The sequence below is a fragment of the Alteromonas sp. ALT199 genome (genome assembly GCF_018619335.1).
In the GTDB taxonomy this organism is placed as follows: Bacteria; Pseudomonadota; Gammaproteobacteria; order Enterobacterales; family Alteromonadaceae; genus Alteromonas.
Genome location: NZ_JAHHDX010000093.1, coordinates 1 through 57,671 on the forward strand (window position 1 = coordinate 1; position 57,671 = coordinate 57,671).

Annotated in this window: 47 protein-coding genes, 1 pseudogene and 1 riboswitch (1 of these 49 running past the window's edge); of the genes and pseudogenes, 15 read left to right on the forward strand and 33 right to left on the reverse strand. The window is 44.9% G+C overall.

Features of this window, described 5'->3' with window-relative positions:
* Window positions 1-228: 228 nt before the first annotated feature.
* Together KL866_RS10220 and KL866_RS10225 are read right to left on the reverse strand one after the other, a co-directional pair.
* Complete coding sequence (locus tag KL866_RS10220) at window positions 229-3,336, reverse strand: efflux RND transporter permease subunit (protein ID WP_025256552.1); 3,108 nt, start codon at window positions 3,334-3,336, stop codon at window positions 229-231.
* Between the two features lie 13 nt (window positions 3,337-3,349).
* Entirely contained in the window at window positions 3,350-4,399 is a 1,050-nt protein-coding gene (locus KL866_RS10225) for an efflux RND transporter periplasmic adaptor subunit (RefSeq protein WP_025256553.1), read from the reverse strand.
* A 364-nt stretch (window positions 4,400-4,763) separates the two neighbouring features.
* Here KL866_RS10225 and KL866_RS10230 point away from each other — a divergent pair, with 364 nt between their 5' ends.
* The 3 genes from KL866_RS10230 to KL866_RS10240 all read left to right on the forward strand — a co-directional run bounded on the left by KL866_RS10230 (window position 4,764) and on the right by KL866_RS10240 (window position 7,255).
* Complete coding sequence (locus KL866_RS10230) at window positions 4,764-5,183, forward strand: NUDIX hydrolase (protein ID WP_251139964.1); 420 nt, start codon at window positions 4,764-4,766, stop codon at window positions 5,181-5,183.
* Window positions 5,184-5,248: 65 nt separating this feature from the next.
* Window positions 5,249-6,016, forward strand: a complete 768-nt coding sequence (locus KL866_RS10235) for a class II aldolase/adducin family protein (RefSeq protein ID WP_025256555.1) — start codon at window positions 5,249-5,251, stop codon at window positions 6,014-6,016.
* Between the two features lie 54 nt (window positions 6,017-6,070).
* Entirely contained in the window at window positions 6,071-7,255 is a 1,185-nt protein-coding gene (locus KL866_RS10240; protein ID WP_025256556.1) for a mandelate racemase/muconate lactonizing enzyme family protein, read from the forward strand.
* Between the two features lie 73 nt (window positions 7,256-7,328).
* On the opposite strand, the gene KL866_RS10245 is transcribed toward KL866_RS10240, so the two are convergent.
* Together KL866_RS10245 and KL866_RS10250 are read right to left on the reverse strand one after the other, a co-directional pair.
* Complete coding sequence (locus tag KL866_RS10245) at window positions 7,329-8,204, reverse strand: amidohydrolase (RefSeq protein ID WP_025256557.1); 876 nt, start codon at window positions 8,202-8,204, stop codon at window positions 7,329-7,331.
* A 56-nt stretch (window positions 8,205-8,260) separates the two neighbouring features.
* On the reverse strand, window positions 8,261-9,055 hold the full coding sequence (locus tag KL866_RS10250; RefSeq protein WP_025256558.1) for an SDR family NAD(P)-dependent oxidoreductase: 795 nt from the start codon (window positions 9,053-9,055) through the stop codon (window positions 8,261-8,263).
* 332 nt (window positions 9,056-9,387) lie between these two features.
* Between KL866_RS10250 and KL866_RS10255 the strand changes: the two genes are divergently transcribed.
* Window positions 9,388-11,148 carry an acyl-CoA dehydrogenase family protein gene (locus KL866_RS10255; RefSeq protein WP_025256559.1) on the forward strand — a complete coding sequence of 587 codons (1,761 nt, stop codon included), beginning with the start codon at window positions 9,388-9,390 and terminating at the stop codon, window positions 11,146-11,148.
* A 130-nt stretch (window positions 11,149-11,278) separates the two neighbouring features.
* Here the strand turns inward: KL866_RS10255 and KL866_RS10260 are convergent, their stop codons facing one another.
* Window positions 11,279-11,824: a DUF3016 domain-containing protein gene (locus KL866_RS10260; protein ID WP_025256560.1), complete on the reverse strand. Its 546-nt coding sequence runs from the start codon at window positions 11,822-11,824 to the stop codon at window positions 11,279-11,281.
* Between the two features lie 120 nt (window positions 11,825-11,944).
* The gene (locus tag KL866_RS10265; RefSeq protein ID WP_214994928.1) at window positions 11,945-12,310 is read right to left on the reverse strand and encodes a hypothetical protein; all 366 of its coding nucleotides are present in this window, start codon (window positions 12,308-12,310) and stop codon (window positions 11,945-11,947) included.
* Between the two features lie 474 nt (window positions 12,311-12,784).
* On the opposite strand from KL866_RS10265, the gene ccoG reads away from it, so the two are divergent.
* The 5 genes from ccoG to KL866_RS10290 all read left to right on the forward strand — a co-directional run bounded on the left by ccoG (window position 12,785) and on the right by KL866_RS10290 (window position 19,440).
* Window positions 12,785-14,215: a cytochrome c oxidase accessory protein CcoG gene (ccoG, locus tag KL866_RS10270; protein ID WP_025256562.1), complete on the forward strand. Its 1,431-nt coding sequence runs from the start codon at window positions 12,785-12,787 to the stop codon at window positions 14,213-14,215.
* Entirely contained in the window at window positions 14,212-15,195 is a 984-nt protein-coding gene (locus KL866_RS10275; protein ID WP_025256563.1) for a serine/threonine protein kinase, read from the forward strand. Before ccoG ends, KL866_RS10275 begins: the two co-directional genes overlap by 4 nt.
* A 104-nt stretch (window positions 15,196-15,299) precedes the next feature.
* A riboswitch (cobalamin riboswitch) is annotated at window positions 15,300-15,565 on the forward strand.
* A gap of 91 nt (window positions 15,566-15,656) precedes the next feature.
* Entirely contained in the window at window positions 15,657-17,579 is a 1,923-nt protein-coding gene (locus KL866_RS10280) for a TonB-dependent siderophore receptor (protein ID WP_029661503.1), read from the forward strand.
* Window positions 17,580-18,124: 545 nt separating this feature from the next.
* Window positions 18,125-18,757, forward strand: coding sequence for a thiol:disulfide interchange protein DsbA/DsbL (locus KL866_RS10285; RefSeq protein ID WP_025256565.1), 633 nt, complete (start codon window positions 18,125-18,127; stop codon window positions 18,755-18,757).
* A 92-nt stretch (window positions 18,758-18,849) separates the two neighbouring features.
* Entirely contained in the window at window positions 18,850-19,440 is a 591-nt protein-coding gene (locus tag KL866_RS10290; RefSeq protein ID WP_025256566.1) for an HD family hydrolase, read from the forward strand.
* Window positions 19,441-19,510: 70 nt separating this feature from the next.
* Here the strand turns inward: KL866_RS10290 and KL866_RS10295 are convergent, their stop codons facing one another.
* The 11 genes and pseudogenes from KL866_RS10295 to KL866_RS10345 form a co-directional block, all read right to left on the reverse strand.
* Complete coding sequence (locus KL866_RS10295) at window positions 19,511-20,731, reverse strand: alginate export family protein (protein ID WP_025256567.1); 1,221 nt, start codon at window positions 20,729-20,731, stop codon at window positions 19,511-19,513.
* A 135-nt stretch (window positions 20,732-20,866) separates the two neighbouring features.
* The gene (locus tag KL866_RS10300; protein WP_025256568.1) at window positions 20,867-21,742 is read right to left on the reverse strand and encodes an ABC transporter ATP-binding protein; all 876 of its coding nucleotides are present in this window, start codon (window positions 21,740-21,742) and stop codon (window positions 20,867-20,869) included.
* Window positions 21,743-21,758: 16 nt separating this feature from the next.
* Window positions 21,759-22,754 (reverse strand): ABC transporter permease, encoded by a 996-nt coding sequence (locus KL866_RS10305; protein ID WP_025256569.1) that lies wholly within the window; start codon window positions 22,752-22,754, stop codon window positions 21,759-21,761.
* Between the two features lie 89 nt (window positions 22,755-22,843).
* Entirely contained in the window at window positions 22,844-24,253 is a 1,410-nt protein-coding gene (locus tag KL866_RS10310) for a CmpA/NrtA family ABC transporter substrate-binding protein (RefSeq protein WP_025256570.1), read from the reverse strand.
* Between the two features lie 553 nt (window positions 24,254-24,806).
* Window positions 24,807-26,123, reverse strand: a complete 1,317-nt coding sequence (locus KL866_RS10315; protein ID WP_025256571.1) for a PAS domain-containing methyl-accepting chemotaxis protein — start codon at window positions 26,121-26,123, stop codon at window positions 24,807-24,809.
* Window positions 26,124-26,369: 246 nt separating this feature from the next.
* Window positions 26,370-27,356, reverse strand: coding sequence for a glycosyl transferase family protein (locus KL866_RS10320; RefSeq protein ID WP_214994930.1), 987 nt, complete (start codon window positions 27,354-27,356; stop codon window positions 26,370-26,372).
* Window positions 27,340-28,317, reverse strand: coding sequence for a uroporphyrinogen-III C-methyltransferase (gene cobA / locus KL866_RS10325; protein WP_214994932.1), 978 nt, complete (start codon window positions 28,315-28,317; stop codon window positions 27,340-27,342). The genes KL866_RS10320 and cobA overlap by 17 nt, the downstream gene beginning before the upstream one ends.
* Before the next feature lie 12 nt (window positions 28,318-28,329).
* On the reverse strand, window positions 28,330-31,239 hold the full coding sequence (locus KL866_RS10330; RefSeq protein WP_214994934.1) for a nitrate reductase: 2,910 nt from the start codon (window positions 31,237-31,239) through the stop codon (window positions 28,330-28,332).
* A gap of 89 nt (window positions 31,240-31,328) precedes the next feature.
* Window positions 31,329-31,697 (reverse strand): nitrite reductase small subunit NirD, encoded by a 369-nt coding sequence (gene nirD, locus KL866_RS10335; protein WP_214994936.1) that lies wholly within the window; start codon window positions 31,695-31,697, stop codon window positions 31,329-31,331.
* A gap of 77 nt (window positions 31,698-31,774) precedes the next feature.
* Window positions 31,775-34,323 (reverse strand): annotated as a pseudogene (gene nirB, locus KL866_RS10340) (nitrite reductase large subunit NirB).
* A gap of 329 nt (window positions 34,324-34,652) precedes the next feature.
* Entirely contained in the window at window positions 34,653-36,218 is a 1,566-nt protein-coding gene (locus KL866_RS10345) for a SulP family inorganic anion transporter (RefSeq protein ID WP_025256577.1), read from the reverse strand.
* Window positions 36,219-36,676: 458 nt separating this feature from the next.
* On the opposite strand from KL866_RS10345, the gene KL866_RS10350 reads away from it, so the two are divergent.
* Both KL866_RS10350 and KL866_RS10355 read left to right on the forward strand, forming a co-directional pair.
* On the forward strand, window positions 36,677-36,964 hold the full coding sequence (locus tag KL866_RS10350; RefSeq protein ID WP_014948232.1) for a hypothetical protein: 288 nt from the start codon (window positions 36,677-36,679) through the stop codon (window positions 36,962-36,964).
* Between the two features lie 305 nt (window positions 36,965-37,269).
* The gene (locus KL866_RS10355; protein WP_025256579.1) at window positions 37,270-38,610 is read left to right on the forward strand and encodes a nitrate regulatory protein; all 1,341 of its coding nucleotides are present in this window, start codon (window positions 37,270-37,272) and stop codon (window positions 38,608-38,610) included.
* A gap of 94 nt (window positions 38,611-38,704) precedes the next feature.
* Here the strand turns inward: KL866_RS10355 and KL866_RS10360 are convergent, their stop codons facing one another.
* The 6 genes from KL866_RS10360 to KL866_RS10385 all read right to left on the reverse strand — a co-directional run bounded on the left by KL866_RS10360 (window position 38,705) and on the right by KL866_RS10385 (window position 42,075).
* Window positions 38,705-38,908 carry a helix-turn-helix transcriptional regulator gene (locus KL866_RS10360; RefSeq protein ID WP_025256580.1) on the reverse strand — a complete coding sequence of 68 codons (204 nt, stop codon included), beginning with the start codon at window positions 38,906-38,908 and terminating at the stop codon, window positions 38,705-38,707.
* A complete protein-coding gene (locus KL866_RS10365) occupies window positions 38,901-39,383 on the reverse strand; it encodes a hypothetical protein (RefSeq protein ID WP_025256581.1) in 483 nt (160 codons plus the stop codon). The genes KL866_RS10360 and KL866_RS10365 overlap by 8 nt, the downstream gene beginning before the upstream one ends.
* Window positions 39,384-39,726: 343 nt before the next feature.
* Window positions 39,727-40,368, reverse strand: a complete 642-nt coding sequence (locus KL866_RS10370) for a nucleotidyltransferase family protein (protein ID WP_025256582.1) — start codon at window positions 40,366-40,368, stop codon at window positions 39,727-39,729.
* A gap of 2 nt (window positions 40,369-40,370) precedes the next feature.
* Entirely contained in the window at window positions 40,371-41,063 is a 693-nt protein-coding gene (locus KL866_RS10375; protein WP_025256583.1) for a phosphatase PAP2 family protein, read from the reverse strand.
* 32 nt (window positions 41,064-41,095) lie between these two features.
* Complete coding sequence (locus KL866_RS10380) at window positions 41,096-41,416, reverse strand: BolA family transcriptional regulator (RefSeq protein ID WP_025256584.1); 321 nt, start codon at window positions 41,414-41,416, stop codon at window positions 41,096-41,098.
* A gap of 5 nt (window positions 41,417-41,421) precedes the next feature.
* Window positions 41,422-42,075: an alpha-ketoglutarate-dependent dioxygenase AlkB gene (locus tag KL866_RS10385; protein ID WP_025256585.1), complete on the reverse strand. Its 654-nt coding sequence runs from the start codon at window positions 42,073-42,075 to the stop codon at window positions 41,422-41,424.
* Between the two features lie 305 nt (window positions 42,076-42,380).
* On the opposite strand from KL866_RS10385, the gene KL866_RS10390 reads away from it, so the two are divergent.
* Both KL866_RS10390 and KL866_RS10395 read left to right on the forward strand, forming a co-directional pair.
* Window positions 42,381-43,613 (forward strand): methyltransferase, encoded by a 1,233-nt coding sequence (locus KL866_RS10390; protein ID WP_214994938.1) that lies wholly within the window; start codon window positions 42,381-42,383, stop codon window positions 43,611-43,613.
* A 49-nt stretch (window positions 43,614-43,662) separates the two neighbouring features.
* Window positions 43,663-44,271, forward strand: coding sequence for a peptidylprolyl isomerase (locus tag KL866_RS10395; protein WP_214994941.1), 609 nt, complete (start codon window positions 43,663-43,665; stop codon window positions 44,269-44,271).
* 90 nt (window positions 44,272-44,361) lie between these two features.
* Here the strand turns inward: KL866_RS10395 and KL866_RS10400 are convergent, their stop codons facing one another.
* The 7 genes from KL866_RS10400 to efp form a co-directional block, all read right to left on the reverse strand.
* On the reverse strand, window positions 44,362-45,600 hold the full coding sequence (locus KL866_RS10400) for a dipeptidase (protein ID WP_409173983.1): 1,239 nt from the start codon (window positions 45,598-45,600) through the stop codon (window positions 44,362-44,364).
* A gap of 3 nt (window positions 45,601-45,603) precedes the next feature.
* The gene (locus KL866_RS10405) at window positions 45,604-47,949 is read right to left on the reverse strand and encodes a TonB-dependent receptor (protein ID WP_025256589.1); all 2,346 of its coding nucleotides are present in this window, start codon (window positions 47,947-47,949) and stop codon (window positions 45,604-45,606) included.
* Between the two features lie 338 nt (window positions 47,950-48,287).
* Window positions 48,288-48,800, reverse strand: a complete 513-nt coding sequence (locus KL866_RS10410) for a GNAT family N-acetyltransferase (RefSeq protein ID WP_029661504.1) — start codon at window positions 48,798-48,800, stop codon at window positions 48,288-48,290.
* A 39-nt stretch (window positions 48,801-48,839) separates the two neighbouring features.
* Entirely contained in the window at window positions 48,840-49,463 is a 624-nt protein-coding gene (locus KL866_RS10415) for a hypothetical protein (protein WP_025256590.1), read from the reverse strand.
* A gap of 201 nt (window positions 49,464-49,664) precedes the next feature.
* Window positions 49,665-52,142 (reverse strand): TonB-dependent receptor, encoded by a 2,478-nt coding sequence (locus tag KL866_RS10420; protein WP_025256591.1) that lies wholly within the window; start codon window positions 52,140-52,142, stop codon window positions 49,665-49,667.
* Between the two features lie 220 nt (window positions 52,143-52,362).
* A complete protein-coding gene (epmA, locus tag KL866_RS10425) occupies window positions 52,363-53,331 on the reverse strand; it encodes an elongation factor P--(R)-beta-lysine ligase (protein WP_025256592.1) in 969 nt (322 codons plus the stop codon).
* 102 nt (window positions 53,332-53,433) lie between these two features.
* Complete coding sequence (gene efp, locus KL866_RS10430; protein ID WP_014948217.1) at window positions 53,434-54,003, reverse strand: elongation factor P; 570 nt, start codon at window positions 54,001-54,003, stop codon at window positions 53,434-53,436.
* 36 nt (window positions 54,004-54,039) lie between these two features.
* On the opposite strand from efp, the gene epmB reads away from it, so the two are divergent.
* Window positions 54,040-55,065 carry an EF-P beta-lysylation protein EpmB gene (gene epmB / locus KL866_RS10435; RefSeq protein WP_025256593.1) on the forward strand — a complete coding sequence of 342 codons (1,026 nt, stop codon included), beginning with the start codon at window positions 54,040-54,042 and terminating at the stop codon, window positions 55,063-55,065.
* A 1-nt stretch (window position 55,066) separates the two neighbouring features.
* On the opposite strand, the gene KL866_RS10440 is transcribed toward epmB, so the two are convergent.
* Window positions 55,067-55,258 carry a hypothetical protein gene (locus KL866_RS10440; RefSeq protein ID WP_025256594.1) on the reverse strand — a complete coding sequence of 64 codons (192 nt, stop codon included), beginning with the start codon at window positions 55,256-55,258 and terminating at the stop codon, window positions 55,067-55,069.
* A 245-nt stretch (window positions 55,259-55,503) separates the two neighbouring features.
* Between KL866_RS10440 and KL866_RS10445 the strand changes: the two genes are divergently transcribed.
* Complete coding sequence (locus tag KL866_RS10445; protein WP_214994942.1) at window positions 55,504-55,836, forward strand: hypothetical protein; 333 nt, start codon at window positions 55,504-55,506, stop codon at window positions 55,834-55,836.
* Window positions 55,837-55,944: 108 nt separating this feature from the next.
* Here KL866_RS10445 and KL866_RS10450 read toward each other — a convergent pair whose 3' ends face one another.
* A complete protein-coding gene (locus KL866_RS10450; protein ID WP_025256596.1) occupies window positions 55,945-57,240 on the reverse strand; it encodes a hypothetical protein in 1,296 nt (431 codons plus the stop codon).
* A gap of 178 nt (window positions 57,241-57,418) precedes the next feature.
* A protein-coding gene (locus KL866_RS10455; RefSeq protein ID WP_025256597.1) for an HAD family phosphatase crosses the window boundary here: on the reverse strand, window positions 57,419-57,671 show its final stretch. 449 nt of this gene lie beyond the right edge of the window; 253 of the gene's 702 nt are visible here — the last part of the coding sequence; its start codon lies off the right edge, out of view; it ends in the stop codon at window positions 57,419-57,421.

Here is a 57,671-nt window from a genome sequence, read left to right on the forward strand (position 1 = left end):
ATAATGCATACCCTTATGGCTTATAGTCATAAATAAATAAAACGAATACAGGGAAAAATAACAGAGAAGAATTACTATAAATCAATAGCTTAATTATATTCAGCTATATTTCACAAGTAATAAAAGTACATATTCAGGTATGAAATAGGATACTTGAAGATGTTTAAATTGCGCCAACTGCCATTGGCGCATGACTAAAAGAAAAATAGAAAATAACGACCCGAGTTATCAAGACTCGCCTTTTTTATAGGGAATCGCGTTTTCTAACTCTTCAATTTCATTAGTGCGCTGAAGTGGAGAGCCTGTGTTTCGAGCAAGCCAACGATACGCCGTGGGAACAACGTAAAGCGTCATAAACGCAGAGACAAGGACGCCCGAAAAGATAACCATACCTATGACCATTCTGCTTTCTGCACCAGGACCTGATGCGAGTACTAAGGGTAAAGAACTAAATACAGTAGTAAAGCCGGTCATCACTATAGGGCGTAACCGCTGCGCAGCAGCGCGCTTAAGTGCAAGTTCAAATTCCATACCTGCATCGCGAAGTTGGTTGGCAAACTCCACAATCAAAATACCGTTCTTAGCGGCAAGACCAATAAGCATGACCAAGCCTATCTGGCTGTAAATATTAATCGTCATACCGCTAAAAAACAGCCCGATATAGGCACCAACAAGCGCCAGCGGCACAGTCAGCATAATCACTAACGGATGCACCCAACTTTCAAACTGTGCAGCTAATATTAAGTAAGTCACTGCAAGCGCAAGCATAAAGACATAAACAAAGGAATTACCAGCTTCTTGGTAAAGTTGTGATTCACCTTTGTAATCAATAGACACGTTATCAGGCAATTCAGTGGCAACTATATCCTCTAAATAAGCAAGTGCCTCACCGAGTGTATAGCCCTCCGCCAGGTTCGCCGATATAGTTACAGCCCGCATTCTGTTATAACGATTGAGCTGTGCGGATGTAGCTTGCTCCTCAAACGTTAGCAAGTTATCCATGGGGATGAGTTCACCTGTACGTGATGAACGCACATATAAATTTTCAATGCTGTTAGGACTTCTAAAGTCTTCCTCTATACCTTCCATGATAACGTCGTATTCTTCGCCTCTATCAAGGAAAGTAGACACCCTACGCTGGCCTAGCATCACTTCCAATGTGCCACCAATATCACTGATAGACACGCCTAGGTCGGCGGCTCTGTCCCGATTGATATTGACCAAAAGCTGTGGGGAAGTCTCTTTATAGTCTGAGTCTAGTCGAATTAATCCAGGGTTTTGCGCCGCTTTTTGTATTACCGTGTCACGCCACTCGACAAGATTTTCGTAGGTATCGCCTTGCAATACAAACTGAACAGGACGCCCGAGCCCGCCGCCAGATATACCGCTTCGCATAATTGCGAAAGCGCGAACATCGGGAACACTGTTGAGCTTGGCACTGATTTCATCCATTAATGAAAATGTGCTGAAATCGCGTTCATCCCAATCTGCTGAACCAACTATTGCAATCCCCGCATTGCCACCAAATCCAGGCGTTCTTACCAATAAACGATTGATTTTTCCGCTTTCGCGGTATGGCATAAGGACGTTCTCTATTTGCGCTAGGTTTCGTGCGTTACTTTCAAAACTTGCACCTTCTTGTGCATTCATCAAAATGAAGAAGTTGCCTCTGTCTTCTTTAGGAACAAACTCGCTTGGAACCTTCTCTGAAAGCTGAACTAACGCGATAACTGCAATAACAAGCATAAGTAGCATAAGAATAGGTTGATGCAGCGTTTTACCTAACGTATTGAAGTAACCCGTTTCAAGTTGTGAGAACCGCTTGTCCATCCAGCTTCCAAAGCCGGAAGAACGGGGGCGCTTTTTAAGAATTTTCGACGCCATCATGGGTGACAACGTAAGCGCAGTAAAACTCGAAAAAGCCACTGCTGCCGCAATCGCCAGCGCAAACTCGGTGAAGAGTCTGCCAATATTCCCTTCAAGAAAGACTAAAGGAACGAACACAGAAATAAGCACCAGCGTTGTCGCGATAACAGCAAAACCTACTTCCTTGGCACCGCGATAAGCTGCCAAAATAGGAGGCTCTCCCATTTCTATGCGTCGATAAATATTCTCAAGCACAACAATCGCGTCATCCACCACAAGACCAATTGCTAACACCATAGCAAGCAGCGTAAGTAAGTTTATCGAAAAGCCTAGCGCGTACATTACGATAAATGCAGCAATGATAGAAACGGGAACCGTAACGGCCGGAATGAGTGTCGCGCGAATATTGCCCAGGAAAAGGTAAATCACGATCACTACCATCAGCATCGCGATACCCAAGGTCTCGTACACTTCATCAATCGACGCTTCGATGAAAACAGACGAGTCGTAGCTTGGTACAATAAAAATATTGTCTGGTAAAGTATCTTCTATTCTTTCAATCTGTGCTTTAGCTGCGCGAGCTACTTCGAGAGTATTGGCTTTAGACTGCTTGATAATGCCAAGCCCTATCATATTGACGCCATCGCCTCGAAACTCGGTTTCGTCATCTTCAGCGGTTAGTTCAACATGAGCAATTTCGCCAAGGCGTACAAGGTAGCCATTATCGCCTACGGCGACGGTCAGCGCTGCAAAATCATCAGGCGTTAGAAAAGTTCGCGCCACTCGCACTTCAAAATCACGATCAGAACTTTCCACTTCACCAGCAGGTAGCTCTACGTTTTCTGCACGAATAACTTGCTCTACATCGCTAACAGTTATTCCCCTGGCCGCCATAGCATTGCGGTCTAGGAACACCTTCATGGCGTAGCGTCTACCCCCACCAATTTGCACACGGGCAACACCATCTACAATCGACAACCTATCCACCAGTACGCGCTCAGCGTAATCGGTCAGCTCCATGGTATTTAGATTAGTACTTCGAAGGTTGTACCACACTACCGCACTTTCATCGGAATTCGCTTTAGACACTTCAGGTGGGTCGGCTTGGTCTGGCAGGTTATTAAGTGCACGACTGACTCGCTCTCGCACATCATTGGCCGCTGCATCAATATCTCGCGTAAGTTTAAACTCAATAGTAATATCTGAGCGACCATTACGAGATGTGGACGTAACGTTTTTTATGCCTTCAATACCCGAAATTCTGTCTTCTAAAAGCTGAGTAATTCGGGTCTCTACGATGTTCGCTGACGCACCCGTATAGTTCGTGCTTACAGATACAATTGGCGGGTCGATATCGGGGTATTCACGTAAACTAAGCATAGAGAACGCTGCAATGCCAAAAATAATCAGCAGTAGGTTGAGTACGGTTGCAAAAACCGGGCGCTTTACAGAAACGTCTGATAATAACATGACTGTGTGCTCCCTAGCGGTTTAGTACATTAACCGGAGACTGGTCGCGTACGCGAAGTGTACCTTCGGTTATCACTTCATCTCCTTCATTCAAACCACTGACAATTTGAACTAACCCTGGACGACGCTCTCCAATTACCACTTCGGTTTGATGCGCAACGTCATCTTTAACTACATACAAATATTGCTTGTCTTGTACCGGTACCAGTGCTTTCTCTGGTAATACCAATGCGTTAAGCACTCTCTTTTCTACCACTATGGTAAGCAGCATGCCAGGGCGCAGTCGGCTGTCTTTGTTATCTATTATTGCTCGTACACGAATTGAGCGGCTAATGGGGTCAAGACGCGTATCAATGCTGGTGATTTTCCCTGTAAACTCTACTCCAGGATAAGCCACTGAGGATGCGCTCACAGACTGTCCTGTTGCCACACTTGCAAGGTGATTTTCAGCAACACTGAAGTCAACTTTAATTTGGCTGATGTCATCTAAACTGGTGATGGTGTCGCCGGGCTGAACTAGCGAACCAATACTGATTTCGCGGTTGCCCAAAAAACCGCTAAATGGCGCGCGAACTTGAAAGTCATTAAGCTGTGCTAGTGCTATGTCTAGCTGAGCCTGCAGTGCTTTTACGCGGGCTTGCTGTTCATCAAGAAGCTGTTCAGAGGTGGCATTTGACTGACGCAGGTTAGCTATGCGGGTGAACTGACGTTTGGCCTCGTCAATATTTGCTCTTAGCTCTTCAACCCTCGCACGCTCTTCAGTGTTATTAAGCTGAACCAGTAGTTCGCCTTCTGTTACTTTGTCTCCATCATCAAAATTTATTGTTTTTACCGTATCGGTAACTTGCGCAGTAATATTCACCGACTCGTTAGCGGTAGCCGTACCGAGTGACTCTATAGTGATAGGAAATGCTCGAGACGACACTAAAGCCGTCTTTACTGGCGTCGCCCTTGCACTGGCGTTTTTTTTACTCTCTTCTTCGGGCATATTCAGATACACCACAACACCAGCAAGCAACACTGCGCCAAGTAATAATGGCGATAACGATAATCGTGAAGACATAACCTTTCCTATTGGTAAAATAGCATTGCATTGAGTCTTAAATTTTTTAAAAACTCAACGAATACTCAAGTACACAAAGTTCACTTTGCGCTAATTGAAAACGCACCCAAACGTTGTTTTGTGTACCGCATTATTATTGTTAGTTGTGTTATTTTTATTTTTGCGTAAAGTTTGTCTGATAAAATTGATTGCTTTTACAACAATCGCAAACAGTCGCTAGAGTATTTTACCCAAATCGATGGTCATCTTATTTCGCTTATCAGCTATATTCGCTGTTTTAACGCTTTTCTCATGCTCACAGTCGTCACCTAACTCTCCAATGTGTCGTGTTTCTGATCCACTTGTCCCAGAAAACGTGCACGCTATGGCAAGTAGCCGCGTGTCTCCCATTGCAGCTGCCTGTTTAATAAAAACTGGCAGCAAAGTGTTGCTGGTTCAGCATCGCCTGTCCGGCAAATTAGACTTCCCCGGCGGAGGGCTAGTCGAAGATGAATCACTCGCCTGCACTGCCCATCGAGAAACGTGGGAAGAAACGGGTTTTAACGTTGAGGTGAAAGAATACTTATCGACGACGGTCAATGGCCTTGTCATATTCGGCTGTCATGTAGACGCGGGAATTGAAAAACTCCCGAACACTTTCGATGCGCCACCGTGGGCAAAGATAGAAGTTATCAGGCTCGTTAAGGCAGACCCATTTATGCTCGACCACGATGCGCTTCGCTTTGCCGATGATCTTATTCCCTTGCGCGATGGCTATACCCATTTCGATATAAAGCATCACTGACAAAGCATTGTTCATTGTGACGGGGATTGGTAAATTGTCCCAATTGAATAAACAGGAGAAGAGGCTTGTTTTCACTGCCAACATTAAGCCTAAAAGACAAAGTATCTGAACAAGAATGGCAAACCCGTGTCGATTTGGCGGCGTGCTATCGGTTAGTAGCAGATATGCGGTGGGGCGACCTTATTTATACCCACATTTCCGCTAAGGTACCGGGCACAGATCATTATCTTGTTAACGCCTTCGGACTTACCTTCGATGAAGTTACAGCTTCAAACCTAGTCAAAGTCGACTTAGACGGCAATATACTGGATGACACCCCCTATGGGATTAACCCTGCGGGCTTCACTATTCACAGTGCAATTCACGAAGTGCGCCACGACGCCCAGTGCGTTATTCATTTGCATACTCTAGCCACCATCTCCGTGGCTTCGGTGAAAGGCGGGTTAAAACCGTGGAGCCAGTATTCAATGTTTTCGCTTCCTTCGCTTTCTTATCACAGCTACGAAGGCTTAGCCGTAGATGATAGCGAGAAAAAGCGTTTGCAGGACGATCTTGGTGATGCGAACCACATGCTTTTGCCTAATCATGGCGGTCTAACGCTAGGCCCAACTGTAGGCGACGCTTTTATGCGCTTTTACGATTTACAGCGGGCGTGCGAAATTCAGCTTGCGTTGATGCAATCTAACGAAGCGGTTATCGAAATACCGCAAAGCATTATTGATGGTATATACGCCCAGGCAAATGTTGTTCACAGCGGCGAAACTGGCGGACAAAAAGCATGGCCAGCCATGTTGCGCAAAGCCTATAAACTAGACCCAAGCTTTTGCGAATAATTAAGCCTATTTAGCTAAACGCCAACTCACTTTAAACAGGAATTTTTTTAGTATATGAAAGTCACCAAAGTAGAAATTTTTGATATCGAATGCCCTAAACGCCCGCAGTGGAACCCTGTTTTCGTGCGTGTTTACACCGATGAAGGCATTACTGGCGTAGGTGAAGCAGGGCTTGCTTATGACTGGGGTCACAGCGCCGCAGCGCATATGATTAAAGAAATTACCGAGGCGATGCTAATTGGCTTTAACCCCTTCCACACTGAGCTGCTTTGGTCGAGAATGCTGCGCGAGGGCTTTTGGGGACTAGGCGGTGGCCCGGTAATTTATGCCGCTATGAGCGCAATTGATACGGCACTTTGGGATATTAAAGGCAAAGCACTTGGCTTGCCTGTGTACGAACTACTGGGCGGTAAAACGAATGGCAAGCTTCGTAGCTACGCCAGCCAGCTGCAGTTTGATTGGGACAAAGAAGTGACCAAGCTTAATGACCCAGCAGATTATGCACGTGCCACAGAAAAGGCGCTGAAAGACGGCTACGATGCCGTTAAAGTTGACCCCATCGTATACGATAAAGACGGCAACACCCACTTTGACAGAACCAAGCTGTTCACAAAGCCCGAGCTTAAACTTTTCAAAGCTCGCCTTCAGGCCATTAGAGACACCATGGGCGAAGATGGCGACATTATCTTTGAATGTCATAGCTTATTGGGTGCATCTACGGCCATTCAGCTGGGCGATATGGTTAAAGAAATTGGCTGCTTATATTACGAAGAGCCAGTAAACTACCTGAATTCTAAGCTTCACGACAAAGTAGCGAAGAACGTCAACGTGCCGATTGCGGGCGGTGAACGTTTGTATCATCGCTGGGATGTTCGCCCTTACCTTGAAGACCAGTCCCTTGATGTACTTCAACCTGACGTAGGCCTTTGCGGTGGTTTTACAGAAGCGAAAAAGGTATGTGACTATGCCGACATTTACGACGTGCGCGTTCAGGCCCACGTTTGCGGAGGCCCAGTTGCTACTGCGGCGAGTCTGCATCTAGAAACGGCTATTCCAAACTTCTTAATTCACGAGCATCACACCTATGCGATTAAAGATTGGAACCGTGAACTTTGTATTCAAGATCCTCAGCCAGTAAATGGTTTTATTGAAGCGCCAGACACGCCGGGAATTGGAATAGATCTGAACGATGAGGTGGTTTACCGCTCGCCACATATGACAGTAACTGAGCTTAAATAGCAAAGTTACACAACAGCAGTGTTGCAATGGAATAATTCCAGTGTAAGCCTTAGCGTTTACGCTAAATTAGCTTTTAAGCAATGTCATACCATTGTTTAGCATTGACAGATAACAGCGCCGCTTTTTGAGCTTCAGAAAGCGGCGCTGTCATATTTGATAACCCTCGCCAAAGCGCAGCATAAGGCATACGCCATTTACACAATGGGTAATTGCTCGCGAACATTATCTGATTTGCGCCTACAGTAGTTAGCAAAGTCTCAAAAATATAGGAGGCTCGCTGCCACTGCCAATTGCGGTTTTGCATTTCTAACCCCGAAAATTTAAACGCGACCTGTCCGGTTTCACTTAAATCACGGATATTCTGCTGCCAAGCTTTAAACGCATAACTTTTTACCTCTAGTGGCGCAATAGCGGTGTGGTTAATAGCTACTTTTAATGAGGGGTTTTGTTCTAATACGTTAAGTAATGCACTCACGGCATTGCTATTTGCAAAATTTAGCTGCGCCTCAAAAGACAAGCCTCTAGAAGCCATATGACTAAGCGCCCACTTTACTTTAGGAGCGCGTAGAAGCGATTCAGCGTCATCATCTAAAATATGGCGAAGGCCACGTACAGAACAGTACAGCCCTAGCTTATCAATATGACTGCCAACGCTGTTCCCAACTAAATCTATACACGCAACTGCGCGAAATGGCAGCGTACAATGACGCTCAAGAAAGGTAATTTCTCGCCACGGTCTATCGTTATCGTAACCCGCTTCTAAATGCACAAACCCACAAAGCCGACCTAAAGAAGCCCGATAAAGCATGTACTCTGTAGTGTTCTTAGCAATCGCTTTTTTATCTGCCCAGAAAGGCGCATTCGCGGGCTTTAGCCAGCCATAGACCCCTTCGTTTAAGGCAAAGAAGTGAATATGAGGGTCTATCCAAGTATGTGAATGCTGACTCATTTTTTTATCTAACCTTATTTTGTGCCGTAGCCGAGCGCGCCTCTTTTGAGCACTTTCTATTGAGCTGTATAGCCCCCATCGACAGCGTACAAGCTTCCCGTGATGAAAGACGCTTTTTCGCTACATAAAAAATAGGTCAGTTCCGCTACATCCTCTGGCTGGCCCAAGCGTCCAATGGGCTGTGCAGAAGCTTCTTCGGCTACCACTTCATTTTTATCTGCCCCAGAACGAGCCACGTAATTATCGATCGCGTTGTGAAATAGAGGCGTTTCGATAGTGCCTGGGCACACTGCGTTTACGCGAATATTGTAGGGTGCATAGTCGAGTGCCGTCGTTTTTGCCATAGACGCCAGTGCCCCTTTACTTACCCCATAGGCAAAGGAATTGCGCTTCCCTACAAAGGACTGATCAGAGCCCATCACCACAATGGCTCCACTTCCCTGCTCTTTCATCGTCCGCAAGCATGATTTTATTGCGCCATAAGCGCCTTTAACATTCAGGTTGAGTACTTTATCGAGCAAGGCTTCATCAGTATCTTCAATGGTCGCGGAAACGTGAATACCTGCATTACATACCAATACATCTATTCGTTGAAAAGTGGCAGTGACTTCTTTGATTGCAGCTTCAATGTTACTTACTACGCTTACATCACAAGGTTTCCAAATGGCATTAGGCACGGCTTGTTCAAAATCTCTGATATCAAGGTTAACAACTTGATAGCCGTTTTGACTAAATAGCTCGCATACCGCAAAACCAATACCCAAACTCCCACCCGTTACAATGCAAACTGGGCGCTGCTCTTTATTATCACTGGTGTGTTCAAGGTTTTTGTTAGTGCTATCTGACTTCATATCAATGTGTACCGTTTCAATGGTGCGTAGGTAAATGGATTAATTTAGGCTAAGCATGCCAGTGAGAATATGAATTGCAAGGTAACTTGCAAACGGGGGGCATAATTATATAGCCAAACAGGCTGCCAACTATATTTACTGAAGCCTGTGAACACTTAAAATGAGTGCTTCGTTCTATATATATACCGTTAATCGCGAAGCTGACCTGCTATTGTTTGTCACCACATCAATCAAATTTATTATTAACTTTCCTTTAACGGGCTATTCGGACTACGCTTTTTGTGACTATAATAGGCAAAATTAAAACACTTGTTTGAAAAAAGGAGTCATCCATGCCTCTGTACCACGCCCCTACAACTGATTTTCAATTCTTACTAAAAGACTGGCTTGGACTCGATGCTCACTACGAAAAGCTCGGTATCAGCGACTTTGATAGCGACCTAGCCAATGAGATTATTGCGCAGGGCGCAAAATTTGCTCTTGATGTAGTAGCCCCTCTTAATCGTGAAGGCGACGAAGAAGGCTGTAAGCTCGAAAACGGTAAAATTACCACGCCTACGGGTTTTGCCGATGCCTATCAGGAATATGTTGCAAACGGCTGGAATGCGATGTTAGGCACCGCCGAATATGATGGTCAAGACTTGCCATATACCATGGCTGTACCTGTACACGAAATGCTAAACGCGGCGAACCTTAGCTGGCGTTTAACCACAATGCTTACAGAAAGTGCCACCCTTGCGGTAACTAAACACGCCAGTAAAGAGCTTAAAGATATATACCTTGCCAAGTTAATCAGTGGCGAGTGGACAGGCACCATGAATCTGACAGAACCTCATGCTGGTACAGATTTGAGTCTATTAAGTACTAAGGCCGAGCCTCAAGGCGACGGCAGCTACAAAGTGACCGGTAACAAGATATTTATTACCGCTGGCGATCAAGACTGGAGCTCGAACGTCATTCACCTTGTTCTTGCTCGCCTACCTGACGCGCCGAAAGGCGTTAAGGGAATAAGCTTGTTCTTAGTGCCTAAACTCCTTCCAGATGCCAATAATGAGCCTGGTGAAGCAAACAGCCTTTCTGTAGGAAGTATCGAACATAAGATGGGCATTAAAGCGAGCCCAACATGTGTGATGAATTTTGACGGTGCAACCGGTTATCTTGTAGGTGAGGAAAACCAAGGCCTTGCATGTATGTTTACCATGATGAACGACGCGCGTTTCCAAGTAGGCCTCCAAGGCTTAGGCGCTGCCGAAGCATCGTACCAAGGTGCCCTGACCTACGCCCGCGAACGCGTACAGTCTCGCGCACCTCAGGGTATCCAAAACCCAGAGGGCAAAGCGGACCCAATCGTATTTCAACCTGATGTAGCGCGTATGTTGCTTACACAGAAATCACTGATTGAGGGCTGCCGTGCACTTTCACTTTTCTACGCCAAATTTATGGACGTAGAGAAACTTGGTGAAGGCCAGGAAAAGGAAGATGCAGATAAAGTGCTGCAATTTTTAACGCCAATCTGTAAAGCCTTTATGACTGATATGGGGCTTGAAACCACCAGCCTTGGTGTACAAGTATTCGGTGGTCACGGCTTCATTCGTGAATGGGGCATGGAGCAGCTTATGCGCGATGTTCGCATTGCCATGCTATATGAAGGTACCAACGGTATTCAGGCTTTAGACCTTATTGGCCGTAAGCTTACTCGTGATGGCGGTCAGATGATGGAAGCCACGTACAATGCATTTAACGCCTTGGTTAGCAACATGCAAGACAGTGAATCGAAAGCGCTAGCTCAAGGTATTCTAGATGACTGGCGAGCGTCTTCAGCAGACTGCTTAGGGATGGATGCAACGACCGCTGCAGCAGCGGCATGCGATTATCTGGCTTACAGCGCCTATTCACTTATTGGTGTACTGTGGTACAGCATGGCTGACAAAGCTCAGACTTCGGGTAACGCGGTACTTGCCGCTTCTAAGTTGAAGACTCGCGACTTTTACATAGAGCGTATATTAGTGCGTCGCGATTCACACAAATCAGCTTACAAGGCTGGCCCTGAAAGCACGCTCGCTATCTCAGGTAACGAGTTCGATTATTTGTAATTTACAACTCGGCAGTGTTCTAAAAGCTAACTGATAGACCTAATAGAAAAGGTCACTTCATTATGAAGTGACCTTTTTTGTGTATTTGCATCAAACGCTAAACTATTTAGCATTTGCTTTTTCCTAACCGCTATTTGCTTTGGGCTACTTGAGTGGAAAAATTATCTGCGAACCAATCGTTAAGCATAGCCTTCTCGTATGATAGAGACTCAGTACGATTGCGACGGATATTAGTCTCCATAAAGTCCATATCTTTGAGCTTCACATCATCGCCACTTAGAATGACGTGGCCATCTGCATTAGAAAGGGAGTAACTGAATGTCATTCTCGGAATATCAATACGCTTAATTATGCGTACATCGCTTCCTGCACCATTGCCAAAGCCAACAAACTGACTTGGCCAAACTTGCCCAGCCAAATCAACATTCGTTACCGTCATTGATAGCACTTGAGACTCGGGTAAATCACTAGCCAATTCTACAATGTGCTCTTCAAGATCTTTCAACGTTCGTTCACGGAATCGTTTACGAGATTCGTTGGAGGGTCTTACATCGCTATACGACTCTGGCTCTTCCCACGTTATTTTAACTTCAGCTGCTTGAGTGGGAACAAATGCAGCGAGAAACGCTACTCCTGTAGCCAGGCCAAAACAAGAAAAAGTACTAAATTTGTTCACTTTCATGCTCCTAAATTCAGTCGACTTAACAGTACGTTAGCAAAAAATATAAAAGCGACACATCAAATACTGGTCAATCGGCACTTTCTATTTAACCAGTTTTTAGTTTGAAGGCTAACGTTACTTTGCGAGTTGCATAACTGGCGACTGTTTAACGATTAGGCATAAATTGGCGCGTTTAGTTCCCGAGAAGTTAGGGTTTATATCGTCATTTTCACAGTAAGTGTGATAGAAACGTTTCACGCTTGCACCGTCAGCGGTGATTTGTTCAATATAACTCTGTTGATAAGGCTTTAAAGGGCTTAACTCTATATTTATTCTATTCTGTAAACTATGTAACTCTTCTCGCTCAGGAAGGTTAGCAACGGACTCCAGCAATTCGGAAACAGAGTGTTGAATATCTTCAAATAGATATTGAACAAAAGGAGATCGCAGCACCATTATTAATACAATAATTTCAGCAGCGATAATAAAAAACCTAAACATGACTTCTCAGCTAATTCTGACAGGCGTTTACAACAAATAGCACCAACTTAGCGGCACCTTTAATGACAACACGCTTAATTACACATCACTAATATACAACAACAGCAAATGATACTGTACATGATTTGGACGCAAATTGACTAGATTATTCTGACTACGTTAGTGTGATGTAGGTTGTTTGTAAATACGAAATACTATACAAAAGTATAACTAATGCCTTTCAAATATTGAGACCATAGCGTTCAATATACGACCAACTTTATTCACATCTTCATGATGTTGTACATAAAAGTTTACAAGGTGTGATTAGATGTCGAACAACAAAAAGCAATATAGCAACCTTCTAAACTTTCAGTATTGACTGAAAGTTCAAAAAGGTGGACCATACGCCGCATTATTGATCTATATTAAATATGACGTTTTAAACGCAGTTATACTGCACAGGCAGTTTGTAACGTCACATAAGGTAAAGCTATGAATGAACAAATACCGGTCAAGACCGTTACACCGGTAAAAGTACATAAACCCAAGGGAGGTCCTGAGGGTAAACGACACGACTCACGTAGCCGTATTTATGTGCGTGCCGTGCAGGGCCCTCTGGAAACTTTCAGACGCTTTTTTGGCCTTTTCTTTTTAGCCTTGTTCGCCGTTATTCCATGGATTCAGTACAACGGCCATCAAGCTGTACTGCTTGATATTGGCGAACAGCGTTTTACTATATTCTCGCTTACTCTTTGGCCTCAAGACCTTACCTTGCTAGCCTATATCTTCATTGTTTCTGCTTTTGCTTTGTTTTTTGTCACCACTTTCGCAGGCCGTGTGTGGTGCGGCTTCATGTGTCCTCAGACCACGTGGGTATACATTTACACTTGGTTCGAAGAAAAGTGTGAAGGCCCTCGTAATAAGCGTGTAGCCCTTGACGCACGTAAGATGGATACAGACAAATTTTTACGTAAAACTGCGAAGCACACTGCCTGGGTTCTTGTAGCACTATTAACGGCTTTAACTTTTGTTGGCTACTTCACACCCATTGATGCTCTGTTTATTGATTTCGTGACCTTTAACACCAGCTTTTGGGCCGGTTTCTCAGTTATCTTCTTTGCCGTATGCACCTATGGTAACGCGGGATATATGCGTGAAATTATGTGTACACACATTTGTCCCTATGCACGCTTTCAATCGGCCATGTTCGACAAAGATACCTTTACCGTTTCTTACAATGCAAAGCGGGGCGAACAACGCGGGCCACGCCCCCGAAAACTGAGCCACGAGCAGGTGCAAGAAAAGGGATTAGGTGACTGCATAGACTGTAACTTATGTGTTCAAGTTTGCCCAACCGGTATCGATATTCGAAACGGCTTACAATATGAGTGTATTAACTGCGGCGCCTGTGTTGATGCATGTAATGGTGTTATGGATAAAATGAATTATCCCAAGGGCTTGATAAGCTTTACTTCAGAAGAAGAGTTAGCGGGCGGAAAAACCCATATTATACGCCCAAAACTAATAGGCTATTTGGTAGTGCTTATGGTTATGACAGGCTTACTGTTTGCTAATATCTGGATGCGTAGCCCAACCGAAGTCGACATTATCCGCGACAGGAACTCGCTATATCGCGAGACCAATGAAGGGCTAATCGAGAACGTATACACCATAAAGGTGCTCAATAAAACCCAGCAAGAGCAAACATACACTATTACTGTAAAAGGTCTGCCTGACTATGAATACATAGGAGAGCAGGAAGTTACAGTTAAAGGTGGTGCGGTTTACAGTACACCGATTTCAGTTGCAACTGACGCTTATAATCTGGAAGATACGGTTACCGATATTTTTATCAGTGTAACCACCACAATTGATGGGGAAACGGTTACGATTGATGAACCAACCAAGTTCCTTTATCGATGACAGATTTTTCTTTTTCTGGGCTTAGCCCAGACACCATATTAGATGCCCTGGAAAGCCAGGGCATTTTTCTTCAAAGCGGCCTGTTAGCGCTTAACAGCTATGAAAACCGCGTTTATCAATTTTTGGCTGAAGACGGGCAACGTTACGTGGTTAAATTCTACCGCCCCGGTCGATGGACAGATGCGCAGATTCTTGAGGAGCACGAATTTGCCGCCGAGCTAACTGATAACGAAATTCCCTTAGCTGCGCCAATAAGCTTAAATGGCAGCACACTTCACCATCACACAGTGGCTGAAACAGACTATCGATTTACGTTATTCCCTTCGGTAGGCGGCAGGCAATTTGAAAACGACAATCTCGATCAGCTCGAATGGATGGGACGTTTCATAGGCCGTATTCACAGAGTAGCTTCTGCTAAGGAGTTTACTCATCGACTTTCAATTGACACTGAAAGTTACCTCAATGAACCCAAGCGGGTTCTCGAGCAAAGCACCCTGTTACCCGAGCATTTAAAAACGGCCTTTTTTGCCATACTTAACCCTGTGATTGAGGCAACCTTACATGCTTACAAACCCACATCGAATATTCGATTACACGGCGACTGCCACCCTGGCAATATCTTGTGGCGCGATGGTCCGACGTTCGTCGATCTTGATGACTGCCGCATGGGCCCTGCTATTCAAGATTTATGGATGATGCTAAGCGGCGACCGCCAGCAACAACTTTTGCAGCTTGATACCCTAGTAGAGGCCTACGAAGAATTTCATGAATTCGATACGGCGCAACTACCGCTTATTGAGCCTCTTCGGGCAATGCGAATGGTGCATTACATGGCGTGGCTGTCTCGTCGCTGGGAAGACCCAGCATTCCCTCGTGCATTCCCTTGGTTTGCTGAAGACAAATACTGGGAAGGCCAAATACTTGCTTTAAAAGAGCAGCTATCTGCACTTCACGAACCCCCATTGAAGTTGGGCTACTAACCTACCGTTTCAATTATACAAATGCGCTTTTTCGATAACGCTTTGCGAGTGTCAAAAAGCGTAAGGTATAAGAAACCGTGTTCGCTATCATTTTTCAACTTCTATATAATTGATGTCGTGTAGGTGCTCTTGTCTCGCTCCATATCAACTACAGTGACAAGAGTTAAACGGGAAATCAGTGAAAAACTGATGCTGCCCCCGCAACGGTAAACTCAACGCATTGTCGTTTTCTTTTCATACGCCACTGTCTATTGCACGTTTAGGCTCGCTATTGCGCAACTAAACGCCATTAGGTGGGAAGGCAAAAGAGCCATTACCTTATCGGTAATGGGAGTAAGCCCGGATACCGGCCTGTACTTCATGGTGTTGTTTGTTTGCTCACTTTCAAAAGAATAAGCAACAACGTACACTTTCACTCATCATGTGCTCGGGTGGAGCGCATCAAAGACAATATAAAAACCATGCGTACACATTTTACTAAAGCAGCTCTTAGCGCTGCGGTTATTTCGTGCTTAAGCACACCTGCCTTTGCTCAAACCTCGAATCAAGATATTGAAACGTTAACAGTGACTGGCACCCGTTTGCCTATTTCATTAACTAAGCTTCCTGGTTCAGTATCTGTGCTAACTGAAAGCGATATTAAAGCATCTGGTGCACTCCAGCTTACCGACCTAATTCGCGGCTTACCTGGCGTGAGCTTGTCTCAGTCAGGCAGTCCTGGCGGTTTAACCGAACTGCGCGTTCGCGGCGGTGAGACCAATCACTTACTTGTTTTAATTGATGGTGTTGTTGCCAATGACATAGGACAGGGAAGCCTTGTTGATCTTGCTCACCTTACCAGCGCCAACGTAGTGCGCATTGAGCTACTTCGCGGCCCACAAAGTGCAAGGTGGGGAAGCGGCGCGATTGGTGGTGTGCTGAGCATTACCACTCAATCTGGTCAGTTTACCGACAATGTATCCCACGTAGATTTTTCTGCTGGCGTTGGCACACAAGGTACGCTGCAGGGCAGCATGAATGCGCGCTCACAAAGCGATAACGTGGGTGTATCTGCCTACGCAAGCTACATTCGCACTGACGGCGATAATGTGTCTCGCGTTGGTAACGAAGATGATGGCTATGACAATATGACTGCCGGCATAAACCTCAATTATGCCGCCACCTCAGAGCATACCTTCATAGCGAATTTACGTACTGTTCAATATGAAAATGACTACGATAGTACTGACTTTGTTACAACAGGCCTTCCTACCGATTCCGACAACGTTACAGACGGATCTCAAATAAGTGCGAAATTGAGATGGGAGTTTGCCCCTGAAAATACAGGCTACCGCTCAGCATTAAGTGCACACTATCGTAAAGACGAAAACGACAACACTGAATCTGGCGCTGACACGGGCAGTACCACAGGTGAGCGTATTGAGTTGAACTGGACCGGTTTTTACACCATGGAAAATTGGGATTTTGCCGGCGGCGTTGAGTATCTGCAGCGTCTTTTTACACAGCGTGGACCTATTGTATTTGGCGATCCAAATCAAAAACAGCATGACAATACCTACAGCGTATTTGCAGAAGCTAACAGCCAGTTAACCGAGTCGCTAACGGCAACATTAAGCGCAAGGTTCGACAACAATAGCGAGTTCGACAATGCCGTAAGTTATCGAGGCGGTCTTACATGGCAACTTAGTGACCACTACGCTGTTTTCACAAGCTATGGTAGAGCGGTTAAAACCCCTACTTTCACCGAACGTTTTGGTTACTTCCCAGCAAGCTTTATAGGTAACCCTAATCTAGAGCCTGAGACCAGTGAAGAATGGGAAGTAGGTATTAAAGCCAACTGGCAATCGCTTTCTGGTCAAATCAGTACCTATACCACTGATCTTGAAGACGAAATTAACGGCTTTGTGTTTGTGCCTGACTTAGGTGCATTCAGCGCTGATAATATTGACGGTGAAAGTTCACGGGAAGGAATTGATGTAGAGCTAAATTGGGACAGTGGTTATGGTGACCTTACCGCCGCCTATAGCTATTTAGACGCAGAACAAACTGACAGCGGTGTTACTACCTCAGAATTACGTCGTGCCCCCCATCAAGGCTCTCTAACTTACACTACTGATTTCGGTACAGAAAAGTTCAGTTTTTACACCAAGCTGGCCTATACAGGCAGCCGTTACGACACCTTCTTCCCACCATTCCCTGAGCCGTCTCAAACGTTGGCACTATCAGCCTACACACTTGCTACGGTTAACTTAAGCTATCAAATTGATAGTCAGTGGCAGGTCTCTTTGAAGGTCGATAATGCATTTGATAGCGATTATGAAGACATTGTAGGCTACGCTGGTCAAGAGCGTCGTGCGCTACTTTCTGTTAATTACACTATGTAGTTATTAAAGGTCTGTTCCTTCTCTCACATTGAAGGTTGATCTTAGCTGAATCGTCAAATTGAAGGGCTGCACTTTGGTGCAGCCCTTTTGAATTAAGCTTTTTTTTCTGCCCTTATTCTGCTGTTTTTAAACTGTCAATTGGTGCTCTCACCCCTTGCTGTCGTCCTGTTTTCGTAATAACAGCGATTCATATTCTGTTCATGGTTAAACGTTTATTCTGCATAGATGGCTTATCCCATAGCGGACGCTGTTGAGCTGGAACTATTGTAGTGTTTGCAAATATCTGCGTTTGCTGATTAGTTAGCTGTAGTAAAATGTTAGGTATCAGACTAGGTGATGTAAGGCACGTGCCGTGATTTCGTTAAATATGATACTTAAGCACAATTATTGAAAATAATATAAAACTTCAATGCGGTCTTTGAATCGCGTTTTTTAGTTAGCTTATCGCGTACTAAGGCCTTGAAGTCAAACAGGTCCTAGTTAAGCGAATGAGGCTGTGATAATCTCGACACGATTAATCGTTTTTAAATACAGGATCATAATCCATGAAAAAGTTTGCAGTAATGTTTGTCATGGCAATGCTTTTGCCATTAACAGCGTGTGCCCAAGAGCCAGCGTCTAAATGGAAAGAAGGCACGCACTATAAAGTGCTTGATAAAGAAGCCACAGATAAACCAGTAATTACTGAGTACTTCTCATTTTGGTGCCCACATTGCTTCCAATTTGAGCCAATCGTTGCACAAATTAAAGAAAAGAAAAGCGACGGCACTAAGTTCAATAAAGTACACGTAAACTTTATGCGCTTTACCGGCCCAGAAGTACAAGACGATGCCACCAAAGCCATGCTTATTGCACGCGCATTGAAGCAAGAAGATGCTATGAATGGTGCTATCTTTAACTACATTCATAAGCAGCGTGCGTCTATCACAGGGCTGAAAGACCTTCGCAACATCTTTGTTGTTAACGGCGTAGACGGCGCAGAGTTTGACAAAATGGCTAAGAGCTTTGGCGTTAACAGCATGGTGCGCAAAAACCAACAGCAAATTGATGAGTACCGTGAACACCTAACAGGTGTGCCTAGCTTTATTATCAACGGTAAATATCAGCCAACGTTCACCTCTGATATGACGTTTGATGACATCGCCGACCTTATCGTGTGGTTATCAGAACAGAAGTAATTACCGCTTTTTAGCAACTACGCTTCACATCATACCCTTAATAATTGAATGGGCGCTAAGGCGCCCATTTTTACACCTAGGAGCCTTTTAACATGCATGCTGTTAGTGATTTTGCCGATTTCATCTGTGAACTCGATCAACTCAAAGCGGTTAAGCGTCAGATTACGCTTCCAAGTGATGACTATCGACAAGAAAACTCCGCAGAGCACAGCTGGCATGTCGCATTAATGGCAAACATGTTAAGCGAATATGCGGCCAAGCCAATTGATATAACGCGAGTTATTCGCATGATCCTTATTCACGATATTGTGGAGATAGACGCTGGCGACATGTTTGCGTTTAATGAGCAAGCCGATCATGATGCACAAGCTGAGAAAGAACTTGCGGCCGCTAAGCGCATTTTTGGTTTATTGCCACGTCCACTCGATAGCGAACTGCTCAATTTATGGCTTGAGTTTGAAGCTGCAGAAACCGCTGATGCTGAATTTGCGAAAGCTATGGACCGAGTACTTCCTGTATTTCAAAATATGAAAGACGATGGAGGAAGTTGGAAGCGTCACGGTATTACAAGAGAGAAAATTGAAGCGCGAAATGCCCATTTGAAATCTTGTGCACCGGCACTGTGGGACTATGTTATGCAGCAGCTAGATACTGCCGTTGAAAAAGGCTGGCTAAGTCAGTAACGACTTAGCCAACCCAAGCTTGGTGTAGCTATACCACTATGCTGTATCTATAAGTAGATTCGCGCAGCAATTAAAATCGTGTACCAACCCACATCCAAAAGCGGTTAGCATCTACTTTAATATCGCCTGCGTCGTAAGTACCGTACTTGATGCCGAAGTTGTACTTACCTGCAAACTTCTTGGTGTATTGAACATTGAATTCGCTACCTAAATCATCAACGCCATTGCTGCTGTCGTCAGCGCTGAAATCATGATAAGCCAAAAGCCACTTACCACCGGCTAAGCCACCAGAAAGTGAAAACTTAAGGTCTTGTAAGCCTTGCGCTGGTGTACCCAAAAACTGATCGGTCCAACCGTTGAATTTATGCAGCGTAGCAAGGGGCGTCGCAAAACCGTACAAACCGTCATCAGAGCCTAATACCTCATAATCAACTTTTGCTGTTACGCCTGAGAAGGTGGCGGCTAAATACGCATTTAGGTAAGAGGCGTCAAAGTCAGTGGCTGTTTCTCCTGCGCCGGCTTCGCTCGATTGCGTAGCAAACTCAGCACCATAAGCCCAATTTACGCTGTCACCTTTCATTTTTCCATCATAGCTTACGCCATACGTATCTAGCGCATTATCCGTATCATTATCTACTTCTAACAAATACGCGTAGGCCACGAACTTACCGATTTTCGACTTATAAGTAGCGTGAAGGATATGATCTTTTGAATCTAAATCAGCGGCTTCTGCGAAAATTCGGTTGCGCTTGTACAAATAGCTATAGAAAAGCTCTAAGTTGTCGGTTGCCGCATATTTAGCGCTTACGGCATCAAAGGTCTGACGGTCCTGTCTCCAACCAACGTGACCAACGAATCTGTGGTCATCTAGTGTAATAACTTGGCGGCCTACTTTCGCAGTAAAGTTATCAGCTTTGTATTGAATGAAGGCTTGGTCTACTTCAGTGGTTTCAGGGTCCGCAATTACCGAATATTCACCCACGTTAAAACCAGTAGGCCCTACGGTAAACTCATCCTGCCCCATTACAATTCGGCTATCTTCAACCTCGGCGGTAAATGAAAAACCATTAACGCTCCCCGAGCTAAAGCCTAAACGGGTGCGCAAGGTCAGCGCGCTTGCATCTTCTAGTGCATTGTCTTGATCTACAGCCTCATAGCGCAAATTCAGATCAACCCATGCCTTGGAGTCGCTTAATGCGGTGTGAATATCAGCGGCCATCGCGCTGCTGCCCAATACTGCCATTACAGATGCAGCAAGCATATTAATGCTTAGTTTTTTAAACGTGTTCATGCGTGTTCCCTATCGGTTTAAATTTAAATTTTTATTAGTCAGCACTTACCCAGCCAGCATCAAAACGCTGGTTGAAAAGTGAAAGTTATAGGTGGTGGGCGGTAAAACTACCGCCCTTATCAGATGCCGATAGTGCTAGGCAGCATCTGATTTCTTAGTGTCTTTTTTTTCAGATGTCACCCCGCTGGGTTTTGATGATGTGTTGTTAGTACGTGAAGTAACGGTTTCAACCTTTTTCTGCTTATCATATAGGAAGGTTAATACCTCATGTCGGTAGTGGTTGTACTGTTTGTTATCTGCAAGTGCTAATCTGTCTCGCGGACGAGGTAATTCAATATCTAAGATTTCGCCAATAGTGGCTGCAGGGCCATTGTTCATCATTACAATGCGATCAGATAGCAACACGGCTTCATCCACATCATGGGTAATCATAATGACGGTATTACCTAAATCAGCATGAATTTCCATTAGCGAGTCTTGAAGGTGAGCACGGGTTAATGCGTCAAGCGCGCCGAATGGTTCGTCCATCAATAGCACTTTAGGTTCCATTGCCAATGCACGGGCAATACCTACTCGTTGTTTCATCCCCCCGGAGATCTCACTTGGCAATTTGTCGAGTGCGTGAGTCATGTGTACAAGCTCTAAGTTGTGCATTATCCAATCGCGCATTTCGCCTTTACTTTTGCCTCGCATGGTCGATTTCACGGCCAGCTCTACGTTTTTATACACCGTAAGCCAAGGCAATAAAGAGTGGTTTTGAAATACTACAGCACGTTCGGGGCCCGGTTGCTTCACTTCAGCACCATCTAATATTACGCCACCTGAAGTTGCCTGGTGTAGACCCGCGATGATATTAAGCACCGTTGATTTTCCGCAGCCAGAGTGCCCAATTAGTGATACGAATTCACCTTTGCTAATTTTAAGATTCACATCTTGAAGCGCAGTAAATGGCCCCTTCGGTGTTGGGAAGTCGATACCTACCTGCTCTAACTCTAAGTGTTTAGTGTGCATAAATTTCTCCTCAAGATTAGCGTAATACGCTCGACTTATCCCAGCTTACCGCACGCTGAATTGATAACATTAAGCGGTCTAAAACGAAACCAATTGCCCCAATAGTAAGCACTGCCACCATAATCCGGGCTAAGGATTCTGAACTGCCGTTTTGAAACTCATCCCAGACAAACTTTCCTAACCCTGGATTTTGAGCAAGCATTTCTGCTGCTATGAGTACCATCCAACCAATACCAAGCGACAACCGAAGCCCAGTGAAAATCATCGGAATTGAAGACGGCAGTACTATTTTCGTAAGGTGAGCAAAAGGCGTAAGACGCAACACCTTGCTCACGTTGATAAGATCTTTCTCAATATTTGACACCCCTACCGCGGTGTTAATTAACGTTGGCCATAAGCAGCAAAGCGAGACCGTAAAGGCAGAGGTAACAAATGACTTAGAAAACGCCGGGTCGTCACTGACATAAAGTGCACTTACTACCATGGTGACCAGTGGTAACCACGCTAGCGGCGAAACAGGTTTGAATAATTGAATAAGCGGGTTTATCGCCGTGTAGGCTGATTTACTTAAACCACACAAAATACCCAATGGGACTGCGACTACTGATGCAATAAAGAACCCCACCATAACGGTATAAAGGCTGGTCCAAATCTGATCAAAGAAAGTGGGCGCACCGGTAAAGTCTCTTACCTTCGGTTCATAAGTAGGATCCTGTGCCATGCGTGCGGCATTTCGTGCTTCTTGTCGCTGATAAAACGCATCTGCCTTTTCACGCTGAGCAATATGCTCATCAACTAAGGTACCTGCTTGTTCGAAAACATGTGCAGGGCCAGGAAATTGCCCTAATGACGTATCGATACTTTTTGCAACGCCATTCCAAATAGCCAAAAACATCAGCAAGCCGATTACGGGCAGCAACAACACGGGCATGGATTGATATAAACGACTCAACACAGAGTTGGCGTTTGACGGCGACGATGGAAGGCGAAGAATGGTTGTCATCTTGCTCATTGCTTGCTCCTGACTCTTGATGTGCGCAAATGCGCTGTGTGAGTGCCCCACCTTCGCAAAAGCGACGACGGGGCTATTGTACGAGACACTTAAAGTACAGTGTCACCCTTGAGACCAATATCAAATCGCTCTAAGTAAGCGTTTGGCTTGCTTCCATCGAACGTTACGCCATCAATAAACTCGCTCTGAGGCGGCTTATAACCTGTTTCCGTTCCAAACTCAGGGAAATCAGAAGCCTTTGCTTTACCCTCAGCGATCAGCGCTTTAGCGGCCTGAGCATAAACTTCTGGCTTGTAGACTTTTTTGGCCGTTTCTTTGTACCAATCGTCAGACTTTGCTTCTGAAATTTGGCCCCAGCGGCGCATTTGTGTGAGGTACCAAATCGCATCACTGTAGTATGGGTAAGTAGCGTTGTAGCGGAAGAATACATTGAAGTCTGGCACGTCACGCTTGTCGCCTTTTTCGTATTCGAAGGTGCCCGTCATGCTGTTAGCCAATACGTCTTCGTCAGCGCCTACATAGGTGCTTTTAGCAAGAATTTTCACTGCTTCAGGACGGTTAGCGTTGTCGTTTTCATCCAACCACATTGCTGCACGAATTAAGGCTTTTACCACGCGTATGTGAGTATTTGGATACTTGTCAGCCCAACCTTGGCTTACGCCAAACACCTTTTCAGGGTTGTTTTTCCAGATCTCATAATCGGTAATTACAGGTACGCCAATGCCCTTAAATACCGCTTGCTGGTTCCATGGCTCACCTACGCAGTAGCCATAAATAGTGCCCGCTTCCATTGTGGCCGGCATTTGTGGTGGTGGCGTTACAGACAATAGCGCTTGTGCATCGATTTGACCTGCGGTATCACCTTTGTGAGGTGCGTAATAACCTGGGTGAATGCCACCTGCTGCTAGCCAATAACGCAGCTCATAGTTGTGAGTAGAAACAGGAAATACCATACCCATATTGAAAGGTTTTCCAGCGTTGCGGTATTCATCAACGACTGGCTTAAGATAATCAGCTTTGATTGGGTGTACAGGCTTGCCATCTTCCTGTGGAATGTGGGCCTTCATTTTTTCCCAAATCTCATTTGATACAGTAATACCATTGCCGTTTAGGTCCATGCTAAACGCAGTCACTACATGAGATTCCGTACCAAAGCCAATGGTTGCGCCAAGTGGCTGACCTGCAAGCATATGAGCGCCATCTAGCTGGCCATCAATAACCCGGTCTAGCAGCACTTTCCAATTAGCTTGTGCTTCTAGTGTGACGTACAGCCCTTCATCTTCAAAAAAGCCTTTTTCATACGCCACAGCGAGCGGCGCCATATCTGTCAGTTTAATAAAACCAAACTTCAGTTCTTCTTTCTCTGGCCATCCTACTGCAGGCGCTTGTGCTGAAACAGATGTTGAAAATGTTGCTACAGAGACGACAAGTGCAGCACAGACGCTTGCGCCCACCGTTCTAAAGCGTTCTAGTAATGATGTTGCCTTTAACCCAGTCATACGTATTCCTCGTAGCCAAAAAAAAACCCACCAGCTAAAGACATTTGACTGTCTAGCATGGTGGGCTTCGTTGCCGTGTTAGTAACATCGGAGTAATTACTAACGCATCAAGTTGTTATTGGTAAGTCAGGAATTCCCGCTCACACACCTCATCTTAAAGGGAGGTTATATAAAAGCTTTAGCTTAATAAAACCATCTTTTTTATTGTTATTATCATTTGCCATAAATGCTGGAGAAGATGGAGCTTCCCTACTGCTCTCCACTGATTCCCAATAATTTTTCTTATTCACACTATGGAAAATGTTGTGCTTTACACGATGCCTTGTACGACATCGTTGTTTTGCACGTAGTAGTTAGCAGTCATTGTGCCAAAAATTTAAATATATGATTAATAAGAAAATACCAGAAAAAAAGGCGTGTACTTGGAACATAAAGAAAGGTTTAGCGCACCAAAACGGGGGAGGTGTTCAACCATGGTGCGAGTTAACAGGCACCACGAATGAACAAATTAAAATGCATAAGTGCGTTTGAAACGATTGATAGATGCCCTGCTCTAAAGGCGCTTAGTGAACTGTCCGATGGCGTTCACAACCTCGTTTGCGCCACTTTGAATCTCTCCCATCGCATTACCAGACTGCGTTGAATATTCTAACGCTTCGCGGGCTTTTTCCTGCCCTGCTTCAATAAGCTGAACGGCATTTTCAGTAAGTTTTCTGTTCTCTACTACAACGTTTACTATCTCTTCCGTAGCGCTACTTGTCCGTGAAGCCAATTGTCTTACTTCATCAGCCACTACAGCAAACCCTCTACCCTGATCTCCTGCGCGCGCAGCCTCTATCGCGGCATTCAGGGCAAGCAAATTGGTTTGATCAGCAATACCACTAATACTTTTAACCAAATCAGCAACTTTTTGAGATTGCTCATCGAGGTCTTTAATGCCTTCGCTCGCACTACCCATTTGTGCAGTAAGTTCGTTCATAGCCTTTACTGTTGCATTAAGCACTTCGTTACCTGTACGTGCCTGTTCCCCCGTCTCTTGCGATATATTAAACGCCACGTTTGCCGCTTCAGAAATAGCAAATTCACGCTGCATTTGCTCAGTGATGACAGTGGCAAACTTAACGACTTTATAAAGGTTTCCGTCTTCATTTCTAATTGGGTTATACGACGCTTCCAACCAGACTTCGTTGCCCCTACTATCTACTCGCTTGAACCTACCTGACTCTAATTTCCCTTCAGCTAAATCTCGCCAGAACTTTTTATATTCTTCTGAATTAGCTTCTTGTTCGGTACAAAACATTCTATGGTGCTTACCTTCTATCTGGTCTATGGAGTACCCCATACCTTTAAGAAAGTTGTCATTTGCTTTTATTATCGTTCCATCTAAATTAAATTCTATGACAGCAGATGATCGCTGAAGCGCAGCAATCATATCGCGAAGTTCGTTACTATGAGTAATGTTCCGCGTTTGTTCGGCCATGTAGAAGGCGATAAATTTCACATTCCCATTAGCATCATCAACGGGCTGTACAATACCTCGCACCCACATTTCTTGGCCTTTTGCATCCATAAAGCTGACAGCACCGTGCCAATGGCGATGCGTTTTAATCGCACCTAGCATATCTTGCGTTGCAGGTTTTCTGAGTGCATTTTGGCTCATCATCCTCTCAAGAGACTTTCCCTCTAATTCACCTATTGAGTAGCCAGTAGCCTGAGAACACAAGTCGTTAATAGCATGAACCCTACCGTCAGGGTTCATGTGTATATAAAGCATCTCTTCACGAAGCTCTTCTTGAACCGTGTGATATGCCTCAATTTCCTTTTGCAAACGTGAGTTTTCAGCTATCAACTCTTTATTTTTGAAAAACATTCTCTGCTCCTGATGAACCAAGCTTTGCTCATTCTTCAGCTAGTAAGCTTTCGACGATGCAGCCCACAACAAAAAGGCTTTGCTGCTTCACTCGTGATTACGGTTATGTCTGAAACGATAAGCTAATTTTTTTTGGTTTTGATTAAAGATAGCAGAGGAATTGAAGTTTATACCAATCCGCATAGATAATTGCCCACTCAGAAGGCGCTGGCAAGTTACCTAGCGAAGCGTGGGAATGCAGGAAGGCTAGAATGGCATTGCCGTTTTTTGTCTTTTTGACCAAAGTTCCCTAGCTTGAGATAAGGCATCCGCCACATCACAATTATTAAGAAGTACTAAGTAGCTGCTAAGCGTGCTTAAAATAGCCTGTTCACCGTAAAGGCTATTCGCTTTACCCGCCCACACATCGAGCATATCGTCTACGTTCATATCTTTGTCTTTAAGCGCCCATTTGTCGGCAACCACCGGCATTATGACTTCGTCAGTTTTACCATTACGGCTAATGAAAAGTTCGGTTTCTCGTTCTCCATTGACCTCGGGGTCGCCGCCATCGCCGCGAAAACAAAGGGCGTTTATCGACGGGTAATTTTCATTAACGCGACAATGCTTATGATCAAGATGCATGTGGTAAACCCCCTGCACACAGAACTCTGCGCCAGTGGGGTTCAATAACCTGGCTAGAGTGTTGGCACAAGAACGCAACCCAAACACGTCTCGCAGCTTAATAATGGTATCTAGGGACGGTAACAAATAAGATAAATCGAGATAGGTTACGCCTTTATCAGCCAGCTGTTGTTTTGCCTCGCCGATACTGCTGACTTCGGGAAGGCCCAGCTTGGGTAGTGCTATGCTCGCATACAGGCGTCCTGAGCCCGGCTCATGGGCACCGTGAAGCATAATTGAATAACCGTTTTTGGCCAGTACAGCTACCGCCAGTAAGTACCAAGGAAGCTGGCGACGTTTTCCTGCATAACACCCAATATCTAACGTCGGGGTAAGTGTCTTAACCTCTGGCTCAATAAGTTCTCGGCATGCATCAACAAAACCAATCACTTCTTCTGGCGTTTCTTCACGGGTACGAAGTAACATAAGAAATGCGCCCCGTTGATCGCCGGTCACTTCATTGGCCAATACCATTTTCATGGCATGATAAGCTTCATCCCGGGTAAGGCTACGCCCCCCTTTTTGACCCTTACCAATAATCTTTATGTATTCGCTAAATGGTTGCTGCATGCTCGGATGAATGTAGTAGAAGTGTATTTACCTGTTGACGTGACTCTACCACCTTTCCAAATATAAGTAACGTAGGCCCAGTTAAATTTGCAGCCTTTACTTTGCCATGAATATTAGCAAGCTCACCAGTGATTACGCGCTGTTGAGACGATGTAGCATTTTCAATTACCGCTACCGGCCACGAACTTGGCACCTTGTGCTGTTCCAATCCTTTACAAAGTCCCTCAAGGCGGCTTAGCCCCATATAAACCACCATGGTCTGCTTTAATACATTCTGCGCCATTGGCGCCATTTCAGGCCATTGTTTTGCATCTTTAAAATGTGCGGTCACAAAACTCACCGATTGGGCACAGCGCCTGTCGGTAAGAGGAATACCCGTATAGGCAGACACGCCCGATGCTGCAGTAATACCAGGAACAATAGCAAAAGGAATGTTAGCTTTTGTTAGCGCATCGGTTTCCTCGCAGGTTCTAGCAAATAAGGCTGGGTCACCACCTTTTAGTCGCACCACGGTGTGGCCCAAACTGGCAAGTTCAACCACCCGTTTGCAAATAGCGTCTTGGGTAAAACTATGCTTTTTGCAGCGCTTTCCTACGTATTCTTTCGCTACACTAGATGGAATAAGCGAAAGGATATCTTCGCTTACAAGTGCGTCAAACAGTACCACGTCAGCTTGCTGTAAAAGGCGAAGCGCTTTTAAGGTAAGTAGCTCTGCATCGCCAGGGCCTGCGCCTACAATAAATACTTGGCCCTGCTTTTGACGCCCATCACCAAGGTTTGCTGTTTTCAGCCACTTGTTTAAGTACGTATACTTAGCTAAAGATTTGAAATTGTCATTAGGCTTACGAGTGGTCGAAGTTTTATTCGAAGTTGCATCGCGATAAAAAAGATTAGACAACGGTTTCTGCTGTTTGAATAAGGTGCGCAAAAACGGTAAAGACCAACTAGAGGCAATTGACATAATTTAACGCTCCTAAACAGATTGGGTTTCTATAACTAAATGCTTGTCTATAAGCTCAGACAAGGCAGGCTTGCAAGAACCACAGTTAGTGCCGCATTTTAACTGCTTACCAAGTTCGCTTACCGATGAGCAGCCTTTGGTGATGGTGTCTGTAATCGTCTTTTCACGTACTTCAAAACAGCTACAAACCACATCGCCATTTAAAAATGCTTCATCCACTTGGCCTCGTAATAAATTGCGTTGTGACTCAATAGAAATCGCAGTATTTAAAAGACTGGCAAGCCACGCATTCGGTACTGACCAAGTGCTTTTTGCAAGTGGCGCTGCCTGCGCTGTTGTATGTGTCGTTGCAGGTGCTTTTTCCGGCTCATCACCTAGGAATGCTGCAAAGCATAATTTGTCATCAACAAGCGCAAGGCAAACTGAGTAGCTGTGATGATGTAACTGTAATAGCACCGCGTTTTGCGGTAACCGTGGTATCAAGGTTTGAGTGAATTCACGACGGCCTTTGTTCGAAGCAACGTTCAATACTGATAGTGCTTCTTCAGAACTACTTTCTTTTGATGTAGCGCCTTCGGCCTCAAGCGGTGTTTTATTCCAGTAATCGCACGCTTTCTTTAGCGCTTCTTGATTGTCGATGCTGGGATTATCAAGGCTTGTTTTAGAATCGTGTGACGACTGTATTTTTGATGATAAAAAGAGTTTTCCATACGTAGCGTAACGTACAGGCGCAATAGCCACTGCGGCGTGTTTTAGTTCGGGCTGTCCTGAAATTGGGTCTACCGCGCTAGCGTAAAGTGCGCCTAGCTTACTGTGAGAACCCCATTGCGCCGACCAGTGTATAGGTATAAACACTTCTTTTTTGCGCATGTCCGCATCTGTTTTTACCGGATAGATAACTGGAGCGTCTTTGCACACCGTGCTTGTCAGAGAAATGAGGTCATTATTTTTTAAACCCAACTCAGCAGCATCTTTAGGGTTTATGTAGACAGAGGCGCTCGGCATATGGGCAAGTAACTTTGCGGCTTTACCCGTGCGCGTCATGGTATGCCATTGGTCTCTTGCTCGACCACTGTTAACCACGAAAGGGTAAGCGTCTGACGTAACCTGCAATGGGGCTTTATAGGTTACGGGAATGAGTTTAGCCTTACCGCTAGGCGTAGAAAACTGCTTATCTTCAAAAGGGCGCTTGCTAATAAGGTTAGGCTTAGTGTTTGCTTTGAAGTTGGTACCGGATAAGGGCGTATTCAAAGCTGCGTTCTGAAAAGGCCACTGAATAGGTGATAGCCCATTGTACTGAGCCTCATTTAGCCTTTGCAAAGGCGATAGGTCTAACTGGCGCTTACCATTATTGTGATAGCCAGTTAAGCCAGCGTATTCGCAGAATATTTGCGACGGATGAGTAAAGCTAAATGCTTCGCCAAAATCCATTTTAGCCGCCACGTCGCACATAATTTGCCAGTCGTGTTTTGCATTACCTGGTGGAGGCAATATACCGCGCTGACGAGAAATACGGCGCTCTGAGTTCGTCACTGTGCCGTCTTTTTCCGACCAGCCGGTTGCAGGGAGGGCTATGTGGGCGTAGTTAAGCGTATCATTCGATTCGACAATATCAGACACTACGACCATCTCGCACTTTGCAAGTGCGCGCTCAACTTGGCCACGATTGGGCATACTGACAACAGGGTTAGTCCCCATTATCCAAACGAACTTAACCTTGCCACTTTCTATTGCGTTAAAGAGTTCTACAGCTTTAAGACCCTGCCCTTTGGGCATAACGGGTGCATCCCAGTAGGTTTTTACTGATTCGATATGTTCAGGGTTGTCTAAATCCATGTGGGCCGCTAGCATGTTAGCTAGCCCACCTACTTCACGCCCTCCCATGGCATTGGGCTGACCTGTGATGGAAAATGGACCACAACCGTCTTTGGCAATTAAGTCTGTAGCCAGGTGACAGTTAATGATGGCTTGGGCTTTATCTACACCAGCTGAAGACTGATTAACGCCCATAGAATAAAAAGTAATTGCACTAGACGCTTTACAGAATGCGTCGAAAAAAGCCTTAACCTTGCTTAATTCTATACCGCATACGCCAGCCACGTCATCCAGTGTTAAGGTACTTGCACTTTCAAGCGCTTCATCAAGCCCCTCGGCATAAGTTTCGACGGTGTTTCTATCTATTCTACCTTGCGCGTCTGCATAGCTAAGTAAGCCGTTAAACAGAGCAACATCGCTACCTGGTTTTATAGGAAGGTGTAAGTCGGCTATCGTACAGGTTTCAGTTTTGCGAGGGTCGACAACGATGACCTTCATATTTGGGTTCTTCAGCTTTGCTCGCTGAATGCGTTGAAAAAGTACTGGATGGGCCCACGCCGCATTACTTCCGGTGATCACTAATAAATCTGTACACTCTAAGTCGGTGTAATCGCAAGGCACCACGTCTTCACCAAAGGCGCGCTTGTAAGCAGCTACGGCTGATGACATGCAAAGTCGAGAGTTGGTATCTATATTGGCACTGCCGATATAACCTTTCATAAGTTTATTGGCAATATAGTAATCTTCGGTGAGAAGCTGGCCTGATACATAAAAAGCAACGGCATCCGCGCCATACTGCGCAATGGTAGATGTGATCTTATCCGCAATCACATCGGTGGCCGTGTCCCAATCCACCGATTGACCTGCTATGGTTGGGTGAAGCAAACGTCCATTTAGGTCATTTGTTTCAAGCAGGTTTGTTCCTTTAACACACAATCTTCCATAATTGGCGGGATGCTCTGGCGTGCCTTTAACAGTGTCCAGGGTTACGGCACGCTTGCTTACGTTGCAACTGATATCTACACCACACCCTACGCCGCAGTATGGGCATGTTGTTTGTCTTAATTGTTCAGACATCATGTCGGGTTGTTGTGTAGCCATATTCATTTCATTACCTTTTTCGAGTTCGCAGTAATTGAATGCGTTTTTGCAAGAAGGCTCTATTCATGTGGGGCATTCAAATAGGGTCTGCTTGCTTAAACGCCTACAAATACCTTCTCGCCCTCTACCTTCACAGGGTAAGCCGTGACGAATACATCATCGTGCTCTTTACACAGCCCTGTTTCTAAAAAGTAATGCTCTTTGTACAAAGGCGAAGCGACAACGGGTGCACCGCCTATCGACCCCAAAAGCCCGCGATAGAGCACGTTTGCTTTACCAATAGGGTCGTAATTACTAATGGCAAAAACCCGGGGTTCGCCCTTTATTTTCAAGCAGAAAATGGCCACTTGCTGTGAGTCAACAAGGGCGCAAACGCCACTGTTTGTTACCAAGTCGCTCGTCTCACAAACCAAGTGCCACTGCACTGCCTGTTCTGACGCTATTACGTTTTGCGCAGCTGTCATAATTTGATTCTCCTAACAAGATTGATAAGCCAGTGGCTACACCATTAATTCAGTGGCTACACCATTAAACCTATGGGCTACACCATAGAGACGGGAATAAACTGATCTTTCCCCGCTACTTTTTCAGCTTCCGTGGCTGGGCGAACCTGTCCGCGCTCTGAAACAAACTGAATATTGGTGTCGCTGGCACTACTGTTTACAAATTGACGGAAACGCTTGCGAGATTCAGGATCTTCAATAGTGGTTTTCCATTCGCACTGATAAGCATCAACCACATCATCCATCTGCGCTTCTAGCTCTTCATTAATGCCAAGTGCATCGTTGATCACAACATCTTGCAGGTAAGCTAACCCACCTTCTAAGTTGTCCATCCACACTGATGTGCGCTGTAAGCGGTCGGCCGTTTTCACATAAAACATCAGTACGCGGTCGATGTATTTAATAAGCGTTTCGGTGTCTAGGTCGGTAGCAAACAAGTCTGCATGTCGTGGCTTCATACCGCCATTTCCGCACACATACAGGTTCCAACCTTGCTCGGTAGCGATAACACCAATGTCTTTGCTTTGTGCCTCTGCACACTCGCGGGTACAGCCTGATACGGCAAATTTGATTTTATGCGGCGCACGTAGGCCTTTGTATCGGTTTTCTAAATCAATAGCCGTGCCCACCGAGTCCTGCACACCGTAGCGACACCATGTACTTCCCACACAGGATTTCACAGTACGTAGCGCTTTCGCATACGCGTGACCGGTTTCAAACCCACCGGCTACTAACTTTTCCCAGATGTCAGGCAAGTGCTCTACGCGCGCGCCAAATAAATCGATGCGCTGCCCACCGGTGATTTTGGTGTAAAGGCTATATTCTTTAGCCACTTCCCCTAACAAAATGAGCTTCTCGGGCGTAATTTCTCCGCCAGGAACGCGAGGCACTACAGAATAGGTACCGTCTTTTTGCATGTTGCCAAGATAGATGTCGTTGGTGTCTTGTAAGGGTAGGTGTGAAGCTTTTAGGATGTAGTCGTTGTAGACTGATGCCAGAATAGAACCCACAGCAGGCTTACAATTTCACAACCTAAACCTTCACCATGCTGTTCAAGTAGCTCGTCGAAGGTGCGAATGCCGTTAACTTTAACAATGTGAAACAGCTCTTGTCGGGTGTAATTGAAGTGCTCACATATGGCTTTTGATACTTCCACACCGCGCTTTTCAAGCTCGCTGTCTACCACATTTTTAAGCAGGGCGGCACAACCCCCACAACCAGTACTGGCTTTAGTTTCACCTTTTACGTCGCCAACGCTGCAACAGCCACCTTCAATAGCTGAAATAATGTCCCCCTTTGTCACGTTTAGGCACGAGCATATGGACGCGGTGTCTGGCAGTGCATCGGCACCTAGCGCGGGTGCTGCATCGGAGGATGGAAGAATAAGGCTTTCTGGGTGTTCAGGTAATTCGATATTGTTAAGCGCATACTGTAAAAGCGTGTCGTAATCACTCGTATCGCCAACAAGTACAGCACCAAGCACGTACTTTTGCTCGCTATCTACCACCAGCTTTTTATACACGCCTTCAGGCTGATTCAAGTAGGTGTAGCTAAGGGCACCTTCTGTACGTTCGTGCGCATCACCAATTGAGCCCACTTCTACGCCCATTAGCTTCAGTTTGGTACTCATATCTGCGCCAACGAACTCGGCATCGCCACCTTTTATATGACTTACTGCCGTGCGCGCCATGGTATAACCAGGTGCAACCAAGCCAAAAATTTTGTTATCCCACAGCGCACATTCGCCCACTGCGTAAATATTAGGGTCAGAGGTCACGCAGTGGTTATCAATGACAATACCGCCGCGCTCGCCTAATGTTAATGCTGACTTTCTACCAAGCTGATCTGACGGACGAATTCCGGCAGAAAATAAAATCATGTCGGTTTCTAGCGCGGTTCCGTCAGCAAACACCATTTTATAGCGGCAGGTATCACCAGCTTCGATAGTTTGGGTTGCCTTTTGGGTATGAACGGTTACGCCTAAATCTTCAATTTTGTCTTTGAGCACGGTGCCACCGGCTTGATCTAGCTGCACTGCCATAAGCTGCGGGGCGAACTCAACCACATGGGTGTCTAGACCTGCTTGCTTCAGAGCATTCGCAGCTTCTAAACCTAGAAGACCACCACCAACAACTACACCAACTTTGCTCACCGCTGCTGACGCTTCAATAGCGAGCAGGTCGTCTATAGTGCGGTACACTAGGCAATGCTCTTGATCGTTACCTGGAATGGGGGGCACGAAAGGATAAGAACCGGTGGCAAGAACCAGCTTGTCGTAGTTGAACACCTGCCCTTCTGACGTTGTGACTTTATTATTGTCACGGTCAATATCAGTAACTAAGGCATTGGTAACAACATTTATGCCCCACTCGGCATACTGAGCGGGTGTAGTAAGCGCTAAGTCGTCAGCACTCGCACCACTAAAAAAAGATGACAAATAAACGCGGTCGTACGCGAGGCGAGATTCGCCGCATAAAACGGTTATTTCTACATTGGCATCGCTTTGATGAAGCTGCTCAACAAAATGGTGCCCCACCATGCCGTTGCCTACGACGACAATTTGCGTTTTTGAGTCCAATGAAGTCATGGTATTCCCCTTTTTTCGGGACAAAAAAAAGCCCGCTTCAACTTTCGTTGATGCGGGCTTCGTTGCCTATTTTGCTAGTACTGACGCTAAAGTTCAGCAGAATCTAGCTAACACATTTTACGGAGTGTTATAAATCACACAATTTTTCAGCGATTGACACAAATCACTAAAACACACTTTACGCTTATAGCTATCCAAGTTCAGTGCCAAATTCGTAATACATTGTTTTTATTAAATTTACCGTAAAATAAGCATTATACAGACTTCACAACTGCACCAAACAAACGCAAAACTGTGTTTACTTGGTGCATTAAGTGCTATCGAATAACTTAGGCGAGTTTATCCGTCGCTACGCGGTAGCGAGGGTCTTCTACTACGTTAATTTCAACAAATTTGTCGGCCTTGCGAAGCAGTGAGCGACACTCATCGCTGATATGACGAATGTGTAGCTTCTTACCTTGCTCTTCATATTTATCGGCAAGGGTATCTAGTGCGTCGATACCTGATGAATCCCAAATACGAGAGTCTTTAAAATCGATAACGACATCTTGTGGGTCGTTAGCGATATCAAACAAGTCTTTGAAATGCGATACCGAGCCAAAGAAAAGCGGGCCATCTAGTTCATAGACTTTCCAGCCGTCATTATCAATGTGCGACTTAGTTTCGATATGACGAGCGTGTTTCCATGCAAATACAAGGGCAGAAACGATAACACCCACAACCACCGCAATAGCAAGGTCAGCAATAACGGTAACGCCTGTCACTAGAAATAGTACAAAGGCATCTTCTTTGTTTACGCCGCGAATAATTCTGAATGAGGCCCACTCGAAGGTAGCGATTACCACTACGAACATTACGCCAACAAGAGCAGCTAGCGGGATCATTTCAATAAGCGGTGCAGCAAATAGAATGAAACCTAGTAATACAAGCGCGGCTGTAATACCAGATAAGCGCCCACGACCGCCAGAATTAATGTTGATCATGCTTTGACCAATCATGGCACAACCGCCCATACCACCAAAGAAACCGTTAACGGTATTTGCAACGCCCTGGCCAACACACTCTTTGTTACCGCGCCCTCGGGTATCGGTCATTTCGTCAATTAATGAAAGCGTAAGTAGCGATTCAATAAGACCCACCAAGCAAAGAATCACTGAGGTTGGTAGTACTATCATGAAAGTTTCCCACGTGAACGGCACCATAGGAATAGCAAAGCTAGGAAGTTCACCCGCTAGGGTTGCGGTGTCACGCTGGTCAGCCGGTAGCAGGTCACGAACAAAGTCGATTACCGTACGTGCTTCTAAGTCGAGGCCGTGTACTAATGCTGTTACCGTAACAATCGCTACTAGCGAGGCTGGAACAGCTTTGGTTAGCTTAGGTAACAAATAGATAATGGCCATGGTTAACGCCACGAGCGCAAGCATCCAGTATAGCAGCGTACCTTCCATCCACTGTAGTTCTCCAGCAGCGTTAGTAACTTTGAACTGGCCTAGCTGAGCTAAGAAAATAACGATCGCAAGACCGTTTACAAAGCCAAGCATTACCGGATACGGCACCAAGCGAATAAACTTACCGAGCTTGAATATACCGCACATTATTTGCAGTAAACCGGCTAAAATAACCGCGGCGAATAGATATTGCACACCGTGTTGGGCAACCAGTGCCACCATTACAACGGCCATGGCGCCGGTAGCACCAGAAATCATTCCAGGGCGACCGCCAATAGCAGAAGTGATTAAGCCCATCATAAATGCCGCATAAAGACCAATCATTGGTTCTACGCCGGCCACAAATGCAAATGCAACGGCTTCAGGAACCAGGGCAAGTGCCACTGTAATGCCTGATAGCACGTCGTTCTTAACGTTGCTGTCTTTACTGGTAATTAAATCGAACATGTTCTCTCAGAAGCTAAGATGTTAAACACAACAACCCACCGTGGCGTAAACTGCATGAAAGCAGTACACCAAGTAGGCAGGGTAATTTTTCGGCGATTCTATCACTATTGTAGCTTAAAATCTTTTAATAGATTGTTACTAGCGTATAAACACAACTCAGAGGATGCCGCTGCAAGGCTAACTGAGCGAAAGTCACTTCACATATTCTCAACCCAGCTTCTTAAATTAATTTCAGACGCGCTAAATTTTTGTGCCTTTGCTGACAAAAGGCATCTTACGTGGCATCGTATTGCAGTATTTTTATAACCTAGCCCATCGGTGCGCTTAGCTCGTAGTATTAGCTCGTAGTATTAGTTCGTAGCATTAGCTCGTATTATTAACCCGCTACTTTGCGCTAAGTTGCACTCAATGATGAGGCAATAATGTAAGGCATAGGCCTTATTTGACGAGGAGTTTACGTGGTACCTTATATTCTTACCATTTTGTGCGTGCTAGTGGCAGGCGCGATTCATTGGATGTCGCCAAAGGCTTATTGGAAAGCCACCATTATGTCTACCGCCGTTATCTTACTATTTTCTGTCGCTGCATTGTTTATCTTTAAGGCTTCTGGAATGCTAGTTAGCGAGCATACGGGTGAAAATGCAGACTTCTCAGGGCAGATGCTCACCATTACGACTATGATTGCCTTCTTCGGCTTCTTGATTTCTTTATTTGTCGGTTGGTTTCTCCGCGTGGTTAGAAACTAGCTTTTAAAATTAAATCTATACATCTGCAGGCGGATTGCACCATTAAAGTGCAATATCGCCTACTCTCTCCTAAAGTGCCCGTCTTTTTTAACTCATCAAATAGCAATTGATTTTGCTTAACACTTATAAAAGCCACGTCTGTTAGGCATTCAGAATATTACGCACCCATCCAAACTTTGCCTAAATACATTCTTATAAACAGGGCATAAGTGTTGCTTAATTTAATGTGCTTTAAAGCAATACTTCGCAAAAAAACTATCAATAAAAAAGCGAATTGCGTAAACCAACATTTAGCAGGGCCTCTTATGCTGCACGAACCTGAACAAACCATTGCGCTTTGTAGCGATGCGACCAAACGTTTTTTGCTCGCCGCAAAACATGCAGAAATCACTGTGTTAGAACAGCTTTCTAGTAACTGTCGTATTGTTATTGCGGTTCGTGAGCTTATACATGAACTGCAAAAAGAGCGCGGAGCCAGCAATATCTTTCTTGCGTCTAAAGCCGAGCGCTACCAAGTTGAGCGAATGCAGTATGTCAGTGCTAGTGAACAAGCAGAGTCAATGCTAAAAAGCCATTTGAAGTCTCTCTACTTAACTGATGAGATCACTTCTGGTAACCCGCGCCTATTAAGCAGTATTACTTTAGCCATGCAGGCGACAGACTATTTGCCACGCTTAAGAGAACAAGTCAGTAAGCAGCAGCTAACGCCACTAGAATCAACACGAGCCTACAGCCGTTTAGTGGCAAGTTTACTTACTGTCATTTTTGAAGCAGCAGATATTGCAAGCGATCCAACCATTACCCGCTTACTGGTTGCTTTGTTCAACTTCATGCAGGCCAAAGAATATGCAGGGCAAGAGCGAGCGTGGGGGGCAATTGGTTTTGCAGAAACCCATTTCGATGCGCGCCTATGTGAAAAGCTTACTGCGCTTCAGCATGCCCAAGAGCATCACTTCAATATATTCTGTGAATTTAGCTGTAAGCCGCATAAAGAGGCATTGGAAGCTTTAAATAAAAGCCCTGCCGCAATAGATATTACACAGCTTAGAAATATGATCGCGCAGCTAGGAGACGGCAGCCCTATTGCCGGCGAAATATCAGAAGTTTGGTTCGACGTTGCAACCCGACGTATAGATGCAATGCAGGATATCGAGGTAGCATTGACCGAAGCCTTAACACAGCAAACTAACAGTAAAGTAGCCAATGCAAAAAATGAAATGGCCAATCATCAACAGTTGCTTACACGCTTTAACAATGAGCACGCCAATGATGGCTCGCCGCTTACTTTACTGTTTGACCCCAGCATGCCCGGCTTAGCGGAAGATACAAAAGACGACGAGATTAAAACGCTGTCACTCGATGAGCAGACTAAAACCTTATCGGCCCACCGCTCTTTTTACGACTTACTGCGTTCACAAGCCCAGCATATAGAAGACATGGGACGAGAGCTTGAAGAGACTAAGCGTGCAATTCAAGATCAGAAGCTGATAAGCCGAGCAAAGCTGGTAGTAATGGAACAATTTGGACTAAGCGAAAACAATGCGTATCGCCGACTGCAAAAACAAGCGATGAGCGAAAATACAACCATAGCGGCTATTGCCACTAAGATAGTAGATATTACTACGAAAAATTCAGCCGTAAGGTAAGTAGAAACTAATACCGATTCTGCGGTCTTCAGTAGCGCTGCTGCCACTTTTCAGCAGCAGCCACTACATTTTAGTTTTATATTAAGCTACCGCCTTATTTGAGTTCGAACACCTGCTCAACTGGGATAGCAAAATGGGCAGCAATTCTTAGCGCAATAACAACCGATGGTGTGAAGCGTCCTGTTTCTACGGTACTTATGGTTTTTCTGGAAACACCAATCGCATCAGCTAATTCTTGCTGAGAAATTTTATGTTGCAATCGGAGCTTGTGAATGTGGTTGTCTAAATCTTCATTCATCTAGGTCTTCCTCTCGCAGTTTCCATAGAATAGATGTTCCATGGGCGGCTGCGGCTACACCGAGCAATACTTGAAGTGCATTGGTAATCTGATAGGGAGCAATTAATTCTACAAACCACCTGCTATCCCCCCAAATAGCGAGCATGATTGTGCCAAAAATCAGTATATGACAGGTAACGCGCAAGCTAAATGAGCTGACATAGTCTACGTATTCATCATCAAATGTTAGTGTCCAAAAGCCCAAATGCGATATATTTTTGGCGAACTTCATTGATTTAATACCTAACACTACACAGTAAATAACACTTGCTAAAGACGCTAACCCTAATGACAAGTAGATAGGTGAGTCCGTATCGTTAACCATAGCTAATGCGGCTTTAACTAAAACAAAGAACGCTAAGGCGAGACTGATTTTGCCAGTTATTGTTAAATACTCTTGCTCAGTCTCTGGTGGTACCAAAATTGATGTTGCCATTTTTAAATCCTTTAATGTTTAACGGGCTTTAATGCCGTTGAAGCTCACTGCGTTTTAACATTACATATGATACCTAAACGGATCATATGTAACCTATAGGTATCAATGATACCTTAAGGTTACATAACTGCAAGTTTTTTATTCAATTCCAGCGCTGCGTGTTTGATATAGCTGTATTTTCTCGCCACCTTTTCGGCAATATATGTAGAGGAGATACGGGGATAAATTGTTTATTTAGCAATGCTTTACATATTGCATAGGTGCAGATAAAAGCGACTCTTTGTTATGCAGAAAAATCTGAAATATTAAGGCTTGATGCGCTAAAATGCGCACTGCTTTCCGATTATCTTTGAACCTTTAGCAAAGGCCACACATCAAGCCAATTCTTAGATGCAAGTCGCTTACTAAAAACATCGGGTCTTGGATATTGGGGGTTAATACTTATGGTGCCCGCGAAATTTGCTGCTAAGCCAAATGGCGCAAGTACGTCTAAATCATCATTCGCTAATAAGCGAACCGCTACGCAAGTTTCCCGCTCTATCCAATATGAAATGGCTTCGTGACTGCTTTTATAGGGAGAATGCCCGTGAGACAAATGCATACGCGCTTGGTTTTTCACCTGCCAATTAGCTTGGGGCATTATTTGGGTTAACTGGCGTTCAATGGCTTTTTCTTGGTTTTTTATTTCTGATTTAGCGGCTGCAGTTATTAGTGAGTGTTCTTGTTGTTGAAATGCTGGTTCTGTTGAAGTCTGGGCTATTACAACATTCTGAGATACTGTGATTTCATCGCTAAAGTAAATCACATCAATATCGTTAAGCGGCGTTGGTTTAACCCTTTCATGTAATTCATCCCATATTGCATTTCGCACAAACCCTGCACCTATGTAGCCCTGCGGTAAATCAAGCGACCGCAAGGCATGAAGGCAGTCCATTTTGAAAGGATCCCGACTGATGATATCGCCAAGCCGTTTGAGATCTTGCACGCTTAAGCTTTTTCTTTAATACGCAGCTTTCGTTTCCACTTAATAATATAAAAGCAAAATGCAGCCATGCTTCCGCCAGCAAACCAGCCTGCGATAATATCACTAGGCCAGTGCACGCCCAGTAAGACACGGCTAAGGCCAATGCAAAATACCAGCAGAGTAGTCGCAAGGTATATCCATACTCGTACCTTCGTACTTTGCGTTAAATGTGTAAGCAAATGAGCTACATAAAAGTAAACTAAGGTTGATAACGTGGCGTGAGCCGAAGGAAAACTTCGGGTATACACATCAACATGCTGCATACTCAGCGATGGACGCGGTCTGTCGATCCCCGCTTTAAGTAGAAAAGTCATAGCGATTCCCGCTGCAACGGCAATAATAAAGGTAACGGCCTTTTTCTTCTCTCCCGCCATACCTAAAGCACCAGCAACGGCTGCCACAACAAAAATTAGCACCGTATTGCTACCTAGCGCTGTGGTATCTCTAAGCACGTCACGCTTCCAGCCCGACACATTGCCTAGCTCGCTAATTGTGTTAAACACTGCATTATCAAATGACGTTAAAACGCCCATGTAAACAAACAGCATCATTAACAAAAAGCCTGTTCCAAGTAGTAAAACTTGAATAGCGGGTGTTTTTATCATGCTTAAATAATCGGCGAGGGCGCTATTTTTTGTCTTTTCACTGCTTGTCATGTTTCTACTTCCATTTAGTACGATTGAGGGTGCTACTTATCGTGCTTGCTGCCGCCTAGACAGTTGGGCGATGCTAGCGATTCCCCACCTCGTGCTTCCCACTCGGCAGGTGTATACGTGTGAAGCGCCAAAGCATGAACAGGCCCCTGCAGCGCTTCTGCCGCAAGTCCGTTAATTTCTCTGTGCCTTGCTATTAATCGCTTACCTTCAAAGGCGTCGCTCACAACGGTAACTTTAAAGTGACTCTGCGCGCCGTCTGGCACATTGTGCATGAAGCTTTCATCTACAACCTCGAGATAATGTGGACTAAGTGCAGACTCGATCGTAGTTTCTAGAAACGCTTTTACTTGCATTTGGCTTACCTTGCTCTTTGAATAAGATGTCGAAATGTAAGATTAATTCTACCACCGATAGGCTTAGCCGTCTTTGCAATACCGTGCACATAGTGGCTTTGTGTTGCGCCCGCCATAATCAACACGCTACCGTGTTCAAGTACCTGCGTATGCTTTTCCTTTGTTTCTTTATGCTTAAAAACAAAGGGTCTTGCCTCACCTAGGGTAACTGATGCAATTACTGGGTTGATGCCTAGCTCTGGTTCATCATCGGAATGAAAGCTCATGCTGTCTTGCCCATTGCGATACCAGTTTGCTAACACGCTGTTGAACCTTGCTTTGTACTGTGAAGCGCTCGATTTTTCACACAGTTGCTCACAGCGCGCTTTGATGTCTGCAAGGCTTTCAGTCCACGGGTTCGGCGACATGGTTAAATTTGAGTAGGTGTAAGTACACTCGGGGTCGCCGTGCCAGCTTTGAAGCCGAGGGATTTTTACCGCCTTGCCAAACAGCTTAATAGTATCCTGACGCCAGGGTAACTCTACTTGTAGTTTTGTAAAGAAGGTATCAGCAGTAGCCTGCGATAGCGCGTTAGGAAAATAGATGATATCGCCTTCAACTAACGGGAGCTTATAAGACGCCCGCTTGTCTTCAGGCGTGTCGAACAGAGAAAATTGCATGTGTAAGTACGAGACTTCCTTTGATATTCAATACTCGCTATCTGCATAGGGACTGATAGTGCCAATGCCCGCTTTAGCGCTTATTTAATCACATCTTAATACGCATAAGTACGCATGCTTTACCAATGTGGATTGTTCTGACATCGTTAAACATCGTGCTTTACGCAATGTAAGCACAATGCCGAAGAATAACGGGTTATTCGCTAGAGCCAAGTGGTTGATATGATAAGATAGATATTAGCACGTAAATTAAATGAGCATTCTCTAGTAGTTAATGCTTGAGCCTTCTCTAAAAACAGACTCCAATGAATACAGAATTTATATTTGCCGACCGCCAGTTCTCGCTGATTCGCTACCCAGAAAAGCATCAGCACGTAAGCCTTCAAGCATGGGATAGCGCCGATGAACTCGTTATTGAGCACATCGAAACCTTGCTAAGTGAAACATCTCTTTCAATTGGCAGCGGTGAAGATGATGGATCAATGATGATTTTTAATGATGACTTTGGTGCATTAGGCTGCTGGTTTTCCCATTTAGCGCCTTACTGGGTGTCCGATTCCTATATTTCATTGCGTTCACTGTCTGAGAACTTGAAAGCCAATCAGTTACTCAATGCACCAGCAGATAACAGTACAAATGAGCTAGCGAGCGCACCGCTGCAAACGTTAACCAGCGTGCAAAGCTTAACATTTCAACCAGAAACTGCACCTAGCCTTATCGTCATAAAGGTCCCTCGCGCTCTTGCTTTGCTGGAACAACAGCTTATCGATTTACAGAAGTATGTTACGCCTGATACCCGCATAGTCGCAACGGGTAAAGTGAAGGCCATTACGAAGTCGGTACTTAACCTGTTTGAGCGATATATTGGCCCTACAACCACCTCTCTTGCTAAAAAGAAATCTCGACTTGTTTTTGCAACGCCTCGTGAGTCTCTAAAACTCGCTGATTCTCCCTACCCAACGCGCTGGCAATGTAAAAGCACTATGGGCGCAGAGCTTACTATAGATAATCTTGCCAATACATTTGCTCGACAGTCGCTAGATATTGGTGCACGTATTATGCTTGAGCACATGACGGTGAGTGCCAATGACGTAGTGGTAGATTTAGGTTGCGGCAATGGTGTACTGGGTGTAAACGCGCTGTCTCTCGCTCCTGACGCCAAAGTGATATTTGTGGATGAGTCATACATGGCTTTGGAAAGCGCTAGGCTTAATGTGCTAAACAACTTCCCGGATAAAATCGACCAGTGCGAGTTTGTGGCAAGTAACTGCTTAGAAACACTCATAAATCGTGAAAATAAACCTGCTGTTACCAAGATTTTGTGTAACCCTCCCTTTCATCAGCAAAACGCAATTACCGATCATATTGCATGGCAAATGTTTACTGACTCTCGTGAATTGCTTATTAAAAGTGGTCATTTGGTGGTGGTTGGCAACCGCCACCTCGACTATCACATTAAACTCAAAAAGCTATTTGGTGGCGCCAAGGTACTTGCCAGTGATAAAAAGTTCGTTATCTTAGGCACTGCAAAACGCTAAGCGTATAAAAGAAGTACGCAAATTAAGGAATACATTTAAAGGCATTTTTATGAAGAAAATACTTTTATCACTTATGACCGCTGTTATGCTGATTGGCAGCAGCTCATCGGTTATGGCCAAGAAAGACGATGGGTCTCAGGTTCAGCCCGATAACTATTACCCACGAGTAAAGATTGAAACGACCATGGGCGATATCGTGGTTGAGTTAGACAGAAGACGCGCGCCAATTACGGTAAATAACTTTCTTCGTTATGTAGATAAGCGAGCCTATGAAGACACGATTTTCCATCGCATCGTGCCCGGCTTTGTTGTGCAAGGTGGCGGCTACACCGCTGACTTCAATGGCAAGTCAAACTTCCCCGATATATTTAATGAATCAGGTAACGGTTTAACCAACGACCTACACACCATTGCTATGGCAAGACAAAATGACCCGCATACCGCAAACCGACAATTTTTCTTTAATGTGAACGATAATAGCAGCCTAAACCCAGGTAGAGATTGGGGATATGCGGTGTTTGGCGTGATTGTGGAAGGCGAAGATATTGTTGATGCTATGTCAGAAGTAGAGACTGAATACTCAATTCGCCTTAATGCGAATAACGTCCCTCTTGAGTCAATCATTATTAAAAAAATGACTGTCTTGCCACCGCTGTAAAGCTACCTCATTAAAATGAGCGTCAACTATGAAAAAATTAGTGTCCTTATCTTTTAAAGATAAGGACACTTTTTACGATTTAGGAAAGATTCATTTTAAAGACTCGGCGTAGTCTTGTGCTTGAGAAAGTAAGCGTAGAACGTTGTTTCCCCAAATATCCGCTAAATCTTCTTCGGTATACCCTTCGGCCAAAAGCCTTTCTGTTATAAGAGGCAGTGCAGCAACGTCCATCATGCGCTCAACACCTCCGCCTCCATCCCAGTCTGCACCTACACCAGTATGCTTAGGACCCGCAACTTTCAGAATGTGAAGGAAATGCGCCATATAATCTTCGAAGGTGGCACGAACCGCTGGGTGCTCCATATCAATTTGTTTTCGCTTAAGCTTTAATGCCGTGACTTCTCCAGCAGTCATGTCGGCAATATTACCCATTTGCTTAAACAACTCTCCATATGCTTTTTGCCGTTCTGGGTCGCTGGGTAGCTCTGTGAGGTAAGACCCATAAGCGTTTACATGAATAACACCGCCACTTTCAACTAACTTTTTAAGTAGCTCGTCGTCAATATTTCGCGGATGGTCATAGACAGACTTAGTGCCAGAATGAGAAAGAATCACTGGTGTTTTGGACAATCGAATCATGTCTTCTAAAAGCTCATCATGAGCATGTGAGCCATCTAGTATGATACCCAGTTCATTGGCTTTTTTTACCAAGTCCTCTCCCAAAGGAGACAATCCACCATATTGTTGGCCATTGGGGTCGGTTGAGCTATCGCCAAATTGATTATTCTTGAAATGCACAGGCCCAACCATTCGCAAGCCCATTTTGTAGAAGGTTTCCAAGAGACTTAAGTCTTCTCCCAGTGGGTAGGCGTTTTCCATACTGATATAGACAATTTTCTTTCCTTCATCAGTAATCGCTTTTGCATCGCCCGGGTTAGTAGCAAGAGCAAAAGTGTCAGGGTTGGCTTCGACCATCTTATGAATTGCCATCGCTCGCAGCAGCGCCGTATCACGAGCTGACTTGAACCCTTCATTAGTTACTGGCCCTTGTGATGTGTATATAACCCAAAAGCCACCATCTAGACCTCCGGCATCCATTCTTGGCACATCGACCTGAGAAAAGTCTCCATCAACGGTATGGGCATGCATAATGTCAAAGCCCGGCTGCACGAGTAACGCTGGCGTGTCTAAATGGGTGTCCATCACAACCATGGATTCATGAAACGCTTGAGTTTTAGACTCATTACCAGGCGACTGTGCACAAACGCACATTGAAGTCATAGATAAAGAGAAAGCAATCGCACTTAACTTCATACTTTTAACACTCATCATTTAAAAATCCACCGTTACTGTTGCTTGGAATGTACGGGGGCTTAAAGGTCGTCCAAACGAAGAGCCCGTAAAACCGAAAGACATCACTTCTTTATCAAACACGTTATCTACATTAAAACGCAGTCGAACATTTTCTGGCATCCCAAAATTGTTAGGGCCTCCAATATCAACGTAAGCTTGCGCCACCAAATAGCTTTCTAGCTCATACGTTTCGTTGAAGTCGGTATAGCGGATATCTGTATACTTCGCTGAGAAGTTAGCAACCAACCACTCAGTAGGTTCATAAGTTACGCCACCTGTCATTAGCCATTCAGGACTATCGGGTAATTGACTACCAGCAGGATTGCCTGCAAAACCATCCACTAACTCTGCTTTTTTATACGAAATATTTGCATTGAAATAGAGTTTTCTATCGAACATTTCCGGCTGAAAAACACCACTAAACTCAATACCATAAGCTTTCGATGCACCAGCATTCACATAAAAGGTTTCTGGCTGACCTGTCGCAGGATTGATGACGCTACTTGCAATCAAACGATTATCGAAACGTGTGTAAAACAGCGCAACAGCCCCGTTGTAATGCTCACGATTAGTTCTAAAGCCCAGTTCATAGTTGTCTGCTTCTTCACCTTCCGGTGCTTCCACATCAAAACCTACCGCGTTATCAAAGATGTCGTCGGTTCCAGCTGGCAATGCGAAATTTTGCGCGTAGGAAGCAAAAAGCTGATCAGTATCGTTAAGACGATATACTGCCCCCACCATTGGTAAGAAATTATCGGTGTATTCAGCGTCTACTGATTGCGGCCCGTAGCCAGGCTCTCCATCAATTTCATAGTCGTCATAATCGCGATAGCCATCTAATGAATAATCTATAGACAGTGACTTAAAGCCAACCTCCAACAAAAGGTCGTCATCCATCATGCTAAAGTTGTCTTTAATAAAAAGCTGTGTGGTGTCGCGAACCGCGGTGTAGTCGCGCCGATAGTAAGCTACCTCATCAAAGATAACTTCGCCATCTGCACTACCCCCTGTTTTATTTAAGCGTGCTTGAGTACGATTATAGGTATCTTCTTCAATCCAGCCGCCCGCCTGTAACTTATGATCGCCCATAAACCAGGTCACACTTCCAACAAGGCCTTCACGCTCGCCTCCCACAGTGGACAAACCGTATTGCACCCCTCTAGGATGCACAACGTCAAGACCTGCGGCTGCTTGATCAGTATAAATACTCAATGTATTGGTGTAGCTATCAGGCGAAACTCCATAGCCATTTTTATCTTCATAGTAAGCAGTAACGTCAAGCTGTATTTCGTCTGTTAAGTAAGTGCCAAAGCCTAATGAATAAAGCTTGTCGTCGCGTATATTAATTCTATCTTCGTAATAGCTAGTGCAGTTTGAGCCTGTGAACACAGGCGTAAAATCAGTATCGTCTATAGTCCCATCACCATTGAAGTCATATACTTCAGGCTGCGCTTCTATACACCCTTCAGGAATGCTGTCTAAGTAACTATAGTAATAGTTATCTTCGAAGACTGACGCAGGCGCAGAAGGAGAGTCATAATCAAAGAAATCATTGGCAACATAGGTAGCTTGTATATAGCTGCTGCCAAACTCGTAGAGCGCTTTAGCTTCAATGTGTTCACGGTCAATTGTGCCAGGGCCGCGCCATAACTCTGAATCGGTTTTTGAGCGGCTTACGTAAGCTTTAAATCCGTCAATGTCACCAGTTTCTAGTTTCACGAAAGTTCGTTGTAGATCGAAGTCTCCTGCGGTCACGGCTACCATGCCGCCCATTTCATCTGAAGGTCTTACCGTATTGTATTGCGCAATAGGTCCAAGTGATGCGTAGGTTGGAGCAGATACATCACCCGCACCTGGAGAGGCGATTACGGCCCCTAAATTTTCGTTATCAACATAGCGGAAGATAGGACTACCACCGAAAGCATCAGAACGTCCCATAGGAACACCGTCAAGAACAAAACCCATCTGACTGAGTTGAAAAGCCCTTACCTGCACTGAGTTACCGAACTCATAAAGGCCAAGTGCACCATCAGTTTGCACATTAAAGCCTGGTAAGCTTTCTAGCATCTTCAAGCCTGATATACCTGATGGTGCTGAAAGCAATTCTTCGCGGCTTACCGCAAGTGTATTAGTGGCTTCATCAGTACCAATCGCGATATCCGTTTGTGAAACGCGCCGCCCGGTTACGACAATTTTCTCTTCAGTTTCGGTTTGCTGAGCAGTTGGAGCTTGCTGAGCATGAACGTGCGGTGAGATTAAGACTTGGCCGATGACGCCAGCTAGCAGTGAGTATTTAAAGCTTTTGAGTGTACGTTGTGTTTTCATAGTTGCAGTCTTCTTTATCTATTTTTATTGTCTGATTAGCAACCCTGTTTTTATTCTACGCACTTCCTTTTGCGGTGTTGTACTCAAAGTGTTTTCAACAGCTGTACCAAGACGAAGTTAGGAAGATAAAGATTGGACGAAGTAACATTAAACGGAGATAAGTGACGTTTTGAGAAAAGCCAGATGGAAACAATGGAGAATTAATAACATTTTCATAACAAAAAGATGAAAAGGGATATTTACAAAACGGGCACTTATAAAAGGCAACGCACCAAATTAGACAAAAGTATAACGTCCTTTGGGTAGACTACTAGAAGCTGTTATATCGCCGCCAAGTTTTACAGTTCAAGCCTAAACAAAAGCTGCTTTGGAAAAGTTCTATCGAAGTAAAGGCCCTGCTTATTGAACCCTAGTCGCTGCAATAGCTTTTGCGATGCCTTATTGTCTGGATGCGTCATTGCGGTTAAAAAGCCATACCCTTTAGAAGCAGACCACGCTATAACCTTCCTGCAAGCCTCGTGGCATAAACCGCTTCCTCTTGCTTCAGGCAGCATGGCGAAGCCCAAATCTGGGCATTCAAATGCAAAGCGATTAAATAAACCACAAACTCCTAACGGCTGTTTAGTGTCATTTAACTCAACGGCAAGTAGACCGTACCCCCACTCTTCTCGTTGAGCATTGGTTTTTCCGATGTAGTCACAGGCATCATCTAACGTATTTACATTCTTACTTCCAATGAACTTAAGCCACAGCTCGTCTTGCTGTAACGTTAAAATCCAGCGTTGATCATCAAACGTGAGCGGTCTTAAGGTAATATTATCGGAGGTTAAAATTGATGTTTCTGTATTCACACTAAACTCTCTGCCTAAGGGCATTTGTTACTGCTAAAACTAGCGCTTCGCTAGAATTCTGTCTATATGATCAATAGCTTCATTATTTACTTTTGCTGCGCGCGGGTACTTAGGCTGTGTTCTGTCGTTTACTCTTGGATGCTCCCATAGTGACGTATGCATTACAAATCGTTCTGCTTCTTTAATGCCGCCATGCTCTAGACAACCGGCCATACAGGTATCAATATAGGTTTGGCTAACGGGGAACGCTTCGCTTGCTGGCTCGCAGGCAAGTGTTTCACAAATCCAGAAAGTGAACTGCGCCAATCGCTCATTTAACGCATCTGTTACCTCACCTTGGTGAAGTTGAAAACTAAGCGATTTAGGACTTACTTCAACAAACCGATAGTCTTTTTCGCGCTCCTGTAATGCTGGGTTAATTTGCGTGGGGATAAGCTGAGCGTTCAGCTGGCTATGAGCGTTGGCTACGGCACCTACATAGGTTTGCTCTTCATGAATACTGCGCGTCACCCAAGCCCGTTCGAACCCAGATACGGTTACCGGGATCCCTTTTGTGAAAATGTTCGAGTAGCGCTCTCGACTATCTTTGCTGAGTAAGCTTCCATAACCTAAAACCATGTGTTTTTCGGTTTGCGTACTTAACCATGTAGCTATCTCATTCATTTTCACCTCTACTTCATAGCCGCTTCATCATCACTATTTTAGGGCTGTTTATGTTTACTGTTTATATTTACTGTGCATAACCCCAAGAAAGAATTGTTTTACGCATCTTTTCATACTGCATAAATTTTTTTCACACTCCATAAATAATAAAGGCGATGTAACAAGTTACACCGCCTTTGTTTACTACAGTAAAGTTGTTAATTAAAACAAAGCTCTCACACCCATAGTAAAGTTTCTACCTGGAAGCGGTGCTTGGTCTTTTAAGAAAGACGTATGAACACGGGCTTCTTCATCAGTCAGATTTTCAGCACGGGCAAACACTACCCAGTCGATACCTTGCGAACCAAACTCGTATTGAACGCTAGCATTAACTAGTGTGTAGCCATCGGTTGAGGTTTCAAACGACGCTACTTTGTCTTGATCGTCGTACCATGTAAAGCCCACGTCAGCACTTAAACCATTGTTCACATAGCTTAATTCACTACCAAAGCGCATAGGTGGCGTGCGCGGAAGGTTGTCATCTTCTACTTCAGCGCGAATGTAGTCACCAAATACAGTTAAACGTAGCGTGTCTGTTAAGTCTACGTAAGTTTCTGCTTCAAAGCCCCATATGTCAGCGTCAGCCTGCTGGAAGTAATAAACCGGCGTGCCCTCTTCATCGCTGTGCTCTTCTTCAAGCTCGTCGTGCTCTTCCTCATGTTCGTGTTCGCTTAGGGCAAGCAATCCCGTGCTCGACTGGAATATATAGTCATCAGCCTGATTGTAGAAGAAAGATGCGCTGTAGCCCCAGCTTCCGGTAAATTTACGGAAAGTAATATCTAAGTTAGTGCTAACTTCCTCGTTAACGCTTCTTAAGTCTTCTTCAATATGACCTTCTTCGTCCATATCGAATACCAGACCCACTTCGTAGCTTTGAGTTGCTAAGTGCTGACCTGCAGAGAAAAGTTCTTGCTGGCTAGGCGCGCGTTCGCTGCGTGATAAAGTCACTGCAATTGAGTGCCCTTCCTGGTATTCCCAGTTGGCGCCTGCTGAAAGCGACAAGCTGGTAAAGTCATAATCTGGGAAGTTGAAAGCAACAGCGTGCTCTTCATGTTCTTCATCCTCATGCTCTTCATCATGCTCTTCGCCTTCGTGTTCCTCATCTTCATGCTCATCATGTTCTTCATGTAAAACATCAAGCTCTACTTCGCTTGCTTCAGCATCTAAAGTCGTGCGCTCAAGTCGGCCACCTAGTTCAAAGGTAACGTCACCTACTTTTTTCTGCTCAACTACATAAAGTGCATAACTTGAAGTGGTATTGGCTGGAGTGAAAGCTTCTTCGCCCACCGCATTGTAATCGCTATGATTAAACTGTAGCCCGAATACGCCGTGCCACCCGTTCACTTCCTCATGGTAAGCAGACAGGCGGATGTCGCTTGATTCGTTTGTAAATACAGTACCTGGTTCACCATCTTCAATTTCGGCATGCTCATAGTCGGTATAAGCAGCCGCAAATTTTAGGTTAGTTAGCCCTTCGAAAGGAGAATGCCATTCACCGGCAGCTTGGTAGCGGGTCATATCTACGTCAAGTAGAACGCCTTCTTCTTCATGATCGTGATCGTCTTCGTCGTGGTCACCATCAAGCTCATCATGCTCATCTTCGTCATGTTCTTCTTCGTGCCCATGACTGTGACCTGGTACGCCATATTCGTTGTCTAATTGCTCAACTGCGAAACCGAAGTAACCTTCTTCAGCCACGTAAGATAAACCTGCAACGATGTTGCGGGTCTCCATGGCACTACTTTCCAGTTCACCGTTTGGCTCGTCTTCATCAGGTTCGATTGATGCAAAACCTGGGATATCTGCATTGTCTGTGTCACGATAGAAACCATCAACATGCCACACAATATTACCGCTGCCACCAGTCACGTCTGCACGGGTGTAAGAACCATCATTCACTGTGCTGTAGCTGGTTTCCGCTTCGCCTTCTACGCCGTCTACTTGGTACTGGGGAATTCGTTTATCAACCACGTTAACAACGCCACCAATGGCGCCACTACCGTATTGGAGTGTTGCAGGGCCTCGAAGCACTTCCACCTGCGTTGCGCTTGAAAGCGTTGTCGCAACGTTATGATCTGGCCCAACGCGAGATACGTCAGAAACATCTAGGCCGTTTTGAACTATCTTTACGCGTGGACCATCGTTACCGCGAATAACTGGGCTGCTTGATACTGGACCGAAATACGTGCTGTGTACACCCGGCGCGTTTTTAAGGGTCTCGCCTAGGGTTGGCGCTTCAATTTTGCGCAGTTTTTCAGCGCCGATAACAGTTACAGGCGTAACCGATTCAAGTACAGATGATTGAAGCGCATTAGCGGTTACAACAATATTTTCGACAGATGCTGGCTGTAAAATAAAGTCGACGTTTTGATCTGCGTTTACGTCACCTAAGTCGTTATCCCCATGGATATAATTTGAAGAATAAACATGTAAATGTATATGTGGCTGCTTAACATCGTCAAAACGGTACACACCGTTCACATCGGTGTAAGCTACGCGGCGGCTGCCTTCAATTTTAACTTCTGCACCAGCTACAGGTTGGCCAGCAGTATCGGTTACTTTTCCAGTTACTGTGGTGGCATACACAGGCGCACTTAACAGCCCTGCTATGGACAAACTTAGCAGTGAACGCATTTTCATGGGTATTCCTCTGAGGATGTTATAACATTATTTAGTGATGTTATAACATTTTTCAGCATTGACCTGCTTATGTCAACAGCAGCCCAGCGTATCTTCCTCTTGTTCTAACGTAATTTAATGTTTCGTGACTATCTAATACCAGTCCGCATAGATCATTACCTATGCGGACTGGTATAGGTGCAAAGTTACGACTTTTCGCCCATATATACGCAATAAGCGCCTAGGCTCTGCTTACACTAAAGTTAATGACCTCTTTAATATGTGACGCGCCTGTTTTTAACATAAGTAATCTATCGATACCCATGGCTACGCCAGCACATGCGGGCAACCCCGCATCAAGGGCTCTTAAAAAATTCTCATCAATAGGCTTTGTAGGTAACCCGTTTTCTTTGCGCTTTTCATTATCCGTTTCAAAGCGCAGCCTTTGCTCTTTTGCCGCATTTAGCTCGTGGAAGCCGTTGGCAAGTTCTGCGCCTTGGTAATACACCTCAAAGCGTTCAGCAACCCGTTCATCAGCTGGGCTTAACTTTGCAAGCGCTGCCTGAGAGGCCGGAAAGTTGTAGACAAAACAAGGCCGCTCAATACCAATTTTAGGCTCGATAACATAGCTGAATAACAGTTGTAATTTGGTGTCATAGCTCAGATTTTGCGGCGCATGAATATCTATATTCCGTTCTTTCATTGCCTTTAGCAACACGTCGTCATCAGCACTTAAAGGGTCAATATTCAAATAGCGTTGAAAGGCTTGCTGATAAGTCAATTTATCGGCAGGAGCGGTGTTTAAGGTTTCTTGCAATAAAGCGTCCACTTCATCCATTAGGGCGAAATGATCAAAGCCTAAGCGATACCACTCTAGCATGGTAAATTCTGGGTTGTGCCAGCGGCCTTCGCCTTCATGGCGAAATGCCTTACACACTTGATAAATACTGCCGCTATCAGCGCACAGTAAACGCTTCATGGCATATTCTGGCGAGGTCTGAAGATACAACTTACTTGGCTTACCAGATGAGGCAAAATTAAACTGTGTATCAAACGCATCTAGATGTTCATCGGTAACTGTGCCGTTTGAAAGTAAAGGCGTGTCTACCTCTAACACGTTTCTTGCGTAAAAAAACTCTCGGATGGTTCTGAGTAATTCTGCACGCGCTACACGCGCATCATGTTTGGTAGTCGGCTGCCAAGGTTGCATGTATTAAAACCTAAATAGTAAAGCTTAAACAAAAAACCGGTACACAAGGCACCGGCTTTCATACGTAAACAATATGCGCGAATAGCGCTCTAGTTTTCGCTATTATTTCTGCGCGCGAGACACATATTCGCCAGAGCGCGTATCAACACGGATAACTTCGCCTGTTTGCACGAATAAAGGAACGCGAACAACTGCGCCTGTACTAAGTGTTGCTGGCTTACCGCCTGTACCCGCTGTATCACCTTTAAGGCCAGGGTCCGTTTCAGTGATTTCAAGCTCAACAAAGTTTGGTGGCGTTACTGTGATAGGTGAACCGTTCCACAGTGTAATAGTACAAACGTCGTTTTCTACCAACCACTTTGTATTCTCGCCCACTGCTTTTTCGTCTGCAGCGATTTGTTCGAATGTATCATTATTCATAAAGTGGTAGAATTCGCCGTCGGTGTACAGGTAGGCAAGCTCCGTATCCATTACGTCAGCGCCTTCTACTGATTCACCTGAGCGGAAAGTTTTTTCTAAAACTTTACCTGAAATAAGCTTACGGATTTTTACGCGGTTAAACGCTTGGCCCTTACCCGGCTTTACGTATTCGTTTTCTAGAATGTTGCAAGGTTCGCCGTCCAGCATGATTTTCAGGCCGCCTTTGAACTCGTTAGTGCTGTAATTAGCCATAATTCCTCTGTCTAAACATAAGGTACAAAAAGTTTCGTGGAACAAATAATACCTAAAAAACCGATTTCTGTAGAGCATAACTGGCAAAAAGAATTGGCAAGTAGCTATACCGACCCTGCAAAACTGTTGCAGCACTTAGATTTAGACGAAGAAAAATACGCACAACATATTAAAGCCCGTCGCCTTTTTCCTATGCGTGTTCCACGACATTTTGCAGACCTTATGGAAAAAGGGAACCCTAACGATCCGTTGTTTTTACAAGTCATGCCACTTAGCGACGAATTCCTGACCTCTAAGGGTTACAGCGAAGATCCGCTAGATGAGCATGACACGGCAGGCAAAGGTATTTTACATAAATACGATTCTCGTGTGTTATTGATGGTACGCACCGGTTGTGCGGTTAACTGCCGCTACTGTTTTCGTCGCCACTTCCCTTACGCCGACAATGCAGTAAGTAAAAACCAGTGGCTAGATGTGCTTGAATATCTTCGCGGAAACAGCAAGATTAATGAGGTGATTTTTTCCGGTGGCGATCCGCTCATGGCAAAAGACGATCATTTATCGTGGCTAGCTAATGAAATTGCAACAATCCCTCATGTAAAACGCCTGCGCATACATAGCCGTTTGCCCGTAGTACTACCAGAAAGAATTAGCCATAACTTTGTTAAATGGTTTACCGCGCTGCCTCTTCAAAAAGTGCTGGTGCTGCACGCGAACCACGCGAATGAAATGTCTGAGCCCTTAAAAACTCGACTTCGCACTTTGCGAGACAAGGGCGTAACCTTACTCAATCAGTCGGTATTACTTAAAGGCATTAATGATTCTGGCGAGGCAATTAGTAACTTAAGCGAGTCACTTTTTGAAGCGGGTGTCCTGCCTTACTACTTACACGTGTTAGATAAAGTACAGGGAGCTAGCCATTTTTACGTAAGCGATGATGAAGGTCGTCAAATTATGGAAGAAGCGATAAAACGCCTGCCAGGCTTTTTAGTGCCAAAACTGGTGAGAGAAATTGGCGGTCAACCCGGCAAAACGCCTATCGACTTACATTTGCATCCGTAACTTACGCGTAGGTATCGATGTTGGCGCCTAACGCGGGGTTTGAAGATGACGATTTTGGTACGTCAGCAGCTGATTCCAGCAGCTGAAGCGACGCTTTACCCTCTTGCTCTTGTTGGCTTTTTGCCAACTTAAGAGAGGCCAACTCAAGTGACGCACCGGACGCTCCAGAGGCACTAGTACCTTGTAGATCCATACCATTTTCCTTTGTTGCTTGTAGCAAAGTAAAAAAATGGGCAGAATTGCCCACCCTTACAGCATGTTGAATTTTACGTATAGACCGTAAACTACAACACATTATAGGTTATCGGCCTTGAAAGGCGAAACTTTAACCATTATTACCTGTAAGGTATATAAGCGGATTGCTCTAAGAGACAACAAATACTTAGTTACAAGCTTAATACATAGATTTTAGACACTTAGAAACAAAAGGCGTGACCAATGCAACAAAGCCAAGAGATGCAAGCTGTCCATCAACAACTTCAAGAAACACTTCAAACGCTGCACCGTAAAGCCGTTGATGCCGACCAAGTTTTAGATAGCTTACAGCGCGATCAAAAAGGTAAGTTTGCAGCCGTATTCGCTGACGATAGCGGTTTTACCACATCAGCCAAGCGCTTTGGCCCTTATGTGCAAGAGATTGCAAATGACTGGCAGGCACTGAAAGACTTAGATGACGATGCGGCCAAACAAGCTTTGGCACCAATGGTTAAGAAAATTGAATTAGCACTTGTGACTATTGCACAGTTTCAACAGTCTCTTGCTAAAAAGTAGCGTAGAACTGCAAAGCTGTTTCGAGTAATAAAAGAAAGCCCTCTTTGATTCGCGGGCTTTCTTTGAATTAGCTTCTCACTTACGGCGCACTCTCACACACCTTAGCGCTTATTTTTGATAAAGCGGTAGCAAGCTAATTCTACGCTTAATTTCCTGTACTTCTTTTAAATACTCATTACTGTCCACCCGCTGATACTGCTCGGTAAATGCTTTCTTACTCAAGCCTTCAGGCAGCCCATCGATAGGCGGGATAATTTCAAGTTCACTTTGAATGCGCGCCATAGCATTTTGCACACCCATCGCGGTGCTTGGGTTAGTAGCAACCTTTGCAAACTCAGTGCCCGACATATCTGCCGCTAAATCTATAAAGCTATAGCCCGAACCGCCGTTCCCGCGATCCATTAGCTCTTTGAACTCTCCAATCGCTAACGACATACCTTGTTCAGCCATTAGCTCCAATGCTGCAGATATAATAAAGTGACGGGCCAAATCGTTGCGTTTATGTAGCACAGCACCTCTGCGGGGTTTTAATGCCTTTTCGGAGTCCGGCTGAATGTCGCCCACCAAGGTACCAACTCGATGATGTCCCACGTAAACTGCCAAGGCTAAGATCACTGCGTTATTGTGCAATACTGCATCATCAGGTGTTTTGCTTTGCTCTCTTGCCCTTGCCATCCCTTCGCGTAAGTATTCTATGAGAGATACCGGCTTGTTTGATAAGGCTATTTCTCTTCCAGACAAGTAACGTAGGTAGTACGCGGAAAGCTGCTGAAGTTCGGTCTGCTCGCTTACCGACATGTTCGAAGCCACTACGTTTAACTCGCTTAGCAATTCATCTAAGCGCCCAACATCAAGGGTAAGCTCGCCGCGACCCATGGTCACTCGCTCAACCCGTGATAACGCAATAGTCGCTATCTCCGATTGCGTATAAGAGTTCACCGTGCGCTCTAGAAACCCCAGTAAAAAACGCCCCGGAATGGTTAGGTCTCCAACTTGGACTTGTTCTATACGCAAGCTATCGCCAGGCAGTACGAGTGCTGATGCATTAACGTAATAACCCGTATCATTAATAGCGTAAGTAATGTTAATTGTTCCCGCCAATGGAGTAATGTTTACCACCCCTTTAAACTCAGGTAAGGCCCGCTGTAACACCCCCACCAAGCTCTCGACTTGCGTTTCGGTAAGCGCAACTTGATGGCCTTCCTCTCTGCGGGAAAACGCCTGTTGAAGCTGGCTAAGGAGTTCGTTAACACTATCAGCACCATCGAGTTGCGTAGGCGCTGTCGACGCAACTAGTGGCGCTTTTTGCACAGCCATAATGGTAACCGTAGCTACGCCTACTACAAGCAACACAACAATGATGGCAATAGAAATCAAAAGCCATTTTACGCTACGCAAAATCATGAGAAATTAGCTTTACCTGTTATTACAGTTAATTAAAAATGGGTTAGTGCCTTTAGCGTTCTTCGTTGTGCGGTAAACAACAATGTGCTCTAAGGCGCTGGTTATACTACGTTATCTATTTTCGCGCCACCAGTAACAAGTGGCACGACAAGTTGGTAATTAGTCACTACTGAAATGGTTAAGGAGCAAACTCGCAGTCCACCCAGTCTTTTAAGCTTGTATAACGCGCAGTGGCGCCAGACAGGTCATGATGCTTCGACAAGTCCGTAGGTATCACCACGCAGGCTAAGTTAGCAGCAAGTGCCGCTGTCATTCCGGTTTGCGTATCTTCAATTGCTACACATTCACTAGGCATTTTACCTAGTTTGTCCATAGCAAGAGCGTAACAGTCTGGCGCTGGCTTACTATGTTCAACGTCTTCAACGGCAACC

Excerpts from the sequence above, each read along its gene's own strand:
- ccoG (WP_025256562.1), top strand. The coding sequence starts at position 12,785 with ATGAATGAACAAATACCGGTCAAGACCGTTACACCGGTAAAAGTACAT.
- efp (WP_014948217.1), bottom strand. The coding sequence starts at position 54,003 with ATGGCTAATTACAGCACTAACGAGTTCAAAGGCGGCCTGAAAATCATG.
- KL866_RS10360 (WP_025256580.1), bottom strand. The coding sequence starts at position 38,908 with ATGAATGAAGATTTAGACAACCACATTCACAAGCTCCGATTGCAACAT.
- cobA (WP_214994932.1), bottom strand. The coding sequence starts at position 28,317 with ATGTCAATTGCCTCTAGTTGGTCTTTACCGTTTTTGCGCACCTTATTC.
- nirD (WP_214994936.1), bottom strand. The coding sequence starts at position 31,697 with ATGACAGCTGCGCAAAACGTAATAGCGTCAGAACAGGCAGTGCAGTGG.
- KL866_RS10245 (WP_025256557.1), bottom strand. The coding sequence starts at position 8,204 with ATGAGTCAGCATTCACATACTTGGATAGACCCTCATATTCACTTCTTT.
- KL866_RS10225 (WP_025256553.1), bottom strand. The coding sequence starts at position 4,399 with ATGTCTTCACGATTATCGTTATCGCCATTATTACTTGGCGCAGTGTTG.
- KL866_RS10330 (WP_214994934.1), bottom strand. The coding sequence starts at position 31,239 with ATGAATATGGCTACACAACAACCCGACATGATGTCTGAACAATTAAGA.
- KL866_RS10315 (WP_025256571.1), bottom strand. The coding sequence starts at position 26,123 with ATGTTTTTCAAAAATAAAGAGTTGATAGCTGAAAACTCACGTTTGCAA.
- KL866_RS10390 (WP_214994938.1), top strand. The coding sequence starts at position 42,381 with ATGAATACAGAATTTATATTTGCCGACCGCCAGTTCTCGCTGATTCGC.
- KL866_RS10250 (WP_025256558.1), bottom strand. The coding sequence starts at position 9,055 with ATGAAGTCAGATAGCACTAACAAAAACCTTGAACACACCAGTGATAAT.
- KL866_RS10385 (WP_025256585.1), bottom strand. The coding sequence starts at position 42,075 with ATGCAATTTTCTCTGTTCGACACGCCTGAAGACAAGCGGGCGTCTTAT.
- KL866_RS10400 (WP_409173983.1), bottom strand. The coding sequence starts at position 45,600 with ATGAGTGTTAAAAGTATGAAGTTAAGTGCGATTGCTTTCTCTTTATCT.
- KL866_RS10405 (WP_025256589.1), bottom strand. The coding sequence starts at position 47,949 with ATGAAAACACAACGTACACTCAAAAGCTTTAAATACTCACTGCTAGCT.
- KL866_RS10380 (WP_025256584.1), bottom strand. The coding sequence starts at position 41,416 with ATGCAAGTAAAAGCGTTTCTAGAAACTACGATCGAGTCTGCACTTAGT.
- KL866_RS10395 (WP_214994941.1), top strand. The coding sequence starts at position 43,663 with ATGAAGAAAATACTTTTATCACTTATGACCGCTGTTATGCTGATTGGC.
- KL866_RS10345 (WP_025256577.1), bottom strand. The coding sequence starts at position 36,218 with ATGTTCGATTTAATTACCAGTAAAGACAGCAACGTTAAGAACGACGTG.
- KL866_RS10440 (WP_025256594.1), bottom strand. The coding sequence starts at position 55,258 with ATGGATCTACAAGGTACTAGTGCCTCTGGAGCGTCCGGTGCGTCACTT.
- KL866_RS10355 (WP_025256579.1), top strand. The coding sequence starts at position 37,270 with ATGCTGCACGAACCTGAACAAACCATTGCGCTTTGTAGCGATGCGACC.
- KL866_RS10220 (WP_025256552.1), bottom strand. The coding sequence starts at position 3,336 with ATGTTATTATCAGACGTTTCTGTAAAGCGCCCGGTTTTTGCAACCGTA.
- epmA (WP_025256592.1), bottom strand. The coding sequence starts at position 53,331 with ATGCAACCTTGGCAGCCGACTACCAAACATGATGCGCGTGTAGCGCGT.
- KL866_RS10320 (WP_214994930.1), bottom strand. The coding sequence starts at position 27,356 with ATGCAGCAACCATTTAGCGAATACATAAAGATTATTGGTAAGGGTCAA.
- KL866_RS10275 (WP_025256563.1), top strand. The coding sequence starts at position 14,212 with ATGACAGATTTTTCTTTTTCTGGGCTTAGCCCAGACACCATATTAGAT.
- KL866_RS10240 (WP_025256556.1), top strand. The coding sequence starts at position 6,071 with ATGAAAGTCACCAAAGTAGAAATTTTTGATATCGAATGCCCTAAACGC.
- KL866_RS10420 (WP_025256591.1), bottom strand. The coding sequence starts at position 52,142 with ATGAAAATGCGTTCACTGCTAAGTTTGTCCATAGCAGGGCTGTTAAGT.
- KL866_RS10310 (WP_025256570.1), bottom strand. The coding sequence starts at position 24,253 with ATGACTGGGTTAAAGGCAACATCATTACTAGAACGCTTTAGAACGGTG.
- KL866_RS10280 (WP_029661503.1), top strand. The coding sequence starts at position 15,657 with ATGCGTACACATTTTACTAAAGCAGCTCTTAGCGCTGCGGTTATTTCG.
- KL866_RS10230 (WP_251139964.1), top strand. The coding sequence starts at position 4,764 with ATGGCAAGTAGCCGCGTGTCTCCCATTGCAGCTGCCTGTTTAATAAAA.
- KL866_RS10285 (WP_025256565.1), top strand. The coding sequence starts at position 18,125 with ATGAAAAAGTTTGCAGTAATGTTTGTCATGGCAATGCTTTTGCCATTA.
- KL866_RS10445 (WP_214994942.1), top strand. The coding sequence starts at position 55,504 with ATGCAACAAAGCCAAGAGATGCAAGCTGTCCATCAACAACTTCAAGAA.
- KL866_RS10305 (WP_025256569.1), bottom strand. The coding sequence starts at position 22,754 with ATGAGCAAGATGACAACCATTCTTCGCCTTCCATCGTCGCCGTCAAAC.
- KL866_RS10265 (WP_214994928.1), bottom strand. The coding sequence starts at position 12,310 with ATGTTTAGGTTTTTTATTATCGCTGCTGAAATTATTGTATTAATAATG.
- KL866_RS10290 (WP_025256566.1), top strand. The coding sequence starts at position 18,850 with ATGCATGCTGTTAGTGATTTTGCCGATTTCATCTGTGAACTCGATCAA.
- KL866_RS10375 (WP_025256583.1), bottom strand. The coding sequence starts at position 41,063 with ATGACAAGCAGTGAAAAGACAAAAAATAGCGCCCTCGCCGATTATTTA.
- KL866_RS10450 (WP_025256596.1), bottom strand. The coding sequence starts at position 57,240 with ATGATTTTGCGTAGCGTAAAATGGCTTTTGATTTCTATTGCCATCATT.
- KL866_RS10300 (WP_025256568.1), bottom strand. The coding sequence starts at position 21,742 with ATGCACACTAAACACTTAGAGTTAGAGCAGGTAGGTATCGACTTCCCA.
- KL866_RS10255 (WP_025256559.1), top strand. The coding sequence starts at position 9,388 with ATGCCTCTGTACCACGCCCCTACAACTGATTTTCAATTCTTACTAAAA.
- KL866_RS10295 (WP_025256567.1), bottom strand. The coding sequence starts at position 20,731 with ATGAACACGTTTAAAAAACTAAGCATTAATATGCTTGCTGCATCTGTA.
- KL866_RS10365 (WP_025256581.1), bottom strand. The coding sequence starts at position 39,383 with ATGGCAACATCAATTTTGGTACCACCAGAGACTGAGCAAGAGTATTTA.
- KL866_RS10415 (WP_025256590.1), bottom strand. The coding sequence starts at position 49,463 with ATGAATGAGATAGCTACATGGTTAAGTACGCAAACCGAAAAACACATG.